The following is a 45,837-nucleotide window of genomic DNA, read 5'->3' on the forward strand; positions in this document are numbered from 1 at the left end:
TGTGCGATATTCAGAGCGCTCAGTTGCTTTCTTCAACCAATACGATCAAGGTTTGAAATCGGATAGCGAGTACCGTGCATTTGTCAAAGAGTATCGCAATGTTGGCCGAGAAATGGTCCAACAAATTAACACACTATCAAAGCATGTAAACGAGCAAGCTGAACAATCTACTATCAGAAGTCATCAGCAAAATGAACGTGTGCAAAATAACGCTATGTTGACGGTTTTAGCGGTATTTGCTTTCTCATTGATAGGCGCTTGGTTCCTATCTGGCATGATTGTTACACCAATCCAAAAGCTGCAAGAAGTGATGCGTCAGTTAGCAATGGGTAATCTATCAGTACGTGCAGATGTCGATGGGGACAATGAGATCTCTAAGCTGAGCAAAGATGTAAACCAAACCGCAGAGCAGTTATACAACACTGTGGACCAGTTAACCCGTATTAGTGAGGAAGTTGCATCTGCATCGACCGAATTAGCTGCGGTAATGACGCAAGCGGAAGCGAACGCTCAACAAGAGTTGGCGGAGATCGAGCAAGTTGCATCTGCGGTTAACGAGCTTGCAAGCACTGCGAATAATGTGAGTGATAACGCGACCTCTGCTGACGCAACCGCGCGTGAAGCTGATGGACTTGCTCAATCAGGTTTGGCTATCTTCCAAGAAAGTGCGGAAGCAAGTGCGCAAATGTCTCAAGCATTGAACGATGCAGCGCAAGTTGTTTTGCGTCTAAAAGAGCAATCTGTACAGATCAACGATGTTATTGAAGTGATTCGCGGCGTATCTGAGCAGACCAACTTGCTAGCATTGAATGCTGCGATTGAAGCGGCGCGAGCTGGTGAGTCTGGTCGTGGTTTTGCGGTAGTAGCTGATGAAGTACGCATGCTAGCAGCGCGTACTCAAGACTCGACACAAGAGATCCAAACGATCATTGAAGAGCTTCAAGCGCAGTCTGGGCTTGCGAATGACAGTATGCAAGTCAGCCTTGATATGCTTAGCCGCAACAACGAGCTGACGCAACAAGCGAATGAAGCGTTGGTTGGAATTACCGAGTCAGTCGCCAACATCAACGATTCAAACACGCAAGTAGCAACCGCAGCCGAAGAGCAGTCTCAAGTTACTCAAGATATCAATCGCAACGTGGTTAACATGTCGGAGCTTGTAAACCAAAACGTAGCGGGCATCAGCCAGAGTGCAAGTGCGAGTACTGAGCTTTCATTACTTGCAGAGAAGCAGAAAGAGCAATTAAGTTTCTTTAAGCTTTAATTCATCATCTACTTATCAAATCTCTAAATCCCTGAGTGAATGCTCAGGGATTTTTTTGTTTGTAATAATCGGATTTATTATCAATAAGTCTATCTAAAACAGTCAGTTAACAAGATTTTTTTTGCGGACAATATCACGTTTTGTGATATTGTTTTTACATTTTTTTCGTCAATTTTTTTTTGACGCGAACATTTTTTTTAACTCAACCGATAACTTGATGGTTGAGAGGTATTCATATCGTCATTTTAAGTGGTGTTTTCTTCTATAAGCGCTGTTTATTCAACACGTTGCGTGAAAAATAACAGCTGCTACTATGCCGCCAGTTTTCTCGTTGGTACAGAAAAGTCCTGTTTTTCTGGTGAGAAAACACATATAAAACAATGATATGGAAAATAACAATGAAATTAAAAACTTTAGCTGTAGCAGTGGCGCTAATGGCATCAGGATCTCAAGTTGTCGCTTCAGAACTATACAACCAAGATGGCACTTCTCTTGAGATGGGCGGTCGCGCTGAAGCGCGTCTTTCTATGATGGATGGTAAGGCAGAAGACCGTACTCGCATCCGTCTTAACTTCCTAGGCAAACAGGAAATCAATGAAAACCTATACGGCGTTGGTTTTTGGGAAGGTGAGTTCAAAACAAAAGAAGAAGGTGCCGTAGATAACAATAGTGATCTTGAAACTCGTTACGCTTATGCGGGTCTGGGTGGCAAATACGGTGAAGTAACTTACGGTAAAAACGACGGCGCACTAGTGGTTCTTACTGACTTTACTGACATTATGGCTTACCACGGTAACACAGCAGCACTTAAACTGCCTGTTTCTGACCGTACAGATAACATGCTGTCTTACAAAGGCCAATTCGAGCAACTAGCTGTACGCGCTAGCTACCGTTTTGCTGATCGCACAACAGATGCACAAGGCTTTACAGACAACGAGGAAGATGGCTTCTCTCTATCTGGTGTTTACGCGTTTGCTAACACTGGTTTTGAACTAGGTGCTGGTTACGCAGATCAAAACGACAGCGATGAGTTCATGCTGGTAGCTGCATACTCTGTAGGTGACTTCTACTTCGCTGGTAACTACACTGGCGCGGATATGGATGTTGCAGGTAAGACTTTTGATTACAAAGGCTACGAACTAGCCGCTGCTTACACTATGGGTCAAACTGTATTCACTTCTACGTTCAACAAAGGTGAACTAGAAGACGCAGATACTGTAGAAAACCTAGCTGTTGATGTAACTTACTACTTCAAGCCTAACTTCCGTGGCTACGCATCATACAACTTCGATCTAATGGATAACGAAGGCGCGGCTGAAAAAGATGAGCTAGCGCTAGGTCTACGTTACGACTTCTAAGTCATGACTCTTATCTAAGATACTGCCTTATTCTTAGTAAATAAAACCCCTTACTGAAAAGTAAGGGGTTTCTTGTTTTCTAGCACTTCAAAGCTTCTTGATAAGCGATAGGGGTTATCAAATCTATCTTTTTAGTGTGAGCTTAGTACCATCAAATTTGAGGTGACTGAGGAGGTTTTTAGCGTTGTTTTTACCAACCTCATCAAACTCCATTCCGTAGCGAGCATAGTGCGTTGATTTTTGTAAATTACAAATACGACCTCGTAACGGCGCTAGCATACGACTTTCTCCGGGCATCGTTAGATCCAATGAAACGTGGTCAGCAACCTGAAGTGGTCGGCTCATTGGTGATGTTACAAAACGACAGCCACTACGAGATAAATCTCTTATTTCGCATTCAGTTCGATAGGCTTCTAAACAAACACGCGCTCTCAAATTTACTTCGTAACGCACTTCTTTGCGAAGCTGAAAGACCTGCATAGTGTTGGGTAGGTCTAGCACCAAAATTGGGTACGGATCGCCTAGTCGATGCTGCAATTGGGCCCGAAATGGGATAACGGCCCCTTCACCTCGATGAGAGTAGGCTTTTACATTGATCCAAAAGCCTTCCTGAAAATAGAACTTCAAGTCTTCATCAGAGATGTTCGGAACCTCTATCAATGCAGTATTATTTGAGTGACAGCCAACAAATGTGCTGGTTGTAATAAACTTTGTACCAACGGGGGTGGTGACGTTTAAGCTCACTTCACTGCCGTGTTCGACCATTGCCATTGCATCGGTGCTATTTAATGTACTTGCCTGACGTTCTGGTGCCTTCTTGCTTTGCAGAGGTAGCTTGCCGTCTCTGGCAATTGGGCTCATATTTCTCATTATAATTGTCGTACCTGATGTAAGAAGGTAATCGCGTGAGGCGAAGCAGCACTCTCGCATGGTATCGATTTTATTCAGTGATATAGTTTGATTCAATCAATCTGTAACAAAAATTAGAGAGCAAGATATGCATAAAGTAACTCATGAGACCACGAATAGTACATTCTGGGTTGATTTAGAGCAGGGTTATAAAGCCAAGGTGATTTATCAGCTTAAGGGTAATGTCATGCACATTACATCAACGGTTGTTCCTGAAGCACTGCGAGGTAAGGGGTACGGAAAAGTGATGATGGAAGCGGTGTTGCCAGAAATTGAGTCACTCGGTTATCAAATCAAACCAGTTTGCCCATATGTTATTCACTACATGGAGAAGAACCAAACGTGGTCACATCTGCTCACATGATGAGTAACAACCACCAACGCTACCAAAATATTGGCCAGGAACTCAATCTCGGTAATTACCGCTCTGTAGAAGTCATACAATCGCTATGGGGAGGCTATGGGGAGTTAGTCCGAGTTACTTATTCTACTGGTTCAGTGATCATTAAGCATGTAAAACTCCCTAAGCCTTCAGAGCATCCTAGAGGCTGGAATACGGACCGTTCTCATCAAAGAAAGTTGCACTCTTATCAGGTGGAAGTGAATTGGTATGAGTATTTTTCCGGAGGGGTGGATACTCGCTGCCGAGTACCACAAGGTCTAAAAACGTTCCAATCGGAGAATGAATGGCTCATTGTGATGGAAGATCTCGCCGAGGTGGGCTTTCCAAAAGTCATCACAGATGCACAGCTAGAGCATCTACAAGCCTGCCTCACTTGGTTGGCGAACTTTCATGCGCGATACATCGATGTTCGTTCGGATAAGTTGTGGCATACCGGAACATACTGGCACTTAGCAACCAGACCCGACGAGCTTGAAGCATTGCAAGACACTGAGCTACAAAATGCGGCTCAATTGATTGATCAAACGCTTTCGCAAGCTAAGTTTAAAACACTAGTACACGGTGATGCCAAATTGGCGAACTTCTGTTTTGATGAAGAAGAATCAAGCGTTGTTGCGGTTGACTTTCAATACGTTGGATGTGGGTGTGCAATGAAAGATGTGGCACTGTTTATGAGTAGCGCCGTTAAGCCAGAACGTTGTGCAGAGATGGAAGTTTGGGTTTTGGATACGTATTTTGCTCAGTTGCAACACGCGCTAATTGTCTATCAACCGAATCTTGACCCTAATGAAGTCGAGCGTGAGTGGCGTCCTTTGTTTGCTGTGGCTTGGGCAGACTTTCAGCGATTTGTGAAAGGTTGGAGTCCCGACCACTGGAAGATCAATCCCTACACAGAAGCATTGACTCGCAGAGCGTTGGCTTACTTACGAAAGTGAGTCGAAGTTTAAAAAGAAAAGCCTCCAATTAGTAGGAGGCTTTGTTTTATCTTTGGCCTGGTCTGATGCGCGCCATGTAATAGGTATTGATGAATTCACCATCACGGAAGGAACCGTCAATCGCTTCACCCTCAATTTGAAATCCATGCTTTTTATAAAGCCCAATGGCGGCGTCGTTATCGGCATTGACCTCTATCTGAATTCTTCTCACATTTAACCAGTTATCTGCTAGTTCAGTGACTGTTTCTATCAATTTGCTACCAATACCGAGTCCGTGGAAACTATCATGTACTCCGATGCCAAACGATGCCGTGTGCATCGTTCTTGGACGTAGAGAGTGGTGAAAGCCAATATTTCCGACGACTTTACCATCAATTTCAGCGACATAGCTATAAACACCATCAGGTATGTTTGACAATCTTTCCACCCACATCGCGAGCGAAGGCTTTGGGAGTTGCAGGGTTTCACGTTGTGCTTTTGGTTGTGAATAGATTTCTACGAGTGCCGCTGCGTCTTCGACGGTCGTTGGACGTACGATAATTTCCATGCCTCTCTCCTTCGCTTTTTAGTTTTAATTTTTAATCTAACCACAGTTTTCTTATTTGGATAGTGTTTTTTTATGTTTAATGGATAAATGCCTTTTAAATTAGCTTGTTATGATGTCATTTTTTGAATTTTTAGTAGTGATTTATCATCGAATTGAGCGAGTAGATTGCAAAGGTGTTGAATTATTGTACTGAGAATGGCGCGTACTGCAGAGTATCGTGGTGAATTTCATGTCGCAGTAAATAAACGCATTTAGTCAAACTGTGACGACGGCACTGTGCGTCAGTTGACTTGAATCAATAGAGGATGGGGTTACCTCCTATGAGGTATAGGGAAACGACACGTTTAGGGCTATTTATGCTTAACTTGATAAGGGAGTTTTGTTGAGGAAATAGCATGAAATCCTCTCAGTCTAAAATATCGCAAAGTCGGCGCCGATTTTTGCGTGATACAGCTCGAACTGCGGCTGGTGTTGGCGCAGCTGCGTGTGTATTGGGCTTACAATCGCTACAAAGCCAAGCTCGAGAAACCAAAGGTGTGCCTATTCGTCCGCCTGGTGCACTGCCGGAAGGCGATTTCGAATCAGCTTGTATTCGATGTGGCTTGTGTGTTCAGGCATGTCCTTACGATACCTTGAAACTTGCGACATTACTTTCACCCGTCGCGACTGGCTCACCTTACTTTACTGCACGCGATATTCCCTGCGAAATGTGCGAAGACATTCCTTGTGTTGTCGCTTGTCCGAGTGGGGCGCTGGATCCGAAACTAACCGATATTGATGATGCTCGAATGGGTACAGCGGTTCTTATAGACCATGAAACTTGCCTTAACTGGCAAGGGTTACGATGCGACGTTTGTTATCGCGTTTGTCCGCTGATTGATGAAGCCATCACATTAGAGATGGTTCACAACGACCGAACCGGTTATCACGCCAAACTTATCCCAACAGTGAATTCCGAAGTGTGTACCGGATGCGGTAAGTGTGAACAAGCGTGCGTGTTGGATGTCGCTGCTATTAAAGTCGTCCCGACGGATTTGGCGAAAGGCAAAGTGGGCAGCCACTACAATTTTGGTTGGAAAGAGATCGACAAACCACTCGAAAATATCCTCCCTAGTGAGACGCCTGTACCGGAAGGTGCGCTTGAATCGCTAAAAGGAGGTAAGTAATGGCAAAGAATTTAGCTCAAAATGCTGGCAAAGAAGCGCTTGAAAAGCTTGGTTGGTGGCGCGCGCATCGGTTTTTGATTTTACGTCGGCTATGTCAGTTCACCATCATTGCGCTGTTTATGGCTGGGCCGACGCTGGGAATTCTAACTGGTAATCTGTCATCAAGTATGTTGCTCGATACCGTGCCGTTAAGTGACCCGTTAATTGTGCTTCAAGCTTTGGCGACAGGGCATGTTCCGGAGTTTAATGCGTTGTTAGGCGTAGTGATTGTCGTTGCGTTTTACGCGATTTTGGCGCCGCGCGCATTTTGTGCTTGGGTGTGCCCGTTGAACATCGTGACAGACTTGGCGGCGTGGTTGCGTCGAAAGTTCAACATTAAAGCGAGCTATCGTTGGTCTCCCATGATTCGTTATTGGCTGATCCCTGTTTTGATGTTGGGCAGTGCGCTATCTGGCGCGATTCTTTGGACATGGTTAGATCCAGTTGCGGCACTGCATCGCGGGTTGGTGTTTGGTATGGGCGCAGGTTGGGTGCTAATCGCCCTAGTGTTTGTGTTGGATTTACTCTTGGTTGAGCATGGGTGGTGTGGGCACTTATGTCCACTGGGGGCTACCTATGGCGTGATAGGCCGAAAAAGCCTGTTGCGCGTTACTGCTGTTCGGCGCGAAGATTGCACCAAATGCATGGATTGCTTTTACATTTGCCCAGAACCAGAAGTGCTTCGGCAGCCTTTGAAAGAGGGAGATCGTCGAGTTATGGATCAAAACTGCATTAGCTGTGGCCGTTGTTTGGATGTGTGTCCAGAACATGTGTTTGAATTTAAAAATCGCCTATCAGTAAAAGTCATTGATTAAGCCACTGAGCACATTTACTCATGCTTTAGTTCTCTTGATACTTGAACATCGCGCTTAGCCAAGGAATTGAGTGCGATGTTTATCTTCATAACAATATTCCTCAGCCATATCAGCTTGCTCTGGGTTGAAAATAATAATGATATTGCGAATTTGTTACATTTAAAGCTATGATGATGCCTTCATATTTAAAGGAAACATCATGACTACCTCATCGCACGGCTGGAGAACGCCGCAAAATTTCCTCCTGTTAATTTCCATTATCGTGCCCATTGCTTTTTCTACCTGGATGGCGTTGTTGAACAACTTTGTTATAGAGAAAGCAAACTTTGATGGTGCCGACATAGGCCTATTGCAAAGTGTGCGCGAAATTCCGGGTTTTTTGGCCTTTACCGCCGTGTTTGTATTGCTGTTTATCCGAGAGCAACGCTTTATGCTCGTATCTTTGGCGATGCTTACGCTTGGTACGGCATTAACAGGTTATTTTCCCACTTTGTACGGTCTACTTTTTACAACCTTGTTAATGTCCACCGGCTTCCATTACTTTGAAACACTCAAGCAGTCTTTGTCTTTACAATGGCTATCTAAAGAAGAAGCGCCAGAAATGCTGGGTAAGTTTATTTCTGTTGGAGCTTTGGCTTCTCTGTTTACCTACGGCGCCATTTGGGTTTCGCTCGAACAGCTCAAACTTGATTTTAAAACGGTCTATTTAATGGCTGGTGGTTTAGGTTTTGTGCTCATTTTGGTGATGGCATTTGCCTTCCCACAATTTAAGACAAAAGTGCCTCAGAACAAGAAGCTCATCCTGCGTAAACGTTACTGGTTATACTATGCGCTTACGTTTATGAGTGGAGCACGCCGTCAAATTTTTACGGTGTTCGCTGGTTTCTTGATGGTAGAAAAGTTTGGTTACTCCGCCGCAGATATTACGTTGCTGTTCCTGATTAACTATGTCTTTAACTTCTTGTTTGCGAAGCGAATAGGCCGTTTTATCGGCGTTGTAGGTGAGCGCAAAGCGTTGATGTTTGAATACGTCGGTTTGATCTTCGTGTTTGTCGGGTACGGTTTGGTGCAAACGGCTGAGTGGGCGGCAGCATTGTATGTTGTCGATCATCTATTTTTCGCGTTAGCGCTTGCGATTAAAACCTACTTCCAGAAAATTGCCGACCCAGCAGATATGGCGTCGACCGCGGGCGTTGCGTTTACGATTAACCATATTGCGGCGGTTGTAATACCTGTTACGTTTGGTGTGATTTGGCTGGTTTCACCTGCTAGCGTATTTTACATCGGCGCTGGTATGGCAGCAGTGAGCTTGCTGTTGTCACTCAATATTCCAGCGAAGCCGGAAGAAGGCAACGAAACTCGCTTGTTGAAGTGGAGTTAAGTTGGTACTCACTATCTAATCATTAAAGCGAATACCTGTAATTAGACTCGCTAAAAAGGGTGCTTATGCGCCCTTTTCTTTTTATTGCAAATAGATAATCCCTCCAATGGTTGTCAATGCATGCCACGTCCGTTAGGGTTTAGAACTAAGTATTTCGAAATAACTTGGGCGTAACTGACGCGAAACAATAAGAGGGGAGCTATACAGTGCAGATACATGGCAGAGAGTTGGATTTAGATCTAGGAAGCCGTCACATCGTTATTCAGCGCCGCTATGAGGCGTTAGGTGCTGCAAACGACCTACTCATTGCTATTTGGTTTTTAATTGGTAGCTTTTTCTTTTTGAATGATTCGTTGATTGAAAGTGGTACTTGGCTTTTCATTGTAGGCAGTGCGCAGTTGATCATTAAGCCCCTGATAAAACTGATGAGTTTAGTTCATGTTGGTCGTTTGAATAAGCAACTTTCTGGCACATCAGCGAGCCGCTGAAATTACCGCTTCTTTTGAATACTTGCAAGCAAGAAGCCAACAGGCGAGTTATCGAGGGGAAAGACGGAAGATAACGTGGTCACAACACTAACCACGTTATGTTCAGTTTGAAGCTTCAGAATTTAAAACGGATACCAGAACAGTTGTGTGTCCATCACACGCTTGCTGATCGCAGCAATCACTATCACCGCAATCCCAGCCATGCAGATCATATCGGCTTTGGTCAGTGGTTTTAAGCTGTACCAAGTGCGAGAGGAGTGGCGGCCAAAACCACGTAGCGTCATCGCGTTTGAGATTTGATCGGCTCTGTCTAAACTAGAGAAAATCAGAGGTCCAAGAATCTTCGCGACGTTCTTCATACGATTGAACAACGGAGCCTTCTTGCTCAGTTCTACTCCGCGTGCTTGTTGCGCGTGCATGATGTTAACAAAGTCCTTTTTCACTTCCGGCAAGTAGCGCAGCGTTAAGCTTACGGCATAGGCGATTTTGTAAGGTACACCCAAGCGGTTCAAGCTGGCTGAAAACTCCGTCGGGTGAGTGGTAAATACAAACACCAACGCGATTGGAAACATGCTGAAGTATTTCAACGTCACTGTTACTAGGTAAAACAACGTCTCTTGAGTGAGCGAGTAATTACCGGGTAACGAGAGTAAAACCGTTGATGAGCCCATGAATTCAGTACCTTGTTGCGGTGCTAACGCGAACATAAACAGGGCATTGATCAGTAATACCGTGCCTGTACCGAATAACAGCGGTTTGTAGACATGAAAGGGCACTTTGGTCATTTTCAGTAAGCCTAAACCAAGCACGATCAACAGTGCGATGATTCGCAAGTCAAATGTGGTCAACACCACCGTTACCCAAGCAATGAAAAGCAAGAACTTAGTAATGCCATTCAACTTATGAAGTGGTGATTGGGTATCGATGTAGTTGATACCAAACTTCATCTTATTGTCTTTCATGCCACCGCTTTCTCTAGTTGGTTTACGTCGTCGCTTTTTTGTTGGCGGTGCGCTTTTTCTACATTGATAAAGTGCTGCATAAAGCCATTGGTGTCTTCGATGCCAACTTTCGTAGCCAACTCAAACAGACTTGTTGTGGTGAGGTTTGCTTGGTCTAGTAGCTCTGGACTGCTGAATACCTGCGTCATTGGTGCATCCGCGACTAATTTACTGTCTGCAATCACGATAGAGCGCGTGGTGTATTCCAGCACTAAATGCATGTCATGAGAGATGATCATCACGGTTACGCCCAACTCGCGATTGAGCTTTTCGATGAAACTCAGCATAGACGTGTAGTTTCGATAGTCCTGACCTGCCGTCGGTTCATCAAGGATCAGAAGCTCTGGTTCCAATACCAAAATTGACGCAATGGTTACGCGCTTTTTCTGGCCGTAGCTCAATGCTTCGATTGGCCAGTGGCGGTATTTGCTCAAACCGCACAGCTCAAGGACTTCAAGTACTTTAGCTTCGATTTGTTTCTCTTCAACGCCACGATTACGGAGGCCGAAGGCCACTTCGTCGAAAATCATGTGATGGGAAATCATGTGATTCGGGTTTTGCATCACCACGCCCACTTTCTGGCTGCGCTCGAAGATGGTCAGTTCGTTAAGATCTTGACCATTCATACTCATTGAGCCGCTATCCGCTTCAATAACGCCCATAATCAGTTTGGTGATGGTCGATTTACCCGAGCCATTTTTGCCAAGTACAGAGACAAACTCGCCACGCTTGATGTCAAAACTCACGTCTTCTAACGCGTTTTTCTCACCGTCGTAAGAATAGGTGAGGCCACGGACTTCAAGCAAAGTCTCGGCTGGCGTTTTGGGCGGTTGTGCTGTTGAACCATCAAACCATGCTTGTACTGCCGGTTTATATTGCTCCAACGGTAAGGTAGTTAAGCTAGAAGGTTTTGCATCGCCCTCAATCGCGCAGCCTGCTTCTTTCAGTGCTGAAATATAAAGCGGTTCGCGGATGCCGTAATCTTCTAGCAAAGGCGACGCTAAAATTTCATCTGGCGTTGTATCGGCAATGATTTTGCCGCTTTCCATCAAGATAATACGGTCAACTGAGCAATGCAGAACGTCTTCAAGACGATGCTCAATGATTACGATGGTTTTGCCCGTTTCGCGGTGTAGATCATCGATGATCTCGATGGTTTTTTTACCCGTTTTAGGGTCAAGCGCAGCTAGTGGTTCATCAAACAAAAGAATATCGACATCATCGACGAGAATGCCCGCCAAAGAAACACGCTGTTTCTGCCCGCCAGATAAATCGTGGGGTGAGCGTTCTAGCATCTGTTCCAAGTCGACCATTTTGGCCGTGGCTTTGACCAATGGGTACATGTCGATATTTGAAGTTAGCTGGTTCTCCAGCGCAAATGCAATGTCTTCGCCAATGCTCAAACCGACAAATTGGCTGTCCGTATCTTGCAGTACGGTGCCAACTTGCTCAGTGTATTGGTGCATGTCGAAAGGGGCGGTGTCTTGACCATTGATGGTCAATGTTCCACTGGTTTCCCCTTTGATTGCGTGTGGGATCAGTCCGTTAAGACATTGCCCAAGGGTAGATTTACCACTACCACTTGGACCGATAATGACGATTTTCTCTCCTTTCTCTATCCTTAGATTGATATTTTTTAGCGTCGGTTTGTCCAGCGACTCATATCTAAAAGAGAAGTTAGAAAATTCGATTGTCATTCGACATTAAGCCTCTGTTAAGTTACGGCTTTGCTTGTTACGTTTAGCGACAGACTTAAGAATGAAGAAGCCAACAATAGCAATAAGAATGGTGTTACCGATCGCGATAATAGAAAGCTGGGTAAACACTTTAGTGAACGGTTCTGCGTATAAAATCGTGTCGAGGAATGCAGAGCAACCGTAACCAAATACGTTGCCTAATAGCGCAAGTACTACGAATAACGCGAAGTCTTTCATATTGAAATCACCTTTCTCCAAACGGTAGCGCGTTAGAGAAGGGAATAGACCGATAATCAAACCAACAATACCTGAACCAAGTACCCAAGTGAGCCATACGCCCCAACCTGCAAATAGGTCAGTAACCCAGTGACCAATAAAACCAACCAAGAAGCCAACAAGTGGTCCAAATAGTACTGAGAACAATGCTAATACTGCCATTGCTGGTTTTAGCGTTGTGTTTGCAAACACAGGGATGCCAAACATAGGTAAGCCGCCGATACCGTAAAGAGCAGCACCGATTGCAATAACCACAACAGTTTTAGCGGAAAGATTCATAGATAACCTCAGTTCAATAGTCGATTTTAAAGAACATTTAATTGTTTTGTCGGAAAGCGTTAGTTATTTGATTGTGTAACATATATTCAAAACAACCAAGCTGCTTATTGTTTGCTCTATTTTTCTTCAGGAAATGTGTGATTTGATTCACGCATCCCTTTGACTGGCTTTGGTTTTAGCAAGCATTAAAAATAAGGCGCGCATTATACAGAATATTAATAAAAGTGGGAATGCTATCTATCTGGATGGCTAGAATGAATCAGGGGCTGATCGTCAGCCCCTGATTACACGGTTTGATGTTATTTTTACCAATAAATGAATGCGCTATATGTTCATTAATGGTCGAGGTATAAATAGTTCTGCCAGCTCTTCATACGAATAAGCACTTTGCGCATCACTGATACGTGAGTAAAGCTGTCTGAATAAACTGCAACTTCAACCGCAGTACCCATTGGTAGGTGGTATCCACTCAAGTCGTCGGTAATTTTCAGCTTCGCAAAAACACGTCCGCTCGTGCGCAAGGCATCAGTCCCAAGCAGAGCGCCTCGCGCTTGAATTTGGCTTTCACCAATGGCTGGAATCACGTCAATGACTTCGCCACGGAACACTTTGCCCGGAATTGCGCGGAACATAAATTCTGCTTCAAAGCCTGGCTTCAAGCGTTGTAATGAGTTCTGTCTGAATGCCGCGGTGTACGTAATGTCTTCGGTATGTACGAAGGTCATTGCCGGGGCAAGTGGCAACGGCACAGCCATCACTCCAGGACGTAAAGCCAATTGCGTAACGTAACCATCGGTTGGCGCACGAACGACGGTTTGCTCTAGGTTAAACTCTGCTTTACGCAGCTCGGCAAGAAGTTGCGCGACTTGGGTATTTTCGCCTCCGATTTCAGAGTCCAGAGCGATTTGCGCTTGTTCTTGTTGCAAAATCGCAACGTCTAACATGGCTTCTGCCGCTTTATACGCTTGGCGTCGAGTATCCAAATCTTGTTCAGTAAACGCGCCACGATCAAAGCCCCTTTGATATCGGCTAAATTCCCTTTGTGCTTTATCTCTGTCCGCTTGCGCTTTCAATACAGCAGCTTCTGCCTCTCTTAGATCAGACTCTAAGCCCAACGCACCTTGGCTTGCTTCTTTGACTTTCGCTTCCAGGCGAGCAACTTCTGCTTCAAAAGGCACAGGATCGATTTTGAAAAGAATATCGCCCGTTTTGAGCGGTTGGTTGGCCTGGACTGGCACTTCCACCACGCGGCCACGCACGCCAGAGACGATAGGCGTAGTCGGGAACACTTGGTTACCCAATTGAGTAAATGGGTGGTTGTAGTTCATAAGCAGCACGAGTGTGCCCACTAACACTACGCCGCCAAGTACGGCGGTTGGAACGGTCCATTTGTTTAGAGGAATATTGAAAATTTTAAAAATGGCAATACAAAGAGCGGCGTAAGTCAGAATCAGCAATAAGTCCATTATTCGTCCTCTTTACTTTGTTCAGGCAAAGGCTTTTGCTGAATATTTTGTTGTTTCAACATCGATACTTCGTTTTTGAGTTCGTTGACTTCATCGATGAGTTCTTCAAGGCGGTGATGAATGTCGTGTGTTTCTTGTTCTAGTTGTTTAAAACCCCAGCCGCGTTCCTTGCGCCATAATGTTGCCCAGATCCATAAAAATGGCCACAGCGCATGCAAAGTGAAAAGGCTGACCCAGCCAGCGTAGTGAATTGCGTCTTGGTGCGGGTGCTCTCTCTCTTTGGCGATTTCATATGGAATATCATGAATGACAATGATTCCGTAAAAGATCACTAAAGCAACGAAGATGAGTAACCCAAGTGCAAAATAGTCTAGAAACATCTTACCTACCTGTGCTTATTGCGAAATGGAAAATCTACGTAAATTAACAATTTAAGTATTTGTCTTAACTACAGATGAATCAAGCGGTTTTTATGTAGGAATTATGTTTATGCGATGTAAGTATCCACTGATGTTTATTGGCAGTTAAGGTGTTGCTGAGTACTTATTTAAACAAACAGTGAAGTGATAGAGGAAGGATAAGTAAAAAGTATAACAAAGCCCCAGATGTCAACCGGGGCATGGTTTAAAGTTCGGTACAGACTTGGTTTCTGCCATTGGCTTTGGCGCGATAAAGAGCTTTGTCTGCACGATAAAAAGTTCGCTGAGTATTCTCGCCTTCTCGATGCAAGGTAATCCCTATGGATACGGTCAGCCCCCGTTCACCAAGAATATCGTCCCAACCATATTGATAAATCCGTTCACGATAATTCTCGGCATGCATTTCTGCGCGTTCCAGTTGGGTATTCTCAAGGATCACGAGGAACTCTTCACCACCAAATCGTACGCACGATGCGCCTTTAAATCTGAAGTAGGACGCCAGTTCCTGTGACACACTTTTGATCGCTTTGTCGCCCACCAAGTGGCTTAGTTCGTCATTGATGGATTTGAAGTGATCGATATCGATGACCATCAATGCAAATGCAGTATCGTGCAGAAGTAGATCTTTTAGTTTAACTTCTAACCAGCGTCGGTTGTGTAAAGACGTAAGTGGATCGGTAAAGACGTCCTGCTGTAGCTGAGCAACAGTATTTTTATGCTGCTTGGTGGTTTCTTTTAGTTCTTTGTTTTCTAGCTCTGACAAAATGAGTTTGAGTTGTAACTCAAAGCGTGAAAGTCGGCGTAGTTGAGCAGACCCTAACTCACCGATCGGAATATGTTTTACAAGATCAGATTCGATTCTATGCGCTTTTTTTTCACAATTTAATGCTTCTTGATACAACCCTTGAGAGGCGTAAACTTGACTCATCGCGTTATAAAAATGCTGAGTAACGATAGGAGATAGCTGCTTTTGAATCCTTTTACTGATGGAGTCCAACGTTAAATTAGCTAAAGAGGTGTGCCCTACACCGTTTAGACAATACGCAGTCTCAATTTTGACCATCGTAGATAACCAGTATGTCGTGGCACTACCCGTTGTATACTGAACATTCGAAATAGCCAGCAACGCACTGGGGTAGTCTTCTTGCAGACGATGTGATTTGGCTCGGTAGAGGTGAATTTGTGCGGCGAGGTTTTTATCACTGACGAGAATGCTCAGTTCTTCACATTCACTCAATAGCTCTTTGGCGTCTGCGGTACGGTTCAAGCTGATATAACAGGCAAGCATGTACAGCTTGTAACGAAGGCGTAGGGATCGACTGCCAATAGCGTGATCGATAGCATCTATTTTTTGATAATAACGTAATGCACGTTGGTGATCCCCATAGGCATCGCACAAATTACCCATTCCAATAATGGCCAATACGTACTCATCAATATAGCCGTACTCGACGGCGATATTGGTTGAAGCAACATACTCGGTTAATGCCGCATTGTAGTCACCTACTTCAACTAAACGCTCACTCAAGCTTGCTTTCACAGAAAGAATATCTTCTACATCCTCTGGTAAAACAAGCAACTCAAGCGCTTGTTTCAATTCACTAATGCTGTCGTTGAGCTGTTTGATCTCTCTTCGATACTCGGCGCTAATGATATAGCAATGCGCTTTCTCTCGGTTTGTTGACGCAATATGTAACCCTATGTGTTCCCATAGCGTAATCGCTTCTTCACCTGAAACGGAAGAAGGATCGATACCTGCGTCAGTCACCTTGCTAAGCAGTTGTTCCATTCTTCATTACCTCAATATAACTTTCTTCGAGCTGTTCTAACGTGAATGGGAAGGTCAGGATATCTTGCAAATACAGTATCGGTTTAGGGCCTTTGATTCCGCGTCGCTTCCATGGATAGATGTCTAACATCGCTTGGACAGTGCGGTAGACCTCTTCTGCTGCTTGACCTTTTTCTGCAATTAACATTGCTAGCCTGTTACTGGAAATTCTCGAGATGAGGTCGCTGGAGGTTGTCAATGCATGAACGAGCTCGGTACAAACATCGAGAACTTCGGGGTTTGAATGCTGAATCATAATGATGGCGTGGTTAGAGCGTTTGAGCTCCGTTTTAAACAAAACTAACTGTTCCCACCAGTAGGTCTCAGAAACGACATTAGAGAACTGTTTTTCAGGGTCGTATTCGTGTTGAGAGCGAATATGATTGATCAGCTTACGTGCTCGCTGCTCTAGTTGGCGTTTAGAGCCTCTTGCTTTATCCATGCTGATTCGGTGAGTTTGTTCTTTGAGCATTTTGAGTGCGTGCTTACGGTATTTCTTGAACGCGTTAAACGCAGACTCAAAGTCTCCTTGTTCTTCAGCGACTCGTGATTGTTGGAAGCAAATTTGGCTGAGTAGCTCACCGTGGTCGAAACTGAGTGCAGACTCTTCTGCTGCAAGTAGCAACTTGGCAGCGCTGTCTGTATTTTGGCGCAAAAGCTCAAGTCTTGCTCGGCTAATAAAAGAGTGTGCTTTCATCCAAACGAGATCATGCTCAATGGCGAGCTGGTGGGCTTTTTGGGTGGCTTCTTCGGCCGCATCAAGGCGTTCTAGTCCAAGCAGTGCTAACCCTTTAAAGTCCCAGATCTCGGCTTGCCACGTACTGTCATCATGATCTTTTAATACTTCGGTTGCTCCATCCAGTACCGTAAGCATCTCGACAAACTTATTTAGTAAGTAATAGTCCCAAGCTAATAGGATGCGCGCTTTGCCTTCTAACCAAGCAATACGAACATTGTTTGCCACTTTAACGGCTAACTCATGAGTTGAAGCGGCAAGTTGGTGTTCATTAGTGATGCGCCATACATTACCAAGCCCAATTAGAGATTCGATTTGAATTTCAACATCATCAACAAGAGCAGATTGTTCGAGCGCATTAATCCAATATTGTTGCGCGGAATAATACTTTGCTTGGCCCCAATATTGGAGTGCAAAAAGATGGAGAATTTCCGGGAGATGATCGTCGGTTTCAAGCTGTGTTTGTTTGCTGTAAGCGTCTTTGACGAGTTTTAAGCCTTGTCGGTAATCCATTAGGCACCAACAGCATTGCGCCATGATGAGTAAGGCTTTGATCTCTCCGTCCACAAATAAAATTTGTTCCGCGCGGATACGATATTGCTGCGCAATATTAAAGGTATGTTTAGGGGCCGATTTTATTTGGCCTTTAAGCTTAGTGAGATCATCTTCTAGCTGAATTTGGTTTTTATCCAACGTTCACATCCATGACTATCGAACTGGAAATCACACCTAATATTAAGTGGTTAGATGCATGTTTCTTTACCAAAGCGATGCGGATAACGTTTTGGTAAACGATCAGGGGCCGTAATGTATACCGTTACAACCCCTAATTACTACATCTAAATTACCAATAGAATAGCTACGATAGGAGCTGTTTGATTGTCAAAGGTGCATCAGAGACTTCTAACCTTTGTGCAGCGGTAAGACCTTGTTTATCCTGATAGCACAAATTATGCCAAGCTCTGAATATATCTAAAAGAGGTAAAATACCAGCAGGTCGTAATTTGCGACGTGGCTCGTTAATGAAGCTTTCGAAAAGAATCTGAAAGCGGTTTTGATAAAACTTCACATGACGAGTTGTCGCAACGTTAAACCATTTTTCGGGCTCATTTTGATCGCCAGCGAGGTAGCAAATGCCTTTGTGGTTTTCGTTTTGACTAGAGATTGCCCAACGATCGCGCCACCAACTCATATAGGCGATATCGACTTTGCCAAAGGGAGTGCTCATGTCCCAACTAGCGTCCTCTTCTACGTACATCAAGTCGACACTTTTCTCTTTAATACGAGGTAAACAAACGCTCAGTGCAGCTGAACGTAGTAGGGGATCTTGAGGCATGTATAGAGATACACGTTTGTTTGGGCAGCACATATCAAGTACGTGCAAATAGTGTGCATATGAGGTGTATGGTGGACGGACTAATGCCCCTTTTGAAGGGTAATGAAATACAGATAGATTACCAAGAGGGTCTTCTACGTTACCGCGAGCCAAAATTGTTTGGTATTTTTGGTCAATTCGCTCTCTGAGGTGATGAGAAGGTTCCGCAAGCGGCTCACTTGCTTCCGCTACGTACTCCTGGGAAACAAAACGAGACACCTCATCGTAAGGGTTATGATCGAGCGTTGCGATTGGCTCTTCATCAGCGGAATAATTGACGTGCTGGCAAAGAATATAGCCAGAATGCGCTTCGCCAGAAACAATCCAATACACACCGTTATTGCTGTTCGGTTGCAATGCAATATAGTTTGAGGCCAATTCATAATGCGTTGCGTGGTTTACCCAGCGCGCATCAATGGTTGCCAGCTTACGGCGGCAGCGGCTAGCTATATGGTCAACATGATCGTAAAAGGTTTTTGGGTTAATACTAAGCTTGCGGCAGATTTCTCGTACTGAATATCCCGTAAACAACAAGCCCATCAAGTTCTCTTGAAATTGAAGCTTCTTGTTGGCACCAGACCACTTGTCGACAAAGGTACTTTGACACACTTTACAGCGGTAACGTTGGCGATCGCCACTGTAACCGAAAGCGTGATAGAGGTGTTTGTGAGTGTGGACAGAAAGTCCAAAGTTGTCGCAATCATCATTACGGCAAGCAGGCAACCCGTCACTGTGGACGTGCCGCAGGCGATGAAGTTCGTTCACGACATCGCGATTATTAAGTAAGGGGGGGAAAGCTCCACATTCACGGCATACCATCGCCGGACGCTTAGGGTTCGCATGTTGCAGAACGTAACGCTTTGCATCACTCAATCCAAAGTTGTCACACGCCAATGTTTTACAAAAGTTGAGTTGTAACCCATCTGCGTCTTTTGGCAGTTCGCCGTTAGACACAATCGCCCCCTCGGGATAATTCGGGCAGCCAGCATAACTCTGGCTGCAAATTATTACTTACTATTTGTTCTTAGATGTTGATTGCAGTTTCTAGTGCAACTTTCATCATGTCGTTGAACGACTTCTGACGCTCTTCTGAGCTTAGTTTTTCACCACGGATGATGTGGTCAGAAACTGTCAGGATAGTCAGTGCTTTCGCGCCTAGGTCAGCTGCTACGCCGTAGATACCAGCCGCTTCCATGTCTACACCTAGGATGCCTAGTTTTTCCATCTTCTCGAAGATGTCTGCTTCTGGTGTGTAGAACAGGTCTGCAGAGAATACGTTACCTACTTTTACAGGCACTTCCTGAGCGCGCGCTTGGTTAACGGCTTCTTCTAGAAGACCGTAATCAGCGATTGCTGCGAAATCGTGGTTGTTGAAACGGATACGGTTAACTTTAGAGTCTGTAGAAGCACCCATACCGATAACAACGTCCATTAGTTTCACGTCGTCACGTACTGCACCACAGCTACCTACACGGATAACGTTTTTCACGCCGTATTCAGCGATTAGCTCGTGTACGTAGATACAGCAAGACGGGATACCCATGCCGTGGCCCATTACAGAAACTTTTTTGCCTTTATAAGTGCCAGTAAAGCCGAACATGTTGCGAACGTCACAAACTTGTTTCACATCTTCTAGGAACGTTTCAGCGATGTATTTAGCGCGCAACGGGTCGCCTGGCATTAGAACTGTTTCAGCGAAATCACCTGGTTGTGCGTTAATGTGTGGGGTTGCCATAAGTGCTCTCCAAAGTTTTGTTTTGATAAAACGCCTCTATTATAGAATGCTATTACCAATTCTGTTGAACTTGTTCGTTTTCGTTGAGGCAATAATATCGGGACGTACAGTAGCCCCTTGAGAGCTTAGTCACAAAAACCACGCATTTAGAAACTGCAACTCCTATTGATAACCAAATCTGTTGAAATCAAAAGAGCAATCGATTTGCTTTTGAGCAGTTTGTCGATTGCGCGCACAAATTCTTTGTTTTTGGGCCAAACTTTTTTCTGAAAGCTGGTTGATCGAAATACTTTCGAGTGAAGTAAAACGATTAAATTGTACAACTTATTTTCTTGTACAATCTGGAAAGGCTTGCTATAAGTTATACAACAAAACTTTTTGTATAGGGATGCGTCATCATGGAATCTTCGATCAAAGTAGGTATCAGTTCGTGTGTTTTGGGTGAACGAGTGCGTTTTGACTCTGGTCATAAGGTGAGCAACTTTGTGACTAAAGAGCTTAGCCCGTATTTTGACTTTATTTCGGTATGCCCTGAAATCGGCGTAGGTATGCCAGTACCCCGTCCAACCATTCGTCTTGTTTCTAATGAAGAGCGTGTTGCATTGGTTGAAACCAAAAATCCAGAAAATGATCATACCGACAATATGCTCACTTACTCGGCCAATAAAGTAGATGAACTTCAAAGCGAGCAGCTTTGTGGTTACATCGTTTGTGCCAAGTCACCAACTTGTGGCATGGAGCGAGTCAAGGTTTACAGCAAGAACAGTGCTGCGAAAGAAGGTGTTGGCTTGTATACACAAACATTGATGCAAAAAATGCCTTGGTTGCCTGTTGAAGAGGATGGCAGACTTAACGACCCTGTATTGAAAGAAAATTTTATTACTCGAGTATTTTGTCTAAATGACTTTTACGACTCGATGGATGGTGAGCCTACTCGTGGCAAAATCATCGACTTTCATTCGCGCTACAAACTGACGTTAATGGCACACCACCCAGAGTCATACCGATCCCTTGGCCGCTTAGTTGCCGATGTCGCTAATTATGAAATTGAAGACTTTTACCAAGAGTATCGTTTAGGACTGATGAAGGCGTTAACGAATCGGGCTAGCCGCAAAAATAACACAAATGTGTTGATGCATTTACAAGGGTACTTCAAACGCTCACTAACTAAAGAAGAAAAAGAAGAGTTAGCGACAGTGATTCACGACTACCGTATCGGAATGCTGCCTCTGCTAGCTCCACTTACGTTGATTAAGCATTACTTAAATACTTACCCAGACGAGTATTTAGCAAAACAGAAGTTTTTAGAACCGTATCCGCAGGAGATGAGATTACGCTATGGTTTGTAGTTCAGAAGAAAAACTATACGCGATCCGAGATGTCGCAGAAATCACGGGTGTAAAACCAGTTACGCTGAGAGCTTGGCAACGAAGATACAACTTGATCCAACCTCAGCGAACTGAAAAAGGACACAGACTTTATCGCCAGCAAGATCTCGATACGATTCGCGAAGTCCAGAGCTGGCTCGCGAAGGGAATTTCGATTGGTAAAGTGAAGGGGCTGCTAGGAAAAAGCGCCGATGTCGAAGTCAAAAACGAGGTTCGCACACTCGAAGAAGTTGAAAACATGCTGCTTGCGCTGTCTACCCTGAATCGAGGAAAAGCAGAGAGTTTACTTGCCTCTGTTCTTAAAGAGTATCCACTAAAACTCGTTATTGATCAGTTTATTAGCCCAGTATTTGATGCGCTAGATATGGTGAAAGGATCGCTGCGATCTTTGCAGGTGGGGTTATTTCAGACTTGTTTAATCACTCGACTTGCCCTTGTTATCGATTCTGAAAACAAAGCCGCTTCCAAAGGAAAGTGTCTGCTCATTAGCTTTGAACAAAACAGAGAATCTGAGAGTTGGATTCAAGCAGCGAAGCTTTGTGAACAAGGGTATCACACGACTTTGATCGATAAGGTTGATGATGTTTCTGGTCTACTAGATCACGAGGTCATTGAAAATGGTTCGTTTATCTACCTTTTCTCCAATAAAGCACTAGCTGCTAAACAAGTAGCGTCCATCAAAATGCTTCACGCACAGCTAGGTGATCGGATGGGGTGCTCTGAAGTGATAGAGAAATTACACCTAACGTAGTAGACAAAAGATAGGAGCTACCATGATTTTAGTATGGTTTCGACGTGACTTACGTACGTTAGACCACACGGCACTCAAAGCTGCATTGGATTCAGGTCAGCCTGTCGTCGCTTGCTTTATCGCGACGCCAGAGCAGTGGCGGGAGCATCACATGGCGCCGATGCAGGCAGACCTCATTGCTCGTCGCTTAGCTTGTCTTAACGAGGAGCTTGAAAGCCTTAATATTCCCTTTTTGTACAAAGAGGTACCGTCGTTTTCCGATTGTACAGATGTGATTAGTGGGTGGGCGGAAACACTTGAAGCCACGTCTGTCATGGCAAACATTCACTATGAGGTGAACGAACGAGAGCTCGATACACAAGTAAGTGAAGCGTTAGCTTCTCACGATATCGAATTTGAACTGTTTCATGACAAATGTGTGCACGCGCCAACGACGGTTCTTAATAAGCAAGGCGAATATTTTAAGGTGTTTACGCCATTCAAGCGTGCTTGGTTAACGCAGTTCCATATGCCGACGGTGGTAAAACCTCACGAGCAAGCGCCACTCAATAAAAAGGTACTCGAACAATTAGAGTCGGCTCGATTTAATTCAAGCTTCACATTTAGCTATCCTCGAGAATCCAGTGAAGACTGGCTGGCTTCGACTAATGATATTTTGAAGCAGCTTAGGGAATTTGCACGGGAGCGCAGTGACGCGTATCAAAGCGAGCGAGACTTTCCAGCTATTGATGGCACTAGCCAACTGTCTCCATACCTTGCGATTGGCGCGCTATCACCAAGGCAGTGTATTGCTCGTTTGTATGCTGAAAATCAACAAAATGACCTTACAGAAGGGAAAGCAACTTGGTTAAGTGAGATCATTTGGCGTGAGTTTTATCAGCACCTATTGGTTTTCGAACCAAAACTCGTCAAAGGCAAAGGATTTATCGATTGGGAGGATAAAATCCAGTGGTCCTATGATGAGAAAGCCTTTGAGCGATGGAAGACAGGAACAACAGGATACCCAATCGTTGATGCAGCAATGCGTCAGCTCAATCAAACAGGCTGGATGCACAACCGATTACGTATGATTGTCGCGAGCTTTCTTACCAAGGACTTACATATTGATTGGCGATGGGGAGAAGCGTACTTCATGAGTAAGCTGGTGGACGGCGATTTTGCAGCGAACAATGGTGGCTGGCAATGGTCTGCTTCTACGGGTTGTGACGGGCAGCCATACTTTCGTATTTTCAACCCGATAAGCCAAGGCGAAAAGTTCGATGCTAATGGTGAATTTGTGCGCCACTGGGTACCAGAAATCAAAAGTGTACCGAACAAATACATCCATAAACCTTGGACTTGGGAGGGCTTTTCTTTACTGGAATATCACAAGCCGATGGTTGATCACAAGACAGAAAGAGAGATAACCTTACAGCTCTTTAAAAGTGCCAAGGAATAGAGTGAAATGCTTAGCAAAAAGCGATCAATGAGTTTCGCAAAACGTACCCTGCTATCTGTGTCGTTATCTTTAGTGAGTGGTCTATCATTCGCTAAGATGTACGAATTACCAGAGGATGGAAGCCGTTTAATTGGTCGCCTTGAAAACCACGTCGTTCAAGAAGGCGAAACCATGGCAAATATCGCTAAGCTCTACGATGTGGGTATGCTAGGTTTAATGGCCGCAAACAAAGGAGTGGATCCCTTCTTACCAGAAGAGGGGCATGTTCTTACTATTCCGACACAGCTAATCCTCCCAGACGTACCTTATAAAGGTATCGTTATTAATCTAGCCGAGCTGCGCTTATATTACTTTCCGAAAGGAGAGGATATTGTCCATGTATTTCCTGTCGGAATTGGCCGAATAGGGCGCGATACCCCAGTAATGACAACGCGTATCAGCCAAAAACGACCGAACCCTACATGGACTCCTCCAGCCTCTATTCGTGCCGAGTACAAAGCAAAGGGCATTGACCTACCAGCCGTTGTTCCTGCGGGGCCTGATAATCCACTTGGTATGTTTGCATTGCGTTTAGCTTACGGGAATGGCGAATACCTAATTCATGGTACCAACAAGGACTTTGGGATTGGTATGCGAGTCAGCGCGGGTTGTATTCGTATGGACCCAAGTGACATTGAGTGGTTATTTGACAAGGTTCGTAACGGCGAAGACGTTAACATCATTAACCAGCCTATCAAAATGACACTTGAGCCTGACAGAAGTGTGTTCTTAGAAGCACATGAGCCTTTAACTCGTAGTAATGGCGAGAAAGATGAACTGAAAGTGCCGAAAGAGTTAAAGTGGTGGTTGGATGAATTCGGTATGAAAAACGTGAAGGCTAAAGCAGCAATCGCTGCACAGAATGGGGTTCCTATCGAAATAACCGCGCCTTAACGGGCGTTAAGACGCGGTATTAAATCTTACTTAGTGTAAGACTGAGCGATGTTATCGATACGCTCGTTAGCACGCTCAGCTTCTTCTTGAGCAGCCATTGCTGCTGCGCCTGATTTTTGAACGTCAGATTGAAGAGCTTGTACGTCTTGGCTTAGTTGGCTAACTTGGTTGCTTAGTTCGTCTAATTTTGCTGCATTTGCTGTAGCTGCGTCATCAGAAGAAGCACAACCGGCTAGTAGAAGTACTGAAGTTGCTGCAGCTGCGATCAACGTTTTGTTCATATAAGAACTCCTTGCTTATAGTGAAAGTCTCGCCACTAACTATTATTTTATACAGTAGCGAGGTTAAATGTGGTTACATTTTATCAGTACATGATGTAGCAAAAGTCAAAAAAACCCAAGAATTTCATGGAGTACCTGACGTCAACTTTTACCTGAACTTAACAAAGTTTAACTACCTATCCTTTATTTCGTTCTCACAACAGTTTTCATAGCAGGTGTATTTGCCACGTTCCTGATATCAATAATTTAGACGATATTGACACAAATGAAAGTTTATTGGCCCAAATAACTGCTATTTAAGTCGTTTTGTTGATGGATAGAAGGCATATTTGAACGGCTTTTCTCTAAACTTCCTGTCCAGCTGCTCATCAAAAAGGCTAGTCTTTACTCTGAACTGAGCCACAAATGATGTTTTACCGTTACCACAGGGAATTAGTTTGTGTGATCTCTATCTATACTCCTATGATTTGCGGTATTATACCGAGCTTTATTTTTTTGCTGCGTTAGAGCGGAAACGACACTACAGAGCGCTCAGACGCTGACTGATTTATTGGAGAATACTTTGCAATTTAAAGATCTAGGCCTAGACAACCGATTGTTGAAGAACCTAAAACACTACGATTTTAAAAAAGCGACTGACATTCAGCAGCAGGCGATTCCTGTTGCGATTGCAGGCAAGGATCTATTGGCATCTTCGAAAACAGGTTCGGGCAAGACTTTGGCGTTTGTATTGCCAATGCTTCATAAGTCTTTAAAGACAAAATCGTTTTCTGCGAAAGACCCTCGCGCGGTAATCCTTGCTCCTACTCGTGAGCTAGCGAAACAAGTATATGGTGAGCTTCGTTCTATGCTAGCTGGCCTATCTTATGAAGCAGCACTGATTTTGGGTGGTGAGAACTTTAACGATCAGGTAAAAGCTCTGCGTCGTTACCCGAAATTTATCGTGGCGACACCAGGACGTTTGGCTGATCACTTAGAGCACCGTTCGCTTTATCTGGATGGTTTGGAAACGCTAATTCTGGACGAAGCAGACCGTATGTTGGATTTGGGCTTTGCACCAGAGCTTCGTCGCATTCATAAAGCAGCCAAGCATCGTCGTCGTCAAACGTTGATGTTCTCTGCGACATTAGATCATGCAGACGTCAATGAAATCGCGGCTGAAATGCTCAATGCGCCAAAGCGAATTGCTATCGGCGTTTCTAACGAAGAACATAAAGATATCACGCAAAAATTTTACTTGTGTGATCACCTAGATCATAAAGAGGCAATTTTAGATCGTGTTCTTTCTGAGGCTGAATACCGTCAAGTTATTATCTTTACGGCAACGCGTGATGATACTGAGCGACTAACAGAAAAGCTGAACGAAAAGAAACTGAAGGCTGTAGCACTAAGTGGTAACTTGAACCAGACTCAACGTAACACCATTATGAGTCAGTTTGAGCGCGCAGTATTTAAGATCCTTGTAACGACTGATGTTGCTTCCCGCGGTTTGGATATTGCAACTGTGACACACGTCATCAACTTCGATATGCCAAAGCATACCGAAGAATACGTACACCGAGTTGGTCGTACTGGTCGTGCTGGAAACAAAGGGGATGCAATCTCTCTTGTTGGTCCAAAAGACTGGGATAGCTTTAAACGTGTAGAAGCATACCTACAACAAGATCTTGAGTTTTCAGTGTTCGAAGATTTGAAAGGTAAGTTTAAAGGCCTTAAGCCACCTAAACCAGATTTTCGCAATAAGAAAGCGACCGCAAAGAAAGCTCGCCCTCAAGCGAAAAAGTCGGCGAAAAAACCAGCTAAGCGTGACAAGAGCTTCTACAAAAACGTATCTGTGGGTGATGATGTCTTCATCCCTAAGAAAAAACCAGCGGCACCGAGCTCTGAAGAGTAAAAGCTGCTGTAGTTTCCCATTGATTTTAGTTCTTAAAAATCCGAGTGTTCGCACTCGGATTTTTTATGTCTGTCGCTAGGTGAAATAGCGTCTTTCCATACTCACTCGTTAGTCAGCTTTTATATCTGTCTGGTTGTATATAAACAGCATAGAACGCTAATTTAGGAAGTTATTAAGTTTTATAACCTCGGTCAAAGCAAACGTTTTTCCTCACACACTAGATAAAAATCTTACATGGTTATGAAAATGATAATTGATCTCATTTTTATTTGAGGGCAGAATACGTGCCATTGTATTAATCCTATAAATGAATTCGCTCTCTATATGAAATTTACTCATGTTTTTTTAGGGCTCATAATTACCTCTAGTTCTGGCTTTGCTGCTGATGATTTCAACTGGCTTCGAGATGATGCTCGTAAAGATGAGCGAGTTCTTACCTACCTAACAGAACAAAACCACAAAACTGAACAGCACCAAAAAAGTTATCAGACGTTGACAAAAAAACTACTCACGCAGTGGGATACCATGGTGGCAGACAAAGGTGATAAGCCATGGTCGATCGTGAGTGGAAGAGAATGGACGCTAACGCGTCGCGATGGTCGTTACTTACTATTATCCCGTGCGAGTCAACATGCACCAGAAAACGTGGTGTTCGATTTCGATGAACGACAATCTGCGCATCAGTACTACCAACTTGGTCAATGGCAAGTGAATGGTGACACATTACTTTTCACGGAAGATATCGACGGCAGCGAACAATATCGCGCCGTGGTTGTTGATTTACTCTCCGGTCAATCTACGGAACTGGCGACGCACATCGATAGTGGCGTATTGTTGTCACCTAACGGGAAAGTGGCATTCCTTGTTGCAAAAGAAAAGCGTACCCAGCGACCTCATCAGATCTTACGTATCTCCACTGAATCTTTGGCAAAAACAGTCCTATGGAATGAACCCAAGTCAGATTGGTTACTTTCTTTCTATCGTGCGGCAGATAGCCGTTATGCTGTGCTGCAAAGCAACAACGAGTCAACAACAGAGCAGAAGCTTGTCGACCTAGAAACGGGCACTGTCTCAGATTCATTGCGAAAGCCTGAAGTGGGTGTGGAATATTACGCGGATGTGGCGAAAGGTTACATTTATCTTAAAAGCAACCTGGAAGGAAAGTTCGCCCTTTACCAAGCCGAACTCGCACCGCTTGGCGCAACATGGCAACGCTTTAGCAATCCTCGTGAGCCGCTTGAACAGTTCTACCTTTATGATGCAGGAGTTGTGGCACTTAGTAAGCCAAACAACTTGTCGACATTGACGGTGTATTCTTACCAAGGGCAGGAAAAAGTGATACTGCCATTGGAACACGATGGTAATGTCGCTTGGCTAAGCACGTTGGGCGATTTTGAATCAAACAAGATTCGTATCCGAAGCATGTCGATGACTACGCCTCCTCAGTGGGAAGAGTTCGATGTAAAAACGCTGAATAAATCCTTGTACTCTCAAGATGCTTACCAAGACTTTGATAGTCAGCGTTATGTATCCCAACGTATTTTTATTAAGCACGACGGCGTTTCTGTCCCGGTCTCTTTGGCGTATCGCAAAGACAAATTGCACCCACAATCTCCTGTGATGATTTACGGTTACGGCGCGTATGGTTTTACGATGAAACCGTATTTTATGCCTCAGGTTATCAGTTTACTCGACCAAGGTGTGATTTACGCTATCGCCCATGTCCGTGGCGGTGGGTACTTTGGCGATGAATGGCACGAGCAAGGCCGTGGTGTGCGAAAAGCCAATTCTATTGGTGATTTTGTCGCGGCCGCGAAGGCGCTGCAAACATTCGAACGTGGCAATAGAGAGGTTTTCGCCATCGGTTCTAGTGCTGGTGGTACGTTGGTGGCCGGAGCGGTTAATCAAGATCCTAAATTGTTTTCAGGTGTCGTACTTAAAGTGCCTTTTGTTGATGTGGTTGCAAGTATGTCGGATACCTCACTTCCGCTTACCACACAGCAGTATGGCGAATGGGGTAACCCAACCAAACCTGAACAATTGGCGTTAATGAAGGCGTACGATCCGATTCTCAATATCCATAAAAACGCTTACCCACCCATGTTGGTTCAAGTCGGTTTAATTGATCAGCGCGTCCCATATTGGGAAGGCGCAAAGTATCTGGCTAAAGTTTCAGCGTTAAGTGAGCGCAACGGGCCGTACTTGTTGCAAACTGATTTTAATTCGGGCCACCAAATGGACCCACGACAAGCGCAAGAACAACAAGCAAAAGAATACGCATTTCTACTATCACTCATTAAAACATCTAAAGCGGAGCAGTAAATGAAGCTTACCCCAGTGTCAGCGGCAGTACTTTCGGTACTTGCTGCCAGTCAAGTGCACGCCGAATCTAAGGTTTTCTCAATGGAAGAGGTGGTGGTAACCGCCAATAAAATCGATCAGCCATTGTCAAAAGTGGCAGGTAGTGTCGCGGTTATCACAAACGAGCAAATCGAAGAAAGAGGCGAGACCGAGCTATATGACGTGCTGCGTAACGAACCTGGTGTAAGTGTGACGGGCGGTGCAGGACGTCCGCAAAACATTACCATCCGTGGTATGACGGGTAACCGCATTATGATCGTTCGTGATGGCATTCGTTCTGCGGATGGCTTCGGTGCGAATGACATTAATGATGCAGTTGGGAGAGATACTTTTGATTTATCCAATTTTGAATCGCTGCAAATCATTAAAGGGGCAAGTTCTTCGGTGCATGGCTCTGGCGCGATCGGCGGTGTGGTGATTTTAGAATCCAGTCAGCCGGGTGATTTCTTAAAAGACAAAGACTTCTACACCGATGTTTCCGGTACTTACACCGATATCAGCAACAAGTACAAAGGCACGAGTAATCTAGCTTTTCGTTCCGGTGATACAGAGAGTTTGTTTAACGTTTCATACTGGCAGGGGCAAGAGACACGTAACTTTGATGAAGATTTGTATAACCGCGACCTAGATGGTTACAGCGGTGCTTATACGATCAACCACTTTTTCAATGAAGAGGTGATGTTGAAAGCCAAAGCGGAACTTTACACCCAGAATCAAGAGCGTTTGGAGGGATCACCGTCCATTCAACCTGATGGAATCTGGCATATTGAAGACTTTGCTGAAGATGAAACCTCCGAAGAGTACAGCGCTTACATTGGTGCAGAGGTGACACCGATTAATCCAACTTGGTTCGAAGAGTTGGATACCAAAGTTTACTGGCGTCACACCGAAGTGGTGGAAGACACCAACCGTTTAATGCGCCAAGTGGATCACAATGGTTTGATCACCAAGCGTCGCGAGCTGGAACACAAAACCTTCATTGACGAAACAATTGGCTTCCGTGGCGATTTAACCAATACGATTTATGCAGCAAATGCTGAGCACCAATTGGCTTACGGTGTTGAGCTTTCTACAGACTATTACGAACGCACAGATAGCGACTCCAAGATTGATTGGAACGGAGTAACACCTTCGACCAAACAACCTTTCGCTCCTGCTCGTGCTTATAACATTGGCTTGTATGTTCGAGACATGGTGGAACTGGATAAATGGACCATCACAGGTGGCCTACGCTTTGATGCCCACCGTCTCACGCCAGACGGTGCGGGTGAAGTGGGCGGCTTCCCATTAAAAGACATGGATAGCTCAGAGGTATCTCCAAGTCTGTCGGTTTCGCGTGAAGTATTTGCCAACAACATTGCTTATGTATCTTATAACCATGGTTACCGTGCTCCGGAATACGATAAAGCGTATGGCTTCGTAAGCCACGACTTTGTGCCGCTCACGCCGTTTGTCATTGCACCAAACATGGATCTAGAAGCTGAAACTTCCGACTCATTTGAAATCGGTAACAAGTTCGATAACGGTCGTGCGTATGTCTATGCGTCTTTGTTCTACAACAAGTTTGAAAACTTCATCGACGTTGTGACCACGGGCTTTGACTCAAGCAATGGTAATTACATTAAACAATACCAAAACCTCGATGGTGTTGAGACGTATGGTGCAGAGCTTTCTGCGGGTTACGCGATCACTAAGCGATGGAACATCAGCACCAAGTTTGGCTACGTAGATGGCAAAGACGCGGAAGGTGAATACGTTCGAAGCATTACGCCATTCGAAGGTAACGCTCAACTGAAATACGTCAACCAAGACTTCAATGCTTACGTGGCTTGGAACTGGGCCGCGGCCATGGATCGCGTTCCTAAATGCCAGACCACGCTTGGTCTAGCGACAGATTGCGCGCAGACAAGTGCGTGGAATACGTTTGATATTGGCGCAACTTACCACGTTTCCAAAGACCTTCGTGTTAGCGCAAACATCATCAATCTGTTCGACAAAGAATACATCCGATACCAAGACGTAGCGGGTATCGCTGAGGAAAGTAAGCGTTACTCAACTGAGCCTGGGCGCTACTTCACGCTAAATGCAAAATACGAATTCTAGGACGAAATCATGAAGCTAAAACCATTGGCGTTTTCGCTGCTTATTGCTTGTACCCCTGCGGCACAGGCTGCAGAGTGGGATTATCCCGCAACGGACTCTGTGGTAACGAATGAAGCGCAAGCGAAAACTTATCTAGACAGCCACTACTCGGAAGCGGGCGAGTTTAAGTTCCGTTACAAAACCCAGTCTCAGCTTGGTGAGCATTACAATTTTGATGTTTGGGTAAACGGTGAATATCAAGCACAGCGCACCCTCGTAGTAACAACCGATAAAAATCATCACGTTGTGCGAGTGTTTAAGAGCCTTGAAGATACGATCATTCGTAACGGCAAACCAACGGTTGCAATGGAATTGGAATCACCTCGCCAACTGCAAGCACAAGAGCCACCTGCTTTGAGCTCTGGAAGTCTGGTTGATGTTGAGGTTTCTTTGTTCAACCCAGATCTTCGCACCATGCAACAGCAAGCGGCACCAGAATCGACGTGGTCAGCACTATCCGATTACCCTCAGCCGATCGAGTACGTCACCAAGTCGATTGAGGTTTTACAGTCCGGCGGTAAGTTCTATTTGTCTAACCCAAGATTGAAGCAAGTGGATGCGACGGGCTTATTTGCAGCCCCAACACCTGGTGAAGCGCCTGTACTTGATACGTTGGATTTTCTCAGCGCAGAAGGAGTTCAAGCGTTTGACAGTGTTGATGAGATGCAAAGCACCGAGTTTGGTGACAATGCGTTCCCACAGTTGATGGCTTTTTATCATCTTGATAGCTCGATCCAATATCTGACAAGCCTGACTTACGACTTGTTTGACGAACCGCTTCGTTTTGACGCTCGCGGTTTATCAAAAGATAACTCTACTTACTATTACGGTCCGAAAGCACTCATGCTAGGTGTCGGTGGTGTTTCTCCGGATGCAGTCGATGCTGATGTCGTGATACACGAGCTTGGGCATGGCATTCATTACCAAATCGTACCGGATTGGGCGTACGGTCACACTGGTGCTATCGCAGAGGGTTTTGCTGATTACTGGGCGGGCAGCGCGAGCTACCGAACTCAATATTTGGATGCTTCGCGTCGTGGTCAAGAATTCGAGTTAGATACGGTGTTCAACTGGGACGGTGTGTTCGGAACACGCAAAACAACTCGTAGCTTATGGAACCAAAGAGCTCGTTACTTCGAGGGTTCAGAGTATCCAGCGCACGTTAGTGTGGGCGGTGAACTAGGCGACGAGTTATGGTCAACGCCACTGTTCCAAGCACTTAAAGCATCGGTTGAACGATACGGTGATGATACCGATAGGGTGTTCCGCGAGTTTGACACCATTGTTCTTGAAGGCATGTACGGCATTGGTCGTGGCGTGAAAATGCATGATCTGGCGGAGTCGACCGTGTTTGCCGCAAACACCTTGTTCCCAAATAAAGACTACGCCCAATTCCTGACGGATAGCTTCAACAAACACAACTTACTTAAAGCGCCTCTTCGTGTTCGCTATGACGCTCGATACATCGCACAAGGTCAAGACGTTGGTTTGAGCCTGAGCCAAACTGGCCGTGAAGCGAGCATCAAAGGGCAATGGCAGCTAAACAACGCATCTGTTTTCGACTTTGATGAAACGCTTTCTGACTCGACCTCAATGAAGGTGGCGTTACCAAGCGGTCTAACATGTGGCACGCAATTCGATTCCTCTATTTCATTGGATTATCAATTTTCTGAAGGCCTAAAGACTCACCAGTGGAGTGAAAAGGTGATGCTGGTTAATGGTACGCCAGAGCTCGATATCCAGCCTCAACCAGTGAACTCCGCTTTGCCGGAACAGGGCGACAGACTGTTCTCTCAGACGCTATCGGACAAGTCACGCACGATTGATGATTCGTTTGCGGTTTACCTGAACATCGAACATGACTCACTGCAAGATCTGCAAGTGACGCTAGTGTCTCCACAAGGCAAATCGGTCGTGCTACTTAGCCATCAATCAAGCAATACCAAAGGATTTAAAGGTTACTTCACCGCTCAGTATGACGAGGAGTTACAAGCACTTGTCGGTCAACCGAGTTGGGGTACTTGGCGTCTCGAAGTGTCTGACCGCGTGTCAGGGAACTCTGGGGTGTTGAAAGAGTGGGGTGTGAGTCACTTTGCTCAGTATCAGTGTAGTGCTGATACCACTAAAGAAAGCAGTGGCGGTGGTTCAGGTGGCAGTGGTTCGCCTTGGACCTTGTTAGGACTTTTCCTGCTTTCAATGGTGAGAGTGATTCGCTCTCGTTAATTAAAATCAAAAGAAGATAAAATCTATGAAGTTTCAATATTCTTTCGTTGCTATGTCACTAGCCCTTGCTGGCTGTGGCGGAGGTTCTGGTGGTGACACGTCGGCACCGACCTATGATGTAGCTGGCACCATCGTTTCTGCAGGTACACTTCTTGATACGCCAGTATGTATCGATTTAAACCAAAACTACGTTTGTGATTCCACTGAACCGAGTGCTAAAACGGATAATGCCGGTAAATTTAGCCTGACTTCAAGCGACAAAAACGTACTAACCAGCACCATTCTTGCTCAAGTTGATCAAGGTTCAAACCAAACGTTGCGTCTTGCGGCTCCGGGTCAAAATTTAGCAACGGGTAACACGGTCAATGGTGTAACAACGTTGCTCGCGGGTCTTGTAATTGACGGTAAAACCGTTGCTCAAGCTGAAGAGATTGTGAAAGCGCAACTCGCCGATGCCGGCGTTTCTCTTTCTGGTACGGTGATGTCTAACGCAGAAGCTAGCGAGCTAGACAAGCTAGAGCAAAACACGGTTGTGCTATTAGCTGCGATGCAACCAAAGCAAATGACCCAAGGCGTAGCGCTGCTTGCTCAAAATCTTAGCTTTCAAGGTAAATCGTTGGCCTCTGATCTTCTGTCTGAAGCGGAAGTAAGTGCATTTGCTGAAGAAATTGTAGCGGTTGCTGAACAAACGGTTGGTAGTAACGATACGGGCGCCGTTCTTTATTTTGCTGAAGGAGCAGCAGACGTTGCTGAGGTTCAAGCGTCTTACCCTGGTCAAGATGCAGAATACGGCTTCGACAAAGAGGACAAGCAAACGTCGACAGGCGCTGGCTTTAAGTTCGTTAAGCTAGATTCACAAGGTGCAGCTTTAGCTGCAGATGCGACTGAGTGGGCTTGTACTATGGACGAGCGTACTGGTCTTGTTTGGGAAAACAAAAGTGCGGATGCGAGCTCAGTTCAATTTAAAGATCGCCTATTTGCGTTTGAGTCTGAAACATTTAAGCCATTTAGCAAAGATGTAGAGCTTGCAGGTTGTAAAGACGCTGGTGATGAAGTTTGTACCACTAGCCAATATGTTCAGTACATAAACAAACAATCGTTATGTGGAATCACTGGTTGGCGCTTGCCTACTTACCGTGAGACTTATGACTTACTAGACTTTGGTGAACAAACACTGTTTGCTCCGAACGATGAATATGCAAAATACAACGTCTATGGTTTTAATGTTAAATACTTTCCACAGCAAACCATAGGTAGCCCTTATTTAGGATATGGTGCGTTTTGGCATAGCGACTTTAAGTTTACGAATGCATCATCACAACTTATTGATGGCGAGATTTATTTCCCTGCGATTGTCTCCCGGGGCAAAGATAGAGGCACTATTTCATACGTCGAGATTCGATCAAGCAACACAAGTGCGGGTGCCGATGATTCTTACCAATTCCCAATCCGTCTAGTCGCAGTTAAGGGGCAATAAGATGAAGAAATTAATAACTGTACTATCTCTTACTTTGGCTTCTCAAACTGCAATAGCTGCACAAGAGTGTTCTACTGACTTTGCTAAAACGGCACCTAACACGCGTTATACATATTCTGAGAGCGGTACCGTAACTGACCTGAAAACAGGTCTAACATGGATGCGCTGTCCAGTTGGTATGACATGGAATGTAGGAAACCAAGAATGCCAGGGGACGCGATCTACAATGTCATGGCAACTCGCTCTCTCCACAGCCAAACAAATTCGTAATAAGGATGGCAACCATCCTCTTCACAATTTTGCTGACAAAAAAAATTGGCGACTAGCAAATATCAAAGAGCTGGTATCTCTAACTGAGCGAGCTTGCCACAGCCCAGCCATAAATAGTACAGGGTTTGCTAGCGGCTATAGTCTGACAGATGGAGATGATGTTCTAGGGCGTTATGTCTGGAGCAACACACCTAATGGCGACGGTAAGCATGTTGCAACTTTTGATACGACTAATGGTGAGGTTTTCAATAGAGATCCGTTAAACTCAAGTTTCAAAAGCTCTCTCTTGTTAGTGACAGATGAATAATAATTATTACGTTAATAAGGGTTGATAGCTTTGCCTTTATGATAGGCTCCGCCAGTGCGGAGCTTTTTCTTTTCTAACCTTTGGAACTTATCGTGTTGAGCAGAGTATTTAAACTTGGAACTGCTTAAGTTGATGTTTTTGATTTTCTGCTAAACCAGACAACTCTTGCGCTGCCGCGGCGGATTGAGTGATACCAGTGACGTTCTGGCTCACTAGTTCATAGATGTTCGTTAAGTTGTTGTTGATATCAGCCGTAACCTGTTTCTGCTCTTCTGATGCGGTCGCAACTTGAGTGTTGATTGAGTTCAGATCGGCGATAGCATTACTGATATTAGCAAGTGATTGGCTAACTTCTTGTGTAAGAGCTTGGTTGTCTGACAACATGGCTAAGCTGGAATGCATACTTTCATTTGCGTGACCAGATTGTTGCTGTAGCTCTTCTATAATGGTTTGGATCTCTTTGGTGGACTCCTGAGTTCGCGCTGCCAGCATACGTACTTCATCGGCCACTACCGCAAAGCCTCTGCCACTTTCGCCCGCTCGTGCAGCTTCAATCGCTGCATTCAGTGCAAGTAGATTCGTTTGCTCAGAAATACCTTCAATCACTTCGATCACGCGACCAATGTGTTCTGATTGATCTTTTAGCGAAGTTACGACGGCAGCGGCTTCGTTAAGTTGTTCCGCCATCTTTTCACTTGCGCGAGTGCTTTCCCCAAACATGCTTATACTTTGTGAGGTTAACGTACGTGCTTGATTTGATGCACTATCGGCTTCTTGTGCATTGGTCGATACTTCAGCTGCGGTCGACTCTAGCTGATTGATCGCCGAGGCTACTTGCTCAACTTCTTGCTTTTCTTGATCCGAGTTGACGCTGCTTTGAGTCATAACAGTTGCTAACTCGGTTGATGCTGATGCCACATCTTCACTAATGCGAACCAATGCGCTTACAGTTTCACGCAGTTTTTCTATGGTCTGGTTTACATCTCGAGCCAGCTGAGACACTTCGTTTTTCCCGATGGCTTCGGCCTTAACTAGTAGGTTTCCCTTCGCGACTTCCTGCATCGTTACTTGAAGGTTACGAATCGGCGCAACGATGTAGCTGGCGAGTACCCAACTAATAAGTGAAGCGGCACTCAAGATCACCGCAAGCGAGACGGCGCTGTAAGTTAGCGTGGTTGAATGTTGTTCGCCATTCGTTTCGACTTCATCGGTGACGATTTGATTCAATTGTTTAGATAGTTTGTCGATGGCGTTGATCATCGCTTCGCCAGCTAATCGATACTCAGCCATTGCAGATTCGTACTTTTGATTGAAATCAGAGGTGGTGTAATCAGAAGAGTGTTTAGTGGTGAGCAGAGGTGTCATGGTAACGCGAGTGAAATCAACATAGTGATTCATGGCCTTACGCATAGCATTGACTTCATTTTGAACGCCAGGGAGATGGTCGATGGAGTTAAGAAAATCGCGGTTTTTGTTTTGTCGCTCAGAAAGCTCTTGGTTGAGAGACTGAACATCTTCGGCTCTAAATAGACTATAAATAGCTTTGATGCGCATGGCGTAAGTGTTGTCTACGATGCCGCTAAGTTCCTCTTTGTGAATGATTAGCTTATGGGTGGAAGCCGAAACCTTATTGAATGCTTGATCGAGTTTACCGATTCCGACACTCAGTCCAATGATGAGTAATATAACTGTGAATAGAACAGGCAGAAAAACCTGAAGTTTAATAGAAAGCGTACTAAGAAATTGACGCATGAGATTGACCCTCTATCGGTTTAATTATTATCTTTTTTATAAATAAGCATTTCGATTTTAATTGTTATATTTGCCAAATCAATGAGTTACTCATATCTAATTGTTATGAAATGTACCAAAATCGATGGGGTTATCATCTTGAACATGAGGCAACGTTATAAAAACGTTACGTTCAAATTGAGAGAGGGATAAGTCGCGGAATTAATAGTTAGAAATGACAACGTGTCATAGAGGGTTCAACTAAGTGAAACACAACTGTCATATTCAAATTCTAAAGTGAGCACCGTTCAAGTGAAACACAACGGCAATAAAGCCACTTAAGGAAATTGTGATGAAAAAGACAGTAATCGGTGCAATCGCACTTCTAGGCGCAATGGCAGTGACTCCTGTTTCTGCTAAAGAAACTATCTCTGCAGTGGGTTCTAGCAGCGTAACTCCACTGATGGAAGTTTTCTCTGAAACGTACATGAAGAAGAACCCTAACGTATTTATCGAAGTTCAAGGTCCTGGTTCTTCAGCTGGTGTAAAAGCAGCGAAAAATGGTTCAGCAGACCTTGGTATGTCTTCTCGTAATCTAAAAGACTCTGAAAAAGAATCAACACTAATCGAAGAAGTGGTTGCTCGTGATGGTATCGCAGTGGTTGTTAACCCACAAAACAAACTGCCAGGTCTAACAGCCGAGCAAGTGACTGCAATCTACAAAGGCGAAGTATCAAACTGGAAAGAAGTTGGTGGTGCAGACAAGCCAATCGTAGCCATTACTCGTGACACAGCTTCTGGTACTCGTGGCGCATTTGAAGACATCATGTCTCTAAAAATGAAGATTTCTGGTAAGAAGGTATCAGCTATCTCTCAACGTGCTCAAGTTGCAAACGGTAACGGCGCACTGAAAACAATGGTTGCATCTAACCCATACGCAATCGGCTACATTTCTCTTGGTACTGTAGACAACACTGTTAATGCGCTAGCAATCGACGGCGTTGATGCAACGGTAGCTAACGTTAAAAACGGTTCTTACAAAGTAGCGCGTCCATTCCTTGTTCTTTACAAAGAAGGCAAGCCATCAACAGAAACGCAAAAATTCCTAGACTGGATGCTAACTGACGAAGCGCAAGCGCTAGTTGACCAAAAAGGTTACATCTCAGTTAACTAATCCCATCGGGACTCTAAAGTTTGCTCAGCCCAACGTTTCGGGCTGAGCCTTTTCTATCCATTGTGTTCAACGGCATTGCCCAGAACCGTGAGATTTTTAAATGACCATCGCAACAAATAGTGAAAAGCTTATGAATACTGACGCTAGAGCTATCAGCAAGTCAGGCCTACGCGAGAAGCGTCGTGTAGACTGGAAAGAGCGCATCTTCCACGGCTTGTTCCTAACGAGTGCCGTAATCGGCATTGTTTCATTGGCCGTTATTGCATACTTCATCGTTCGAGAGAGTATTCCGGCATTCCAAGAAGCAGGCGTATCGGGCATTGTCTTAGGACAAAACTGGTTACCACCTGCGCTTTACGGTGTCGCCACCATGATTGTGGCATCTATCGTATCGACGGCTGGTGCTGTCATTGTTGGGGTTCCAATTGGTGTTCTGACCGCCATTTTCATCGCTGAAATCGCACCAAAGCGATTAGCAGACATTATCCGTCCAGCGGTTGAGCTGCTAGCCGGTATTCCTTCAGTGGTCTACGGTTTCTTCGGTCTGGTTATTATCGTTCCATTGATTCAGAAGGTATTTGATGTACCTGCAGGTAACACTATCTTGGCCGGTATTATTGTTCTTGGTGTGATGATTCTACCAACAGTAATTACGGTATCTGAAACGTCTATCCGCGCTGTCCCTCGTACTTATAAAGAAGGTTCTTTGGCACTGGGCGCATCGAAAATCTACACCATCTTTAAATTGCTCGTTCCAGCGGCTCGCTCAGGCATCATGACAGGTGTGATTCTGGGTATCGGTCGTGCATTAGGTGAGACCATGGCGATTATCATGGTTATGGGGAACGCGCCGGCAATGCCAGAAGGCATCTTGGATTCGGCTCGTACACTAACTGCAAACATCGCTATTGAAATGTCTTACGCAAGTGGTGTTCACGCGAACGCACTTTACGCTACAGGTGTAGTACTTCTGGTCTTCATCATGTCGTTGAACGCTGTACTACTGTACCTAAACCGAGAAAAAGCGAAGTAATCGCTCGTTAAAGGTGACTATTATGGATCGCGCAAAACTGAAAAAAGCACGCCAGTTCAAAGATAATGTCTTTAACGCATTTGTCTGGATCTCGGCAGCACTAACGGTAGGTTTTTTGTTCTGGATTATCTGGTACATCCTATCAAACGGTCTACAACACGTAGATTGGAACTTCATTACTGATAACTATACGCGTACAGGTGAAGAGCATGGTATCTTCCCAATGATTGTGGCGACCATTTACATGGTTATCGCTTCTATCGCAGTGGCAGCGCCACTCGGTATCATGACGGCAATCTACTTGACCGAATACGCGAAAGTGGGCAGTCGTTTGGTGAAAATCATCCGATTCTGTACCGAGTCATTGGCGGGTATCCCGTCGATCATTTTCGGCCTGTTTGGTATGACTTTCTTCGTGGCGATTCTTGGCCTTGGCTTCTCGATTCTATCGGGTGCATTGACGCTAAGTATCCTAATCCTGCCAGTGATCATCCGTACAACGGAAGAAGCGCTGATGGCAGTGCCACAAACTTACCGTGAAGGCTCTTATGGCCTCGGTGCTTCTAAGATTTACACTATCTGGCGTTTGATTCTTCCAAGCGCAATGCCAGGTATCTTAACCTCGGTCATTCTAAGTATTGGTCGTGTCATTGGTGAGTCTGCTCCAGTATTCCTGACAGCAGGTATGGTTGCACGTATTCCGGATTCTTTATTGGATTCAGGTCGTACGCTAACCGTTCACCTATACAAACTGACTACCGAACTGTTTACCGTTGAAGAATGGAATCAGGCTTACGGTACGGCAACAGTGCTTATCGTAGTTGTTCTCTTGATCAACATGGTAACGAAACTGATTGCTAGACGTTTTAACACCGCAACTTACTAACAACACTAATTAAGAACGCACGTTAAAAGACACGAATTCAAGAATTAAGAGATTAAGACAATGAACAAATTTGATATTGAAAACCTAGACCTATTCTACGGTGACAACCAAGCACTGAAATCGATCAACTTACCAATTCCAGTTCGCCAAGTAACTGCACTTATCGGCCCGTCAGGTTGCGGAAAATCAACGCTTCTACGCTGTTTGAACCGAATGAATGATCTAATCGAAGGCGTGAAAATTACAGGTAAATTGGCGATGGACGGCGAAGATATTTACGGCAACATTGATGTTGCTGACCTTCGCATCAAAGTCGGCATGGTATTCCAAAAGCCAAATCCATTCCCGATGAGTATTTACGAGAACGTGGCTTACGGCTTACGTGCTCAAGGTATCAAAGACAAAAAGACAATTGATGAAGTGGTAGAGCGTTCGCTGCGCGGTGCTGCACTTTGGGATGAGGTGAAAGATCGCCTTAAATCACACGCATTCGGTCTTTCTGGTGGTCAGCAGCAACGTTTATGTATTGCACGTACAATCGCGATGGAGCCGGATGTGATTCTGATGGATGAGCCAACGTCGGCACTTGACCCAATTGCGACACACAAAATCGAAGAACTGATGGAAGAGCTAAAGAAGAACTACACCATCGTTATCGTGACTCACTCAATGCAACAGGCGCGTCGTATCTCTGACCGCACTGCGTTTTTCCTAATGGGTGAACTGGTTGAGCACAACGATACGCAAGTGATCTTTAGCAACCCTCAAGACGACCGTACTCAAGGCTACGTAAATGGTGATTTCGGTTAATCCACCGTATTTACAAGCATAACTAAATAACTATAAGCGATGGTAACTTTGCCCCTCTTGATGAGGGGCCTTTTTCTTTTTAAGTCGTAGGCTTAAAACATCTACCAACACAAAAATCTTGTAAATAAGTACAACTTTCCTCCCCAGTTTATAAAGCATGTAACTTATGTGAAACATGGCTTTAAAAGTGCTGAAGAGCTCTCGAATGTAACACTAAGTCTGATAATTTTGCGAATGACTTAACAGCTCAAATTTGAACGTATTGATTGCATATCATGGCCTAAGTAGTTTTTTATCGAGGATAAAAAAGTAGATTAGGTTGGTAGGGTGAGTTTAAGAAGTTTTACAAGAAAAGTGTCTTCAACGAGGGACCATCGGTTGCTAGCGGAGGCAATCTTTGATCATTTAGAGAGTCTGTTCTCCCCTCAAGCCCTCGCTATTTTTGAAGATCCTTCAATTAACCCTCGTCATTCAATGAGCTTCTCTCGCGGAGAGCTTTACCCAACCCAAAACTATCCTGAGACATTCTGGGAGTGGGCAAGTCAGTTTGATACCTCTGAAAGCATCATACCTCTGGCGATCAACACTTGTAACTGGAATCACACCCGAGATTTAGGCGGTGATAGTTACATCATGATGCTCGACAACACGCCTATCAAACGTACCTACCTACTGATTCAATCTGTACATGCTCGCACAGCACATAATATCTATGAAGAAAGTTACGACGCAATGCAACTCGCAGCGGCGCGTTGGCAATGTATTCGTGCTGAAAAAAATGCCTCGAAAGAGATCAGGCACAGAGATATTCGTGAAGCGCAATATGTTGATGAGATTAGCCAACGCGAGCGCTTTATCGAAAATATGAAGTTAGTTCAGCAAGTTGCACTCGAAATCTCTAATCCTGATTCTTTAAAGGACTTGTACTACAAAGCCGTCGAAGCGTTACGTGAACGACTTGGGTTTGATCGCTCTACACTGATGCTTCTCGATATGAAAAAGCGCAGCTTCAGTGGTACATACGGCACGGATGAGTCAGGAATTACGATTGATGAATTTCACACACAATACGATTTACACCAACTTAGCGAGGAGTATATCACCGCGTTATCTAGCCTTGAGAGCAACTTAGTGATTGTAGAAGACGCGCCAATATACACAGCAGGCAAGGTCATCGGGCAGGGCTGGAATGCGATGTTGATTTTACGCGATGGCAATGAACCGTTTGGGTGGTTCGCGCTAGATAACTTTATTCATCGTAAGCCGATAACGGCATATCAAAAACAGATGTTGGACTCGTTTGGTTCACTCTTCTCTCAAATTTACATTCGTAAGCGCCAAGAACAAAACGTACGCATGTTGCATTCAAGCATGGTTGAGTTATCACGTTGCACTACTGTCAGTGGAGTATGCAAATCGGCCGTCACTTTCGCCATTAAAAATCTTGGTATTGATCGAATGGCGGTGTTTTTAACTGATGAAAATTGCTCTTACATGCAAGGAACGTGGGGTACCGATATTCAAGGTAATGTGGTGGATGAATCTTACTTCTTTGGCGAAACCCAAGATTTCTCTCTTATAAATCTGGCTCGCTCAATGCCAAACGAAGTCGCATTTGAAGAATCAGTGCCTATTTATCATGACTGTAATATTGTTGGCTTTGGTTGGGCTGCGATGACGGTATTGACTTCAAATAGCAGTGGTCCTATCGCCTTTATCGCTGTTGATAATTTGCTGACACGTGCGCCGTTAACTTCTCAGTTACGTGAAGTGATTCGTATGTTCGCGTCCAGCTTAGCTGAAGTATTGCAACGTACTCAAGCTCAAGAGGCGATTCGCGAATTAAACGAAAACTTAGAGCTGGAGGTTCAGAACCGAACAAAAGAGTTGGAGGAAGCCAATCGACAGCTTGAGGTACTTTCTAAGCTCGATCCTTTGACGCGTCTTGGTAATCGCCGCATGTTAGAACATGTGATGCAAAAATATTGTGCCCTAGAGTGTGAAGACGACATGTCGTTTGGCCTGATCCTGATTGATATTGACCATTTTGGCTTATTCAATAATCACTATGGTCATCTCGAAGGCGATATCGCATTGATGCGAATTGGCTATATCTTGGATCATCATACCAAAGGTGAAGATGAAGTTTTTTGCCGTATCGGAGGTGAGGAGTTTGCATTGCTCATGATTGGTTCTGAGCAAGAGGAGGTTCGACTGAGAGCAGAGTGCATTCGTCAGTGCATCGAGGGCGAGGGGATAAAGCATCGACATAACCCAGAAGGGGAGTTACTCACCGTTTCAGTCGGTTACTCCTGTTATAAAGCGAAAGGCAAAGACTTTAATTTCGACCATTTATATCAGTTGTCGGATAAGGCACTCTATCAAGCGAAGAATCATGGGCGAAATTGTGTAAGGCGATACGAATACGAGCCCCAAGTGTTTGTTGAGTGAGTGATGTTCATAAGAGCAACTTGATAGGGAAGGGGGCGGCGGTTGGTGCTCTAGATAAAACCGCTAAAGCAAATTTGGCCGGATAAGAGAATGGGCAGCTCATGAGAGCTGCCATTGTTATCTAGTTATTTATAGCTTTTCGAGCTGGTGGTCGGTTTTTGTTACGTTTGCTTTGCCAAGGTTTTGAATTTTCGCTAGCAGCGAATCAGGGTTCCAAGGTTGTTGGTTAGCACTAAAATACGCTTGATTCATGGCATTAAGCTCTTGCTTAATTGCTTGTACGTCGCCAGGGTTTAGCCTGTCTTGATGAGTGGTTAAATACTCATTTACAGAGCGTTCAATTTTCGCAGCATCGCCCTCTTCGATGACTTTTTTTAGCGCGTCGATGCAAAGTGGTTGCTCAGTATTTGAAACCGTTCCACTCGCTGTTATTGACCGCTTTTTCCATGCCCAAATAGCGATTCCCAATGTCATTATCCAAAGCCCTAAGAAAACAAAGGTTAATGTTCGCCAGAGACTGTTTACATCGCCGCTTGATTCAGGACTAGGGGCTGACACTAAAGGCGCTGAAAGAGGCGATTCCGGCAACGTGATTAGCCCAGTGTCATTTTTCTCTACGTCTAATGTTAGCTCTGGTAACGTTGTTTTCTTCGCTTCATCATTTTGACTGTCCCACCAGTTCAAGTCGTATCCTGGTAAGGTATATTTCCCGGCCTCTGTAGGAATAATGACTTGCTTCACCGTCATGGTAACGGTGCCATCTCTCGCGCTATCGAACTTAGGTTGTTCGGGATACACGCGCAGTGAACTCGGGTAACTAATATTGACTCGTGGCAGATATTCGGCTTGTGTACCGCGAGCCTTAACTTGAATGGTTCGAGTGAGTGAAGAGCCTTGTTTTACTGTGTTGATCGCGTTAGTCGACAGTAGATTACCTTGATCGTCTTGCCAGCTCTGTGTCATTTCTAACGCTGAAGCAGGAAGCCATTCACCTTTAAATTCGCTCGGAATCGGTTTGACCGTGATTGGCATGCGTTCCGCTTTGGTGTTGATAGGCATTATTTTGGTTGAGCCCGTCAAGCTGTCGCCATAAATATAAGAACCGGTCAGTTTAGGACCTATCAAGGTATAAGTGCCTGGTTGATTGGCCGTTAAGCGAAACGACTGCTCTATGATCGCTACTTCTAACCCATTTAAGATCTTCTGTCTTTGTTGTAAGCCACCCAGTGCCTCAAGCTTCATGCCTTTAATCTGCGGAGGTACTATTTGCGGGTTATCTAGGCGTCGAGTGTCCGCTTTAATTAGAAGTTGTATACGTAATGTTGCAGATTGCTGAGGGTAGAGCGTACTGTTGTCGACCGTAATATTGAAGCTAAATAGATCATCAAGATTGGGGTCTGTTTGGCTCGCGTTGACACGCAGTTTGATCGGCTCCGTTCTCATACCATCAGCGGAAAAACTTGGAATAGTCAGAACACCTTCTTTCATTGGTGCAATTGAGATACTCCACTCGGTACGCACTGATTTTCTTCCGTTAATGTTATTGCTAGAGCGGCCATAACGAGGTTGACCCAAGAAGAAGTCTTTCTCTAGAACACTGAAGTCGATTGAGTCTGAGCTGAGCTCAGTATCTGAAATGATTCTGAGGTTAATCACTTCATTCTTGGCTACTTGTGTTTTATTCACACTAGCTTGAAGTGTCTGTGCCATCACCGAGAAACTGGATATTAGGCTGGCCACAAAAATAAAGACCAGTTTTACGCCTTTGTTCATCACAGGCTTACCACTCCTTTTGAGATTGTTGTGGAGGTTGTTTTTGTTGCGCTTGAAGTTGCATTTGCGCACGGATCAAAAAGCTTGGGTCGCGAGCACTTTCTACTGCTTCTAGTCGACGGAACTCAGGATCATCCTGATGCATTTTTTCGGGATGCGCTTTAGCCTGTATTGGTTCACCTTGATCCTTCACTTGCTTGTCATCTCGTTGCGGTTGATGTTGTTCCGTTTTTTGTTTTTCTTTTTTATTTTCAGAATCTTGCTGATTTTGTGACTGTTGTCCTTGCGCTTCTTTCCCTTCGTTTTGAGACTTTTGTTGCTGTTGCTGTTGCTGTTGCTGTTGCTGTTGCTGTTGCTGTTGCTGTTGCTGTTGCTGTTGCTGTTGCTGTTGCTGTTG

Annotated in this window: 37 protein-coding genes and 1 pseudogene (1 of these 38 cut by a window edge); 23 read left to right on the plus strand and 15 right to left on the minus strand. The window is 44.7% G+C overall.

Annotation, left to right across the window (positions count from 1 at the left end; genetic code table 11):
- Together R7070_RS17380 and R7070_RS17385 are read left to right on the plus strand one after the other, a co-directional pair.
- On the plus strand, window positions 1-1,264 hold the 3' portion of the coding sequence (locus R7070_RS17380; RefSeq protein WP_005375120.1) for a methyl-accepting chemotaxis protein. The gene continues 365 nt to the left of window position 1, outside the view; the window shows 1,264 of its 1,629 coding nt (coding positions 366-1,629); its start codon lies off the left edge, out of view; its stop codon occupies window positions 1,262-1,264.
- A gap of 398 nt (window positions 1,265-1,662) precedes the next feature.
- Window positions 1,663-2,622: a porin gene (locus R7070_RS17385; protein WP_064354918.1), complete on the plus strand. Its 960-nt coding sequence runs from the start codon at window positions 1,663-1,665 to the stop codon at window positions 2,620-2,622.
- A 123-nt stretch (window positions 2,623-2,745) separates the two neighbouring features.
- Here R7070_RS17385 and R7070_RS17390 read toward each other — a convergent pair whose 3' ends face one another.
- Entirely contained in the window at window positions 2,746-3,492 is a 747-nt protein-coding gene (locus tag R7070_RS17390; RefSeq protein WP_411912991.1) for a flagellar brake protein, read from the minus strand.
- A gap of 127 nt (window positions 3,493-3,619) precedes the next feature.
- On the opposite strand from R7070_RS17390, the gene R7070_RS17395 reads away from it, so the two are divergent.
- Both R7070_RS17395 and R7070_RS17400 read left to right on the plus strand, forming a co-directional pair.
- The gene (locus R7070_RS17395) at window positions 3,620-3,895 is read left to right on the plus strand and encodes a GNAT family N-acetyltransferase (RefSeq protein ID WP_005375124.1); all 276 of its coding nucleotides are present in this window, start codon (window positions 3,620-3,622) and stop codon (window positions 3,893-3,895) included.
- A complete protein-coding gene (locus tag R7070_RS17400) occupies window positions 3,892-4,869 on the plus strand; it encodes a phosphotransferase (RefSeq protein ID WP_132936476.1) in 978 nt (325 codons plus the stop codon). The genes R7070_RS17395 and R7070_RS17400 overlap by 4 nt, the downstream gene beginning before the upstream one ends.
- Before the next feature lie 46 nt (window positions 4,870-4,915).
- On the opposite strand, the gene R7070_RS17405 is transcribed toward R7070_RS17400, so the two are convergent.
- Entirely contained in the window at window positions 4,916-5,416 is a 501-nt protein-coding gene (locus R7070_RS17405) for a GNAT family N-acetyltransferase (RefSeq protein ID WP_017820512.1), read from the minus strand.
- Window positions 5,417-5,811: 395 nt separating this feature from the next.
- Here R7070_RS17405 and napG point away from each other — a divergent pair, with 395 nt between their 5' ends.
- The 4 genes from napG to R7070_RS17425 all read left to right on the plus strand — a co-directional run bounded on the left by napG (window position 5,812) and on the right by R7070_RS17425 (window position 9,305).
- Window positions 5,812-6,582, plus strand: coding sequence for a ferredoxin-type protein NapG (gene napG / locus R7070_RS17410; protein WP_005383947.1), 771 nt, complete (start codon window positions 5,812-5,814; stop codon window positions 6,580-6,582).
- Window positions 6,582-7,436 carry a quinol dehydrogenase ferredoxin subunit NapH gene (napH, locus tag R7070_RS17415; protein WP_053350046.1) on the plus strand — a complete coding sequence of 285 codons (855 nt, stop codon included), beginning with the start codon at window positions 6,582-6,584 and terminating at the stop codon, window positions 7,434-7,436. Before napG ends, napH begins: the two co-directional genes overlap by 1 nt.
- 199 nt (window positions 7,437-7,635) lie before the next feature.
- Window positions 7,636-8,817: an MFS transporter gene (locus tag R7070_RS17420; protein WP_005375129.1), complete on the plus strand. Its 1,182-nt coding sequence runs from the start codon at window positions 7,636-7,638 to the stop codon at window positions 8,815-8,817.
- Between the two features lie 206 nt (window positions 8,818-9,023).
- Entirely contained in the window at window positions 9,024-9,305 is a 282-nt protein-coding gene (locus R7070_RS17425; RefSeq protein WP_025768568.1) for a YrhK family protein, read from the plus strand.
- Between the two features lie 122 nt (window positions 9,306-9,427).
- On the opposite strand, the gene R7070_RS17430 is transcribed toward R7070_RS17425, so the two are convergent.
- From R7070_RS17430 to deoD, 9 genes are all read right to left on the minus strand, one after another.
- On the minus strand, window positions 9,428-10,267 hold the full coding sequence (locus tag R7070_RS17430) for an energy-coupling factor transporter transmembrane component T family protein (protein WP_005383942.1): 840 nt from the start codon (window positions 10,265-10,267) through the stop codon (window positions 9,428-9,430).
- On the minus strand, window positions 10,264-12,003 hold the full coding sequence (locus R7070_RS17435) for an ABC transporter ATP-binding protein (RefSeq protein ID WP_047104520.1): 1,740 nt from the start codon (window positions 12,001-12,003) through the stop codon (window positions 10,264-10,266). The genes R7070_RS17430 and R7070_RS17435 overlap by 4 nt, the downstream gene beginning before the upstream one ends.
- Before the next feature lie 6 nt (window positions 12,004-12,009).
- Window positions 12,010-12,558, minus strand: coding sequence for an ECF-type riboflavin transporter substrate-binding protein (locus tag R7070_RS17440; RefSeq protein WP_005375133.1), 549 nt, complete (start codon window positions 12,556-12,558; stop codon window positions 12,010-12,012).
- A 335-nt stretch (window positions 12,559-12,893) separates the two neighbouring features.
- On the minus strand, window positions 12,894-14,024 hold the full coding sequence (locus R7070_RS17445; RefSeq protein ID WP_005375134.1) for an HlyD family secretion protein: 1,131 nt from the start codon (window positions 14,022-14,024) through the stop codon (window positions 12,894-12,896).
- Window positions 14,024-14,404, minus strand: a complete 381-nt coding sequence (locus tag R7070_RS17450; protein WP_042521635.1) for a DUF3302 domain-containing protein — start codon at window positions 14,402-14,404, stop codon at window positions 14,024-14,026. The genes R7070_RS17445 and R7070_RS17450 overlap by 1 nt, the downstream gene beginning before the upstream one ends.
- A 244-nt stretch (window positions 14,405-14,648) precedes the next feature.
- Window positions 14,649-16,232 (minus strand): GGDEF domain-containing protein, encoded by a 1,584-nt coding sequence (locus R7070_RS17455; protein ID WP_256900723.1) that lies wholly within the window; start codon window positions 16,230-16,232, stop codon window positions 14,649-14,651.
- On the minus strand, window positions 16,216-17,700 hold the full coding sequence (locus tag R7070_RS17460) for a hypothetical protein (protein ID WP_005375137.1): 1,485 nt from the start codon (window positions 17,698-17,700) through the stop codon (window positions 16,216-16,218). The genes R7070_RS17455 and R7070_RS17460 overlap by 17 nt, the downstream gene beginning before the upstream one ends.
- Window positions 17,701-17,866: 166 nt before the next feature.
- On the minus strand, window positions 17,867-19,336 hold the full coding sequence (locus R7070_RS17465) for a hypothetical protein (RefSeq protein ID WP_005383936.1): 1,470 nt from the start codon (window positions 19,334-19,336) through the stop codon (window positions 17,867-17,869).
- Window positions 19,337-19,406: 70 nt separating this feature from the next.
- Window positions 19,407-20,117: a purine-nucleoside phosphorylase gene (gene deoD / locus R7070_RS17470; RefSeq protein ID WP_005375140.1), complete on the minus strand. Its 711-nt coding sequence runs from the start codon at window positions 20,115-20,117 to the stop codon at window positions 19,407-19,409.
- 398 nt (window positions 20,118-20,515) lie between these two features.
- Between deoD and R7070_RS17475 the strand changes: the two genes are divergently transcribed.
- Genes R7070_RS17475 through R7070_RS17490 form a run of 4 tightly spaced genes read left to right on the plus strand, consistent with a single transcriptional unit; the run spans window position 20,516 to window position 24,627 of the window.
- The gene (locus tag R7070_RS17475) at window positions 20,516-21,466 is read left to right on the plus strand and encodes a YbgA family protein (RefSeq protein ID WP_213910467.1); all 951 of its coding nucleotides are present in this window, start codon (window positions 20,516-20,518) and stop codon (window positions 21,464-21,466) included.
- Entirely contained in the window at window positions 21,456-22,256 is an 801-nt protein-coding gene (locus tag R7070_RS17480; protein ID WP_005375142.1) for a MerR family transcriptional regulator, read from the plus strand. The genes R7070_RS17475 and R7070_RS17480 overlap by 11 nt, the downstream gene beginning before the upstream one ends.
- Before the next feature lie 22 nt (window positions 22,257-22,278).
- Complete coding sequence (phrB, locus tag R7070_RS17485; RefSeq protein WP_005383934.1) at window positions 22,279-23,694, plus strand: deoxyribodipyrimidine photo-lyase; 1,416 nt, start codon at window positions 22,279-22,281, stop codon at window positions 23,692-23,694.
- 6 nt (window positions 23,695-23,700) lie between these two features.
- Window positions 23,701-24,627 (plus strand): L,D-transpeptidase family protein, encoded by a 927-nt coding sequence (locus R7070_RS17490; RefSeq protein ID WP_025768560.1) that lies wholly within the window; start codon window positions 23,701-23,703, stop codon window positions 24,625-24,627.
- Window positions 24,628-24,653: 26 nt separating this feature from the next.
- On the opposite strand, the gene R7070_RS17495 is transcribed toward R7070_RS17490, so the two are convergent.
- Window positions 24,654-24,908: an Lpp/OprI family alanine-zipper lipoprotein gene (locus R7070_RS17495; protein ID WP_005375145.1), complete on the minus strand. Its 255-nt coding sequence runs from the start codon at window positions 24,906-24,908 to the stop codon at window positions 24,654-24,656.
- Between the two features lie 550 nt (window positions 24,909-25,458).
- Here R7070_RS17495 and R7070_RS17500 point away from each other — a divergent pair.
- The 6 genes from R7070_RS17500 to R7070_RS17525 all read left to right on the plus strand — a co-directional run bounded on the left by R7070_RS17500 (window position 25,459) and on the right by R7070_RS17525 (window position 35,582).
- Entirely contained in the window at window positions 25,459-26,802 is a 1,344-nt protein-coding gene (locus R7070_RS17500) for a DEAD/DEAH box helicase (RefSeq protein ID WP_031778885.1), read from the plus strand.
- Window positions 26,803-27,126: 324 nt separating this feature from the next.
- Window positions 27,127-29,124, plus strand: coding sequence for a prolyl oligopeptidase family serine peptidase (locus R7070_RS17505; protein WP_318141265.1), 1,998 nt, complete (start codon window positions 27,127-27,129; stop codon window positions 29,122-29,124).
- Window positions 29,125-31,266, plus strand: a complete 2,142-nt coding sequence (locus R7070_RS17510; protein WP_158155454.1) for a TonB-dependent hemoglobin/transferrin/lactoferrin family receptor — start codon at window positions 29,125-29,127, stop codon at window positions 31,264-31,266.
- Window positions 31,267-31,275: 9 nt separating this feature from the next.
- The gene (locus R7070_RS17515; RefSeq protein WP_171342470.1) at window positions 31,276-33,528 is read left to right on the plus strand and encodes a proprotein convertase P-domain-containing protein; all 2,253 of its coding nucleotides are present in this window, start codon (window positions 31,276-31,278) and stop codon (window positions 33,526-33,528) included.
- 25 nt (window positions 33,529-33,553) lie between these two features.
- Window positions 33,554-35,005 carry a DUF1566 domain-containing protein gene (locus tag R7070_RS17520; RefSeq protein WP_005375150.1) on the plus strand — a complete coding sequence of 484 codons (1,452 nt, stop codon included), beginning with the start codon at window positions 33,554-33,556 and terminating at the stop codon, window positions 35,003-35,005.
- A gap of 1 nt (window position 35,006) precedes the next feature.
- The gene (locus R7070_RS17525; protein ID WP_017635423.1) at window positions 35,007-35,582 is read left to right on the plus strand and encodes a DUF1566 domain-containing protein; all 576 of its coding nucleotides are present in this window, start codon (window positions 35,007-35,009) and stop codon (window positions 35,580-35,582) included.
- A 108-nt stretch (window positions 35,583-35,690) separates the two neighbouring features.
- On the opposite strand, the gene R7070_RS17530 is transcribed toward R7070_RS17525, so the two are convergent.
- Window positions 35,691-37,334 (minus strand): methyl-accepting chemotaxis protein, encoded by a 1,644-nt coding sequence (locus R7070_RS17530; RefSeq protein ID WP_256900724.1) that lies wholly within the window; start codon window positions 37,332-37,334, stop codon window positions 35,691-35,693.
- Between the two features lie 331 nt (window positions 37,335-37,665).
- Between R7070_RS17530 and R7070_RS17535 the strand changes: the two genes are divergently transcribed.
- From R7070_RS17535 to R7070_RS17555, 5 genes are all read left to right on the plus strand, one after another.
- Entirely contained in the window at window positions 37,666-38,487 is an 822-nt protein-coding gene (locus R7070_RS17535; RefSeq protein ID WP_005375153.1) for a phosphate ABC transporter substrate-binding protein, read from the plus strand.
- 100 nt (window positions 38,488-38,587) lie between these two features.
- Entirely contained in the window at window positions 38,588-39,520 is a 933-nt protein-coding gene (pstC, locus tag R7070_RS17540) for a phosphate ABC transporter permease subunit PstC (RefSeq protein ID WP_005375154.1), read from the plus strand.
- Between the two features lie 22 nt (window positions 39,521-39,542).
- Window positions 39,543-40,406 carry a phosphate ABC transporter permease PstA gene (gene pstA, locus R7070_RS17545; RefSeq protein ID WP_005383923.1) on the plus strand — a complete coding sequence of 288 codons (864 nt, stop codon included), beginning with the start codon at window positions 39,543-39,545 and terminating at the stop codon, window positions 40,404-40,406.
- A 60-nt stretch (window positions 40,407-40,466) separates the two neighbouring features.
- Complete coding sequence (gene pstB, locus R7070_RS17550; protein ID WP_005375156.1) at window positions 40,467-41,216, plus strand: phosphate ABC transporter ATP-binding protein PstB; 750 nt, start codon at window positions 40,467-40,469, stop codon at window positions 41,214-41,216.
- A 327-nt stretch (window positions 41,217-41,543) separates the two neighbouring features.
- Window positions 41,544-43,667 carry a GGDEF domain-containing protein gene (locus R7070_RS17555; protein WP_025768552.1) on the plus strand — a complete coding sequence of 708 codons (2,124 nt, stop codon included), beginning with the start codon at window positions 41,544-41,546 and terminating at the stop codon, window positions 43,665-43,667.
- 129 nt (window positions 43,668-43,796) lie between these two features.
- Here R7070_RS17555 and R7070_RS17560 read toward each other — a convergent pair whose 3' ends face one another.
- Together R7070_RS17560 and R7070_RS17565 are read right to left on the minus strand one after the other, a co-directional pair.
- A complete protein-coding gene (locus tag R7070_RS17560) occupies window positions 43,797-45,443 on the minus strand; it encodes a BatD family protein (RefSeq protein ID WP_050550099.1) in 1,647 nt (548 codons plus the stop codon).
- Window positions 45,444-45,447: 4 nt separating this feature from the next.
- A pseudogene (locus R7070_RS17565) lies at window positions 45,448-45,837 on the minus strand (hypothetical protein); the annotation flags it as partial.

The organism is Vibrio sp. 1557, assembly GCF_033340175.1.
GTDB classification, from domain to species: Bacteria; Pseudomonadota; Gammaproteobacteria; order Enterobacterales; family Vibrionaceae; genus Vibrio; species Vibrio alginolyticus.

What these genes read in the sequence shown, in the direction of transcription:
- napG (WP_005383947.1), top strand. Translation starts at nt 5,812, where the DNA reads ATGAAATCCTCTCAGTCTAAAATATCGCAAAGTCGGCGCCGATTTTTG.
- phrB (WP_005383934.1), top strand. Translation starts at nt 22,279, where the DNA reads ATGATTTTAGTATGGTTTCGACGTGACTTACGTACGTTAGACCACACG.
- R7070_RS17395 (WP_005375124.1), top strand. Translation starts at nt 3,620, where the DNA reads ATGCATAAAGTAACTCATGAGACCACGAATAGTACATTCTGGGTTGAT.
- R7070_RS17385 (WP_064354918.1), top strand. Translation starts at nt 1,663, where the DNA reads ATGAAATTAAAAACTTTAGCTGTAGCAGTGGCGCTAATGGCATCAGGA.
- R7070_RS17520 (WP_005375150.1), top strand. Translation starts at nt 33,554, where the DNA reads ATGAAGTTTCAATATTCTTTCGTTGCTATGTCACTAGCCCTTGCTGGC.
- pstC (WP_005375154.1), top strand. Translation starts at nt 38,588, where the DNA reads ATGACCATCGCAACAAATAGTGAAAAGCTTATGAATACTGACGCTAGA.
- R7070_RS17390 (WP_411912991.1), bottom strand. Translation starts at nt 3,492, where the DNA reads ATGAGAAATATGAGCCCAATTGCCAGAGACGGCAAGCTACCTCTGCAA.
- R7070_RS17435 (WP_047104520.1), bottom strand. Translation starts at nt 12,003, where the DNA reads ATGACAATCGAATTTTCTAACTTCTCTTTTAGATATGAGTCGCTGGAC.
- R7070_RS17405 (WP_017820512.1), bottom strand. Translation starts at nt 5,416, where the DNA reads ATGGAAATTATCGTACGTCCAACGACCGTCGAAGACGCAGCGGCACTC.
- R7070_RS17420 (WP_005375129.1), top strand. Translation starts at nt 7,636, where the DNA reads ATGACTACCTCATCGCACGGCTGGAGAACGCCGCAAAATTTCCTCCTG.
- R7070_RS17450 (WP_042521635.1), bottom strand. Translation starts at nt 14,404, where the DNA reads ATGTTTCTAGACTATTTTGCACTTGGGTTACTCATCTTCGTTGCTTTA.
- R7070_RS17535 (WP_005375153.1), top strand. Translation starts at nt 37,666, where the DNA reads ATGAAAAAGACAGTAATCGGTGCAATCGCACTTCTAGGCGCAATGGCA.
- R7070_RS17475 (WP_213910467.1), top strand. Translation starts at nt 20,516, where the DNA reads ATGGAATCTTCGATCAAAGTAGGTATCAGTTCGTGTGTTTTGGGTGAA.
- R7070_RS17495 (WP_005375145.1), bottom strand. Translation starts at nt 24,908, where the DNA reads ATGAACAAAACGTTGATCGCAGCTGCAGCAACTTCAGTACTTCTACTA.
- R7070_RS17505 (WP_318141265.1), top strand. Translation starts at nt 27,127, where the DNA reads ATGAAATTTACTCATGTTTTTTTAGGGCTCATAATTACCTCTAGTTCT.
- R7070_RS17490 (WP_025768560.1), top strand. Translation starts at nt 23,701, where the DNA reads ATGCTTAGCAAAAAGCGATCAATGAGTTTCGCAAAACGTACCCTGCTA.
- R7070_RS17445 (WP_005375134.1), bottom strand. Translation starts at nt 14,024, where the DNA reads ATGGACTTATTGCTGATTCTGACTTACGCCGCTCTTTGTATTGCCATT.
- R7070_RS17530 (WP_256900724.1), bottom strand. Translation starts at nt 37,334, where the DNA reads ATGCGTCAATTTCTTAGTACGCTTTCTATTAAACTTCAGGTTTTTCTG.
- R7070_RS17515 (WP_171342470.1), top strand. Translation starts at nt 31,276, where the DNA reads ATGAAGCTAAAACCATTGGCGTTTTCGCTGCTTATTGCTTGTACCCCT.
- R7070_RS17525 (WP_017635423.1), top strand. Translation starts at nt 35,007, where the DNA reads ATGAAGAAATTAATAACTGTACTATCTCTTACTTTGGCTTCTCAAACT.
- napH (WP_053350046.1), top strand. Translation starts at nt 6,582, where the DNA reads ATGGCAAAGAATTTAGCTCAAAATGCTGGCAAAGAAGCGCTTGAAAAG.
- R7070_RS17400 (WP_132936476.1), top strand. Translation starts at nt 3,892, where the DNA reads ATGATGAGTAACAACCACCAACGCTACCAAAATATTGGCCAGGAACTC.
- R7070_RS17440 (WP_005375133.1), bottom strand. Translation starts at nt 12,558, where the DNA reads ATGAATCTTTCCGCTAAAACTGTTGTGGTTATTGCAATCGGTGCTGCT.
- deoD (WP_005375140.1), bottom strand. Translation starts at nt 20,117, where the DNA reads ATGGCAACCCCACACATTAACGCACAACCAGGTGATTTCGCTGAAACA.
- pstA (WP_005383923.1), top strand. Translation starts at nt 39,543, where the DNA reads ATGGATCGCGCAAAACTGAAAAAAGCACGCCAGTTCAAAGATAATGTC.
- R7070_RS17480 (WP_005375142.1), top strand. Translation starts at nt 21,456, where the DNA reads ATGGTTTGTAGTTCAGAAGAAAAACTATACGCGATCCGAGATGTCGCA.
- R7070_RS17510 (WP_158155454.1), top strand. Translation starts at nt 29,125, where the DNA reads ATGAAGCTTACCCCAGTGTCAGCGGCAGTACTTTCGGTACTTGCTGCC.
- R7070_RS17430 (WP_005383942.1), bottom strand. Translation starts at nt 10,267, where the DNA reads ATGAAAGACAATAAGATGAAGTTTGGTATCAACTACATCGATACCCAA.
- pstB (WP_005375156.1), top strand. Translation starts at nt 40,467, where the DNA reads ATGAACAAATTTGATATTGAAAACCTAGACCTATTCTACGGTGACAAC.
- R7070_RS17455 (WP_256900723.1), bottom strand. Translation starts at nt 16,232, where the DNA reads ATGGAACAACTGCTTAGCAAGGTGACTGACGCAGGTATCGATCCTTCT.